The sequence below is a fragment of the Bacillus sp. Root131 genome (genome assembly GCF_001429475.1).
Classification (GTDB): domain Bacteria; phylum Bacillota; class Bacilli; order Bacillales; family Bacillaceae_G; genus Bacillus_A; species Bacillus_A thuringiensis_S.
On record NZ_LMJQ01000006.1, the window covers coordinates 482 to 58,152 of the forward strand.

Here is a 57,671-nt window from a genome sequence, read left to right on the forward strand (position 1 = left end):
TAAAAAACTTTTGAGAAGGAAAAAGTCAGCGCAAAGAGATATGTCTAGGAGATTTAAAAAAGGTGTGAAAATTCAATCTGCTGGATATGAAAAAGCGAAAGCTGAGCACCTGCGGTTATCTAGGAAAATTATGAATATCCGAAATAACCATATCCATCAAGCAACAGCTAGATTGGTGAAAACCAAACCAATGAGGATTGTTGTGGAAGACTTATCTATCTCAAACCTGTTAAAAAACAAAAAACTATCGAAAGCATTTTCATTTCAAAAATTAAACTTCTTCTTTCAATGTTTGTCATACAAGTGCGAGAAGTACGGCATTGCGTATGTAAAAGCTGATAAATGGTTCGCTTCAAGCAAGATTTGCTCATGTTGCGGCGTAAAATACGACCATTCAGTTCAACCAGAAGGACAGTGGAGTTTAAAAATACGTGAGTGGTGTTGTGTTTCATGTAATAGCCATCACGATAGGGATGTAAATGCTGCGATAAATTTATCAAGATGTGTAAAATAAATGCTTGATAATAGGAGGTAACGATACTGCCTCGTGTGGAGTGTTATACCCCTCGTCCCTNAGAAGGACAGTGGAGTTTAAAAATACGTGAGTGGTGTTGTGTTTCATGTAATAGCCATCACGATAGGGATGTAAATGCTGCGATAAATTTATCAAGATGGGTAAAATAAATGCTTGATAATAGGAGGTAACGATACTGCCTCGTGTGGAGTGTTATACCCCTCGTCCCTTTGGGGCTGCGAGAACACGATGAAGCACTAACTCGTGTAAATTTGATTGAATTGTATAGATTTAGTTAAGTTTATCGTATCGGGACATATAGAATGGAATTTCATGAACAGAAGATTTTGCCGGCAGTGAGGCAAATTAAAGATTTGGAAAAGCTATTACATAGTTCGTATGAATATATCGTTATTTTAGATATTCATGTCGGCCAATTGAAGAGTGTTATATCACTTGCGAAGCAATATTGTAAAAAGGTGTTTTTACATGTGGATTTAATTCATGGCTTGCAGAGTGATGGGCATGCGACGGAATATTTATGTCAGGAGTTTAGACCGTACGGGTTACTTTCGACAAAGGCGAGCGTTATTATGAAGGCGAAGCAAAAAGGTGTTGTGGCAATACAACGCATCTTTTTAATCGATTCGAGTGCGATGGAGAAGAGCTGCAATCTTTTAGATAAGACGAAACCGGATTATATTGAGGTGCTTCCAGGAGCAATGACGGATATTATCGCTGAAGTGAAAGAGCGTACTGGTGTACCGATTTTAGCAGGTGGTTTTATTCGTACTGTAGAAGATGTGGAAAGAGCTTTAAACGCTGGTGCGACAGCGATTACGACGTCAAAACGCGAACTATGGAAACATTACCAAAAAAAGTGACGAAAATGTGAAAAAATTCTGTTGACACCGCTTTCATAAGAGGTTAACATTATAGACAAGTTAATAAACGTGACGGAGAAAAGAAGAGATCCACATTTCATTGTTTCTATATAAATTTATATAGAAGCGTGCAAAGCTGTGGGTCTTTTTCTTTTGACAAAAACGAATGGCCATTCATTTTACCTCTATCACATTTGGAAGCGTTTAAATTGATTGTGGAGGGATACTATGTCAGCATTTTTAGGAGAGTTAATAGGGACTGCGTTGTTAATCGTACTTGGTGGCGGCGTTTGTGCTGGTGTAAGTTTAAAGAAATCGTTTGCGAAAGATTCAGGTTGGATTGTTATTACAATGGGCTGGGGCTTAGCAGTAGCGGTTGCAGCGTATGCGGTTGGATCAATTAGTGGGGCACATTTGAATCCAGCTTTAACGATAGGACTAGCATTTAAGGGAGCGTTCCCATGGAGTGACGTACCAGGTTATATCGTAGCACAAATGATTGGGGCAATTATCGGGGCAGTTATCGTATATTTACATTACTTACCACACTGGAAAGAAACAGAAGATCCAGGAACAAAGTTAGGTGTATTTGCAACAGGTCCAGCAATTCCGAACACATTTGCAAACCTTTTAAGTGAAATGATTGGAACATTCGTTTTAGTATTTGGTATATTAGCAATTGGTGCAAATAAATTTGCAGATGGATTAAATCCATTTATCGTAGGTTTCTTAATTGTAAGTATTGGTTTATCATTAGGTGGGACAACAGGATACGCAATTAACCCAGCACGTGATTTAGGTCCGCGTATCGCACACTTCTTCCTTCCGATTGCAGGAAAAGGCGGTTCAAACTGGAAGTATGCATGGATTCCAGTAGTAGGTCCAATTTTAGGTGGATCACTTGCAGGTTTATTCCATCAAGTTGTATTTGAAGGAAAGCAAAATTCAGCACTTATTTATGTGATTATCGCAACTGTGATTGTACTAGCAATCTCTTATATGACAAGTAAAAAAAGCGGAAGCAATACAAATAGTAGAAAAGTAGCATAAGGGGGAAACCGATATGAAAAAATATATTCTTTCATTAGACCAAGGAACAACAAGCTCACGCGCAATTCTTTTCAATAAAAAAGGTGAAATTGTTCATTCAGCTCAAAAAGAGTTTACACAACATTTTCCAAAGCCGGGCTGGGTAGAGCATAATGCACAAGAAATTTGGGGATCTATTTTAGCAGTTATCGCAACTTGCTTAAGCGAAGCAGATGTAAAACCAGAACAAATCGCAGGTATCGGTATTACGAACCAACGTGAAACAACGGTTGTCTGGGATAAAACAACTAGTAAACCAATTTACAACGCAATTGTATGGCAATCTCGCCAAACAGCTGAAATTTGTGATGAGTTAAAAGAAAAAGGTTATAGCGAAATGGTTCGCGAAAAAACAGGTCTTTTAATTGATGCATACTTCTCTGGTACGAAAGTAAAATGGATTTTAGATAACGTTGAAGGTGCAAGAGAGAAAGCAGAAAACGGTGATCTATTATTCGGAACAATTGATTCGTGGCTTGTATGGAAACTATCTGGTGGTAAAGCACACGTAACAGATTATTCAAACGCATCACGTACGTTAATGTTTAATATTCACGACTTACAGTGGGATGATGAGCTTCTAGAAATGTTAACAGTACCAAAGAGCATGCTTCCAGAAGTACGTCCATCATCTGAAATTTACGGAGAAACAATTGATTACCACTTCTTCGGCCAAAATGTACCGATTGCAGGTGTAGCTGGTGACCAACAAGCAGCATTATTTGGACAAGCTTGTTTCGGTGAAGGTATGGCGAAAAATACTTACGGAACTGGTTGCTTCATGTTAATGAACACAGGTGAAAAAGCAGTAGCTTCTGAGCACGGTCTATTAACAACAATTGCATGGGGAATAGATGGTAAAGTAAACTACGCATTAGAAGGAAGTATTTTCGTAGCAGGTTCTGCAATTCAGTGGTTACGTGACGGAATGCGCATGTTTAAAGATGCAAGTGAGAGTGAAGTGTATGCGAGTCGCGTTGAATCAACTGATGGTGTATACGTTGTACCAGCATTCGTTGGACTAGGAACACCTTATTGGGATAGTGAAGTACGCGGCGCTATGTTTGGTGTAACACGCGGTACGACGAAAGAGCACTTCATTCGTGCAACGCTAGAATCTTTAGCTTACCAAACGAAAGATGTATTATGCGCAATGGAAGCAGATTCAGGTATTGAACTGAAAACATTACGCGTTGATGGCGGAGCAGTTAAAAATAACTTCTTAATGAAGTTCCAAAGTGATATTTTAGATGTTCCTGTAGAGCGTCCAGTGATTAACGAAACAACGGCTTTAGGTGCAGCATACTTAGCTGGTCTTGCGGTTGGATATTGGAAAAACCAAGATGAAATTAAATCACAGTGGCATATGGACAAACGCTTTGAACCAACGATGGAAGCGGAAACAAGCGAAGAGCTATATGCTGGATGGAAAAAAGCAATTGAAGCAACAAAAGCTTTCAAATAATCATAAACAGTGTTATAATGGTGACAAGTTAATAATTCGGTAGGAGATTTGGAGAGACCACAACGCGCTATAGAGGCGAAATCTATAGCGGAGTTTGTGGTCTCTTTTTTCGTTATCAAAGGGAGGAATTACCATGAAATTTTCAAGTAAACAACGTAAAGACGTATTAAACGGAGTAAATAAACAAGAGTTAGATGTGATCGTAATTGGTGGAGGTATTACTGGTTCTGGTATTGCATTAGATGGAGCAACACGCGGGTTATCAACAATTGTGTTTGAAATGCAGGACTTTGCAGCAGGTACATCAAGTCGTTCAACGAAGCTTGTACACGGTGGTCTACGTTATTTAAAACAACTTGAAGTGAAAATGGTAGCAGAGGTGGGTAAAGAGCGTGCGATCGTATATGAGAACGGTCCCCATGTAACAACACCAGAGTGGATGTTACTTCCGTTCCATACAGGCGGTACGTTCGGATCATTTAGTACATCAATTGGTCTTCGTGTATACGACTTCTTAGCAGGTGTAAAACGAAGCGAGCGCAGAAAGATGTTTAACCGTGAAGAAACGCTAAACAAAGAGCCTCTTGTAAAAAAAGAAGGATTAAAAGGCGGCGGTTACTACGTAGAATATCGTACAGACGATGCGCGTCTTACAATTGAAGTAATGAAAGAAGCAATTGAGCATGGTGCGAAAGCTGTTAACTACGCAAAAGTAGACAGTTTCTTATATAAAGATGGAAAAGTATGCGGTGTACGTGTAATCGATTTACTAGACGGTGAAGTATATGAAGTTTACGGTAAGAAAATTGTAAACGCAGCTGGTCCTTGGGTAGATACACTTCGTGAAAAAGATAACTCGAAAAAAGGAAAAGTACTTCAGTTATCAAAAGGTGTTCACTTAGTAATTGATCAAAAACGTTTCCCACTCGGGCAAGCAATTTACTTCGATACACCAGATAAACGTATGGTGTTCGCGATTCCTCGCGGAGGAAAAACATACGTAGGTACAACAGATACGTTCTATGATAAAGACGCAGCTGTACCACAAATGACAACAGAAGATCGCACATACATCATTAATGCGATTAACTACATGTTCCCAAGCGTGAAAATTACAGAGAAAGACATTGAATCAAGCTGGGCTGGTGTACGTCCGTTAATTTATGAAGAAGGTAAGAATGCATCTGAAATTTCTCGTAAAGATGAAATTTGGACTTCTGAATCTGGTTTAATTACAATCGCAGGTGGTAAATTAACAGGATACCGCAAAATGGCTGAAATGGTAGTAGATTACGTAACGAACTTACTACAAAAAGAAGGTCATAGTGCATATCCGAAGAGTGATACGAAACATATGCCGATCTCTGGTGGACATGTAGATGGTTCACACGGATTCCCGGCATTCGTTGCGAAAAAAGCAGACGAAGGTACGAAATACGGTTTAACGACAGCGCAAGCAGAAGAATTCGCGAAATTCTATGGCTCTAACGTAGACGTACTGTTCGGCTTAGCGAAAAAACATAAAGACGAAGCGAAAGAATACAACATGCCGCTTGACGTTCTAATCCCACTTGTATACGCAATGGATTACGAAATGACAGCAAAACCAGTTGACTTCTTCGTACGCCGCAGAGGCGCTGTATTCTTCAACATCCACTGGGTATACGAGTGGAAAGAAGCAGTAATCAACTACATGGCTGCGAAACTAGGCTGGAGCAAAGAAGAACAAATGAAATATACAGCTGAACTAGAAAAATCATTAACAGACGCTGTAATTCCTGTAGATCAACAAGAACAGGCAGCTGCGTTAGCATAAAATAGAGAACCACCTGAAGGGGAGCCTTTAGGTGGTTTTTTTATGGGTTATTTTTCTAACTATGTTGTTATACTATGTATATAAGGTGGTGGTATTGTTGGACAAAGAAATCTTGAAGGGAAGTATAGATATTTTATTACTTTCTATCATTGCAAAACGTGATACATACGGCTACGAAATAGCTCAAAGTTTAAAGGATGCAAGTGAAGATTTGTATAGTATGGGACAGGGAACTTTGTATCCTGCTTTAAAGCGATTAGAGAAAAAGGAGTTTCTTGAATCTTATTGGAATGAATCTGAGAATGGGATGAAAAGGAAATTCTATACTATTACAGATAAAGGGAAAAAAGAATTGCAGAAGAAAGTGAACTCTTGGGAGAGTGTAACAGCATTAATTCAAGCTTGTCAGAAAGGAGTTATTTATGAGTGAATTTGATGAGTATATTAAGTCTATTTTAGCCTATTCAGAACTTAGTGATATTGAACAGGATGAGTTATTTCTAGAAATGTATGATCACTTGAACAGCTTGAAAGAAGAATATATGGAACAAGGTATGAATGAAAAAGAAGCGATTTATAAAGCAATTCAAAGTTTTGGAGAATCAAAATTTATTGGCGTAGAGATTAATAAATCGGTATACGAAGTTCCTAGGCCATTAAAGGTATTATCAAAAATTTTATGTATTCCTTATATAATCATTTGTTTTATTGTCTTTTTAGGAACGTTTATTTCAACTTCTACATTTGACTCTGTTCGCAGTTTGACAGGTGGTGGGACTGTCTATCATCCCATTGAATTTTGGCAGCAATTTTTACATATATCTGATTTAGAAACGTTATTACAACTTTTTGGAATAACACTTTGGCAAGTTAAAGATTTTATTGCACATCCAGGTCTTTGGGGAAACTCAACTTATTGGTTAAGCGTTTTACAACATATAATATTAGTAGTTCCATTCGGATTTTTCGTTCCAGTGCTGATTAATAAAGTGACTAACTATAAGAAAGCTCGTAAGTGGTATGTTATGACCTTTCTTGTTTGGGAGATATTACATTTACTAACTTTGTCTGATGTTTTTGATGTGTGGCGGATTGGTATAAATATGCTCGGTGCGTCGGTAGGATATCTTTTATTTATAAGCATGATACAAATAGATAATAAATTCAGGATAATGCGCAAGAAGATATTTGAAAATTAGCTTGCTATTCTGTAGTTTAAATTATACAAATTTAGTTTGATGGTAATAGAGTATTGCTGAAAACATAGGTGCTATATAGTGAGAGGATTTTTTATATTCGTAATAGGTGTTGTTCCTTGTTTATTCATCCTGTTATGAAACGGGTACATAATCCGTCTTTTATTGGTGCTATAAATGATGAGAGCGGCACAGCTGAACTAGAAAAAGTCTAGAACAACAAGAACAGGCAGCTGCGTTAGCGTAAAATAGAGAACTACCTGAAGGGGAGCCCTTTAGGTGATTTTTTCTCTTGACTAAAAATAAATAAAATGTGTTACAATGATGATAGAGTATTTAGTGTGAATTTTGCATAAAATAAAAAAGACAGAAGCCTGAGAAACTTCTGCCTTTGTAACCTAACTTGCTATTGTGGTGGTAGTAGGTGCGGTTATAAGACAATTACATTAACGTTTTAGCCGAGAACCGCCCTTACCTTTTCCACGAAGCAGGGTGGTTCTCGCTTTTTTGTATACAGAAATTAGCCACGGACCGACGTATCTTCTACCGATGACAACGCCAGCTCCGGTTAGGATACCATACACTAATTTAATTACAAACATCGCGATCATTTTATCACCTCCCCCCTTTTTTCAAAATGGAAGAGATGATTACCACACCTACTAGTTATAGCTTATTAAGTTACATTTCCATTGTATTATGTTTTAAAATAGGGAACAAGACATATGGATAAAAATCCCTATCTTTAAGCAGAGCATAAGTATCAAGGGACAAGAAGCAAATAAATATACATAAAAAAACGGTATGGACATTACCATCCGTATTTTTTTATGTATTTATAAAACTTTTCCATACAGTGCGTCGTCTAATATATGGGAAGGAGGAAATGATGTGGATGAATTAACGATAGAAGCGTTTGAAATAGAAGATAAGGAGGACCTTATCGACGAAATAATGAACAAGTATGGACAAGAAGTCCTGCAGCTTGTGTATTCGTATGTGAATAATAAAGAGGTTGCGGAGGATTTAACGCAAGATATATTCGTGAAATGCTATAAATCTCTTCATACATATAAAGGGAATTCGAATTTGAAAACATGGTTATGGAGAATTGCAATCAATGTAAGGACTATTTAAAAAGTTGGTATAACAAAAAAGTTATCGTGACAGAGGATGACTTTACGTATATGGAGAGTCAAAAAGAAAGTGTGGAACAAACTGTCATTCAAAATGCGGAGGATCGTGAACTGGCTTCTGCAGTAATGAGTTTACCGATAAAATATCGAGAAGTGATTTATCTATTTTATTATGAGGAATTATCAATTAAAGAGATTGCTACAGTAATAGAAGTAAAGGAAAACACGATAAAAACGAGACTGAAAAAAGCGAAGGAACTTTTGAAGGAAGGATTGGAGGAATAATCAAATGGAAGATCGATTAAAAGGCTTGCGAAAATCAATGGAGAACACAACGTTTAAACATTTGAGTTTTTCTGATCAACACCAGAAGCAGGTGCGCGAAAAAATCAAGCAATCGTCCGAAAAGGAAGAAGATATCCTTTTAGCAGTGTTACAACTTCTTATGAATGAAAAAACAGGTTACGAATTAATGCAGTTACTAAGAGGGAGAGGGATACGAAAATTTGAAGGCAATGAAGGGTCGCTATACACTGTATTACATCGTCTAGAACAGAATCGCTTTATCCAATCTAGCTGGGATCACGCAGGAGCTAAATATTATCAATTAAATGATAAAGGAAACAAGATGCTGCGAAAGGCAGAGAAGAATGCTACGAAGGCACGATTTATATTAAAAGGATTAGTACAGGAGTGAGAAAAAATTGAATCAAAAAGGGGAGCGTTTTTTAAAAGAAGTTACGAATCATATTAAATCAAAAGAAGCGAAGGACTTAGTAGCAACGGAACTAGATTTTCACTTGAAACAGACGAAGAATATGTGGATAGAGAAAGGCTTAAGTGAGGAAGTTGCTGAAGATAAGGCTGTTGAACAAATGGGAAGTCCAATTAAGCTTGGCCAGGAACTTAATAAACTACATAAGCCAAAGGTTGATTGGTTCTTAATTGGTTTATTAGTGGCTGCGATGGGGCTAGGTTTTTTGCCAGTTATAGCGCTTGGACATGCTGACTTATTAATGAATAAGGTGATATTTGTAATTCTCGGTGTTACAACAGCGATTGGGATGATGCTATTTGATTATCGGAAGTTAGAGAGGCTTGGGTGGCTGTTTTATACAATTGGTGTACTTATCTTGTTAATGATAAAATGTTTTCCGACTGCTTCTTTGAATGGAGAACCATTACTAAAAATTGGTTCCGTCATAATTGATTGTTTAATGACAATACCATTCTTTTTTCTAGGCTGGGCTTCTTTTTTCAATAACAGTAGATTAAAGCTTATGCATCTTCTCATGTTGTACGTATTTTCTTTATATCTATTTTCAACTACATCAACTCTTTTACCACTGTTCATCTATATCACGATGGTATTTGTTATGCTTTGGTGGAGTAAGTTAGGAAAGAAAACGGCATGGCTCATTACGATTTTACCTATTGTACCATTGATTATTAGGGATCTACTTTCCTGGTCTGCTGTAAAAGAATACCGTATGGCCAGAATTTTAGGAATTTTAAATCCAGAGCATGATCTATGGTATTTACGTTTAAAAGAGGCGATGTCTTCAGCAGGTTGGTTTGGTACATATGAAAATATAAAGTCTATCCGTGCTGCCCATACTGATTTTGTATTTGCAAGTTTGACTTACTATTATGGATATGTACTTGCGCTAGTTCTTGTCGTGATTCTTTCTCTTTTTGCAGTAAGAATAATGAACATAGCTTATAAAATAAATGATGGTTATGGTAAATTGCTTCTCGTTGGCGGAGTGACTCTTTTTGTAATCCATTTTATTTGTAATGTTGGCATGACCCTCGGGATATTACCACGTGTTTCTATATCATTACCATTTATTAGCTACGGATTGATACCAACTCTGTTTCATGCATTTATAATGGGAATTGTGTTAAGTGTATATCGACGTAAAGATATTCCTTTTAGAATGAGAAAAACACCTTGATAATCATCAAGGTGTTTTAGTTATTAGCTCAAAACTATACGAATCAGCCCCAAGCACAAAAGGACTAACCTCACCAACGCTATAAAGGTGCAACTCATGCATCGCGCGTGTGCAAGCAGTGTAGAACAATCTACGAACGCTCTCATCGCTGTACACATCTTTAGAAGCATTGTAAATAATAACAGCGTCAAATTCGATACCTTTCGCTAAGTAAGCAGGGATTACGACAATGCCTTGCTCATACTCGGCTGAGTTACTCTTCACGAGTTTAATATTATCGATATGATTAAGTGCTTCGTATGCAGCGGCGCTTTCAGCTGCGGATTTACATATAATTGCGATTGTATTGTGTTGCTCTTTTTGTAGTTCAGCAACTTTGGCAGTAATATGTTCGTGCAGTTCGCTCTCATTCGCTACTTTCGTCACTGTAGGTTTCTCGCCGTCACGTTCAAAGGCGTGAATGTTCTTGCCTTCCGGTACGAGAGCACGTGTAAATTCAATAATCGGTTTTGTTGAGCGATAGCTACGAGTTAAGTTAATACCGTTCGTTTCATCCGGTCCGTATAAGCTAGTAAGTGTATTGAAATTCACTGCTTCACTTGCATGGGCAAATATCGCTTGATTAAAGTCTCCGAGTACCGTCATTTTTGCGGCAGGGAAGAGACGTTTTAAAAACTCGAACTGGAACGGCGAATAATCTTGCGCTTCGTCTACGAGTACGTGTTTAATCGATCTATTCGTTTGGAAGCCTTCGATTAATTCTTTTAAAAGTAAAAATGGAGTCGCATCCTCGTAATATAGCTTTCCTTCATCAAGCATGTTTACCGTTAAAGAGCAAATGTCATCCCATTCTTTCGGTTTTTCTCCAGTAACCCACGATGCGTCTGTGAAGAGTTGTTTATAGATTCCTGTGAAATTGATGAAGCGCAGTGTTTGAACGCCTTTACGAAGTGGCTTCAATTTTTTACGGACAATCATACGTCCCAGGACTTTCGTTTCTTTCTCATAGTCATTAAAAGAGTTGTCGTCAAACTCGCCTTTTTTCTGTAAATATTTATAAGCCTTTTGGTATTCATCTTTACTAAGTAATTCAATTTCTTCTTCTACCCAAGGCTTTTTCAGTTCTGCTTTTTCGAGTGCATCTATTTGTTTATTTAGCCAATCCGTTAACTTTTCAATTCGACTATGGAAGCGGAGGGAGGAGTCAGTATTATAAAATTGCTCTGTAATCTCTTTTGCAGAGACGATCAGTTTTCCTCTAAATTTCATTCCTCTAAATAGCATGCCTGAAGATTCAAGAGATTGTCTGTACGCTCTAATCATCTCGAAAAATTGAGTGGATGCTTTAAATCGGATGCTCGCATTTCTCGTTTTATAGGTAGGGCTATTCGTTTCAGTTAACATATATTCCAATGGCTCATAAGGGTCTTCAACATCAAATGACTTACTTAGTCTATGGTTTAAATATTCTTGGAATGTTACTTGCTGCATATTTTCTTCACCGAGTTCAGGTAGTACGTTAGATACGTAGCTATTGAACATAGAGTTAGGGGAGAAGAGAATAATTTGATCCGCTTTTAGCCATTCGCGATATTTATATAGTAAGTAGGCGATTCGCTGAAGGGCAGCAGATGTTTTACCACTACCAGCAGCTCCTTGAACGATAAGGAGTCGGCCTTCATCGTGACGGATAATTTCATTTTGCTCACGCTGAATCGTAGCGACGATACTTTGCATATGTTTGTTCGTACCTTTTCCGAGTGCTTGTTGCAAGATTTCATCGCCAATTGTAAGGCTCGTATCGAACATGGAATCAATCTCGCCATTTTGAATAATGTATTGTAATTTTTTCTCCACATTACCGCGAATTACGCCGCCTGGTGTGTTGTACTCAGCTGGTCCTGGTGGGTAGTCGTAATAAACACTTGAAATTGGGGCGCGCCAGTCATAAATAAGAAAGTTTTCTCCGCTTGCATCAGTAAGGGTAGAAACACCGATATAGATTTGTTCTGTGGAAGGTTCGCCTTCTTCAGTGAAATCGATGCGTCCGAAGTAAGGTGCTTTTTGCATACGTCGCAGCGCGGCAAGTCGATTAAAGGTGTGTTTATGGGTGATTTGTGTAACAGCTAGTGATTGAGCTTGTTGTCTTAAGTTGATAACTGTTTCAAGGTAATCATCAAAAGTATCTGTATTCACTTTAACGTCATCCCAGAAGTGTTTACGGATGTTGATTACTTCTGCCCGGCGTCTGCCAGTTTCGTTTTCCAGCTTATCAATTTGCTGCGTAATAGTTTCGATTACGGTATCCAATCGTTTTTGCTCTAGATCAAGTTTTTTGTTCATACGTAAGCACTCCTTTAAAAGTGAAAAATAGAGGTTGACTGAAGAAAAATTTTGTTGTACAATTAAGATACGGATAAATACGTTCTTTATATTTTTTAAAACGTGTTTCTGTACTAATTTAACATAGTTTTTGAATTTAATCAATGATAATAAGATAAACCTTGGTTCCGTGTAGCGTGGATCAAGGTTTTTTGTGTTTTTAAGAGGGAATCACACTTGTTGTCGTTTTTTGTCGGTAAGTCGATATATTTGAAAAATCGCCGATATAATTTCATTTACCGAATCTGGATATAACTATCGGGAGAAGAGGATATAAAAAAAGCTCGGGCCGAAGCCCAAGCTTTTTACTTCATTATTTCTTTTCTTCTTTTTTATCGTCAGCTTTTTGCTCTTTGAAAAGATCTTTTAAATCTTTATCGTCAACTTTTACGTCAGCTTTTTTGATTTCTTTCATCATTAAGTCATTCATAAATTGAGCATCTTGCGTTTTTTCTTGAGCTAGTGATTTTTTAATATCAGCTTTTGATTTATCGAAAGTTGCATCTGCGTGATTATCAGTTACTTTAATAATATGGTAACCGAATTGTGTTTTTACAGGTTCGCTTACTTCATCTTTTTTCAACTTTTGAGCTGCTTCTTCAAATTCTTTTACCATTTTCCCTGGTCCGAAGAATCCTAAGTCGCCACCTTTTTCTTTTGAACCTGTATCTTCAGAGTATTGCTTTGCTAATTCTTCGAAAGATTTACCTTGAGCAAGTTCATCTTTCACTTTTTTAGCAGTTTCTTCATCTTTTACAAGGATATGACTTGCTTTAATTTCTTTTTTATAATCCTCGAATTTTGCTTTTACATCTTTATCAGTAATCGATTGTTCAACCGCTTTTTCTTGAGCTAATTGAGCACGCACACTATTTTTGATAGTTTCTTCTTTAATACCTTGTTGTTTCATTAGTGTATCGAATTGATCACCGTATTGTTTTTTCATTTCATCGAACTTTTTGTCTACATCTTTGTCTTCAACTTTGTAGTTTTTAATAAGAACTTTTTCCATAACCATGTTGTTTAGTACTTGTTTACCAGCTTGTGTCTTCATTTGATCGTAGAATTCTTCTTTTGTAATGTCACCAGCTTTAGATGTAACGATTTTGTCTGATGATGATGTTCCACATGCTGATAATGCGATTACACTTGTTGCGGCTAAGGCAAGCATAGCTTTCTTCATTCGATAAACACTCCTACTATTATGTATTTTTAATTTATCCTACACCGATGAATTTTAAATTCATAAGAGCCCGATTAAGTCTCACTGATACTTTTGCTTTTTTGTATTGGTAAAGCGCGCTTAACAGGGCTTACCGTGGCTGAGGATAAAGTTTTGATGAATGTTTTGTTCTATAGTATAAGCAATATGTACAAAATTTAATATATCATATTTCGACGCGTTTTCATATTGATAAAGAAAAATTAACCAGTACGTGTCAGATTTTGAAAGTGTGCCATATTGGGCGTATGCCGCATATACAGAATAGAGGAGGGGATGGGGATGAATTCTCAACTTATTTTATTACTTGTACTGTTTATTTTATTGGTTATTGTAGGTATAATTTGCTTATAGAGGAAAAAAGTGAGGAAGGGGCTTTCCTTCCTCACTTTCCATGAAATATAATTTCTATATAACTAGAAATTAATAAAATTGTTATACATACATTAATAACCCGAAAGACACCGGGCTGGCGGCTCGCAGCTATTTGTTTTCGTTCACACAGTGTATGTGTCATGAAATTCGTGTAAAATATAACAAGAAGTGCGAATGCGACAAAAACAACTGTTATAAGTGTCATGAGGCGAGACCTCCTTTTGGCTAAAATACATATACATATATTGTATCACACGATATTTTGTTCGTGTTACAAAATTCAGAAATAGAAGACTTTGTGTTAGAAAGTGAGGGAGAAAATGGACGTTGTTAGAAGATTAGAACAAGCTGAATACTACGTAGACCTACTATTTAAAATGATTGATGAAGAGAAGTGTCCATTTTATTCTTTGATCATAAAGAAAAAAGCTCGTAAAAAAGATATTGAACGTATACTAAATCTTTGTGAAAAACTGAACGAGCAATATGTAGTGGAGAAAGCAGAAGGGCTTCTTTTGTTCGATGCGCTGTTAGATCAATTTGAAAAAGCGCTTCCACATCAGCTCGAAGTAAACGAAACTGCGGAAGCGCTAGCAAAACAAGGTTTATTTAAGCCGCTTATGAATGAATTCTTAAGCATGATTGCGAAAAAATAAATAGATTATTTCTTAACTAACTTTTGATCGGATTCTGTAAAGTTCTCTTCAATATCTTCTAATGATTTCTCAAAAATATCGATGAAGTCTTGTCCGTAAATATTACGCAGGATTGCAATCAGTTCGATATTTTCTGGGAACTTCCCATAAAAATTACGAAGTGCAAGAGCCCCATTAAACACTGAATTATTTTCAGGATCATACTCCTCCATTAAGCGAAGTAGTAATTCTTCCCCTTTGTCTGTAATTTCAATGTACGTATTTCGTTTATCATCTTCCTTTTTTGAGAATACAAGATAGCCGCGTTCTTCAAGCTTTTTAGAGAAGTTAAACGCCGTTGATACGTGCATAACTCCAAACTTAGCAATCTCAGAAATAGAAGCCCCTTTTAAATGATAAGCGATTGTTAAAATATGATGTTCATTAATATTTAAATCGTAAGGTTTAATCCACTGCTGCCAATCTTTCTCTACACATTTCCATAACGCTTTCGATAATTGAGCAATGCGTTGGCTGAAAATCATCGCTTCTTTTACCGAGTAATCTTTTTCTCCACTTTTCATGTACTCACCCACTTTAACATTCTTTTTTCATTACTATCTATTATGCCAGTAAAATAAAAATTAATAAAGTCTTTTTGTGAGAATTGTGAAAATTTTTTAACAAAATGACATTCTATACAAATCATGCATAACTATGGAAGCGTTTTATGAGTCGTGAATACATGCGTTGTCCTTACATGTTAATTGATAACATATATTGTAAATGCATAAAAACACGGCATATCTATACGATATGCCGTGTCAAGGTCAATTTATATAAAAAATATTTGTTATATGCAAAAAACTAAGCAGGAATTTGTTTACGCTTTTTCTGGAACAGCTTCTTGTAGTTTCTCAATTGACTTTTGGATGTCCAAAATTTCTTTCTCAATATGGCGCTTGTTTTGAGAAAGATCTTGTTTCCAGTTAGAAAGCGTGTCTTGCATGTCATCTTTTAGTTCTTGAAACACTTCTTTACCTTCTGAAGCAGTTTCAACAATTTGACGCTTTAATAATTTCGTATCAGCTGTAATATCAGCTAAAGTCTTTTTAATATCATTTCCTTTTTCTTTTAACTTGCCGCGCATGTCTTTACCAGAAGAAGGAGTTGAGAAAAGAACGGCTAGTCCAGCAACTGCTCCCCCGCAAATAACACCTGTAATAAAGGATTTAGCTTTTGACATAAAAGGAGACCTCCTTATTTTTTGTTCGTATTCATGATGTAAAACAATATGCATATCTTTCTTATATGTGCTATGCACAAACAATCATCCCTGAGCATTTTAAGTGAAGAAACAAGCCATGCGGAATTTGATGACTTCAGGGAAGTGGCTTGTTATGTATTACGCCTTCTTATAGTGTCATTATTTCACACTATTTGCAATTGTACTTGCGATGTTTTGTAAATTTTCCATAGTGTATTCATTTTGGTGTGATTTCCAAACAGCACCGAAACCATCTTTTTCACCGTAGCGTGGAATTAAATGAAGGTGGAAGTGGAACACAGTTTGTCCAGCTTTTTCACCGTTATTGTTAAGTAGGTTAAAGCCAACTGGATTAAACTCTGCTTTAATCGCATTTGCGATTTTTGGAACGACAGAAAAAATGTGTGATGCGATTTCTGGCGTTAACGCAAAAATGTCTTGTTTGTGAACTTTCGGAATAACAAGAGTATGTCCTTTTGTTACTTGACTAATATCTAAAAATGCAAGCACATGTTCATCTTCGTATACTTTTGAGCAAGGGATTTGCCCGTCAATGATTTTACAAAAAATACAATTGTCTGCTGTATGATTCATTGATCTCATCCTTTCAAATATCCTTAGCCGTATTTTACCATAATTACATAAGAGAACAAACACGAAAAACAGGAAGCTGACTCAGCTTCCTGTTTTCTGAAGAGGGATTGAAAAAGCATTATCGTAATTTACGTTTCGCAGACACCTCATTTATTTAAGAAATGCACGGTAAATCGGCTAAAGTTTCTGCCGTAGACACCCCATTTTCAAGTGAAATGAATTGCAATCTTTCATAAAAGGAAATTGTTTATTTTTTAAAACAGTATATGCTCTTTCGGAGACACCCCGTTTCGAAAATGAAACAAATAATCTGGTTATGTGTAAATTTCATTGTCCAACATGGACACCCCATTTCATGATGACTTCACTATGTTGTTGTACTCATCAATTGGTGGTTGCTTTTTCAATGTGTTCCTTCTTCAATAATTATGATGTCCGCTTTCGGGAAAATATATGCTAATAAATTTAAATTTTTTTTTGAGTACATGGATACTATGTAGTACAGCATAATTTTTGGTAAGATGAATATAGAATGAATACTAATGAAGAAAGTGGTGTCGTATGAGCGAGTTATTGCGTGTAGAAAATGTTACAGGAGGATATACGAAACGACCTGTATTAAAAGACGTTTCGTTCTCTGTTAATAAAGGCGAACTTGTCGGCTTAATCGGTTTAAATGGAGCTGGTAAAAGTACGACGATTAAACATATTATCGGTTTAATGGAACCGAAAAAAGGAACTGTCACAATTAATGGGAAAACAATTCGTGATGATATGACAGCGTACCGTTCTAGCTTTTCATTCATTCCAGAAACGCCGGTATTATATGATGAATTAACGTTAGAAGAGCATTTGAAATTAACAGCGATGGCGTACGGCGTCGATGAAAAACAATATGAAGAACGTGTAGGACAACTATTACATGAATTTCGAATGAAAAATCGTTTAAAATGGTTTCCATCTCATTTCTCAAAAGGGATGAAACAAAAAGTAATGATTATGAGCGCGTTTTTAGTTGAGCCATCTCTTTACATAGTAGACGAACCTTTCGTTGGATTAGATCCGTTAGCAATTCAATCTCTTCTTCAAATGATGGATCAAATGAAAAAGAGTGGAGCCGGTATTTTAATGAGCACACATATTTTAGCGACGGCAGAGCGTTATTGTGATTCGTTCATTATTCTGCATCAAGGTGAAGTAAGAGCGAAGGGAACATTAGCTGAACTGCAATCACAGTTTAATATGCCAGGTGCAACGTTAGATGATATTTACATCGCGCTAACAAAGGAAGAAGATTATGAATAGCACAGCGTTATGGAAAGAACGATTTCGTCACTTTCTAAAAGAAGTTCGTACATATAGTAAATACGTATTTAATGATCATTTGAAATTTATTTTCGTGTTCATCATCGGTGCGGGAGCGTATTATTACCAGCAATGGTTACAAACGTTAACATCTTCCTTTCCAACTGCGCTCATAATGGCAGTATTAATTGGACTCGTGTTAACAGCTGGATCCATTCAAACGTTATTAAAAGAAGCGGATCTCGTTTACTTACTGCCAGTTGAAGAAAAGTTAAAACCTTACTTCACCAAGGCATTTCTTTTTACATTTATGATTCAGTTATACATAATCGCAATCGTAGCAGCTGCGCTTGCTCCGTTATACTTCCAACAAATGAAGCAAACCGGTGCTGGCTACATATGGATTGTCCTCGCATTTGTCATTGTAAAAGCGTGGAATTTATTCGTCGCGTGGGAAAAATCATTTTTAACAGATCAAAATATACAAAGAGTTGATTGGTTTATTCGTTTTATCTTAAACGGTTTATTTGTATATTTCCTTGTAGAACGTACTTCAGTTCTTGTTATTGGCGGAATCGTTCTGCTCATGGTGTTATATCTTGCTATCATGCATCAAATGGTAAAAGGAAAGCCGCTAAACTGGGAGTATTTAATTTCTGAAGAAGGTAAGAAAATGATGCTGCTGTACCGAATTGCAAATATGTTCGTTGATGTACCAGCATTAAAAGAAAGAGTATCTCGCCGAAAATGGCTGGATTTCATTCTGTCGATAATCGGCGAAAAGCGCACATATTTATACTTATATACGAGAACGTTTTTAAGATCAGGTAACTATTTTGGATTATATGTGCGTCTGCTCGCTCTTGGAGGAGTTATTCTTTACTTCATTCCATTTTTATACGGGCGATTTATCGTAAGTTTTATTTTCCTATACTTAATTGGCTATCAGCTATTAACTTTATGGAAACATCACCGCATGAAAATTTGGCTTGATTTGTATCCAGTAAAGGTAGATGAAAAGAAGAAAGATTTTCTTACTTTATTAAATGTGATTCTAATCATCGGGAGCGTAATCTTTACAGTTATATTTGCACTAGCAACGAAAGATTTCATGATGACAGGAATTTTACTTGTCGTAAGCATATTATTTAGTATCGGTTTCGTTTACCAATACGGTGCGAAGCGCATTGAACGTTTAAATTGAAGGGAATGAACCTATGATTACATATGAAGAAAAGGTTATAAAAGAACTGGAGCAGTGGAAAGCTACATTCATGAAAGATTCTTCTATGATGACACGGTTCTCAAAGAAAGTGCAGACGAAAGTACAACAGCTTATTCCGGCGAAAGTGCAAAAAGTCTTAACAGAAACGATTCGGATGATGGTGCAAACGATCAGCGCCGGATCAAACTTTATAAAGCCGAAGCTAAAAGAGACGACATGGTCACTGCAAAGACGTGATGACGAAGTGCGTAAAAAAATGGATGAGTACAAAAAAATAGCTGCGGCAGAAGGAGCAGGGACGGGGGCTGGTGGTATTTTACTCGGTCTTGCTGACTTTCCGCTTTTACTTACGATTAAAATTAAATTTTTATTCGATGCAGCAACGTTGTATGGATTTGATACAAGTAAACAAGAAGAGCGTCTTTTTATTCTTCACGTTTTCCAACTCGCCTTTTCAAGTGACAATCACAGAAAAGAAATATGGAAAGCAATTGAAACGTGGGATACAGAAAAAGAAAATCATATGGACTGGGAAAAGTTCCAAACAGAATACCGAGACTATATCGATTTAGCGAAAATGCTTCAGCTCGTACCAGTAATCGGTGCCCCGGTAGGCGCATATGCGAACTATCAATTGCTGCAAAGACTTGGAGAAGTGACAATGAATTGTTATCGTATGCGATTGCTAAATAGAAAGTAAAAAAAAGCATCCTAAATGTGTGATTTAGGATGCTTTTTTTAGAAGTTAATTTCGCTATAGCCAACTCCGACTACAATCAATATGATAAAGAGCACAATAATGGATGGAAATCCGCTTTTATTATCGTGACCAGCCTCATCGCCGCCTTTATCCCGCTGTTTATGAAGGCTGATTAAAGTTTCACTTTATCAAGAACTTCCTGTGTAAACTCTTATTAACTTGCAAATTATTCAGTTTCATTTTATAATTTATTTACCGACCGGTAAGTAAAAATAAGTGAGGTACAGTATGACAAAGAATTTACAAACATCGCAAAACATTGTCGAGGCATCATTTAAACTCATGGCAGAGCACGGCATTGAGAAGATGAGCCTTTCCATGATTGCGAAAGAGGTAGGTATTTCAAAACCGGCTATTTATTATCATTTTTCTTCTAAAGAAGCGTTAGTCGATTTTTTATTTGAAGAGATTTTTTCTGATTATCATTTTGCAAATTACTTCGATAAAGAGCAGTATACGAAAGAAAATTTTGCAGAAAAGCTAATCGCAGATGGTTTACATATGCTCTCTGAGTATGAAGGGCAAGAAGGAATACTACGCGTTATCAATGAATTTATCGTAACTGCATCGCGAAATGAAAAGTATCAGAAACGATTATTTGAAATACAAGAGGATTTCTTACATGGTTTCCACGATTTATTGAAGCAAGGCGCGAGACTGGGCGTTGTGTCACAACATGCAACGGAAGAAAACGCTCATACGCTAGCGCTTGTGATCGATAATATGAGCAATTATATGCTCATGGGATTTCAGTTAAAATATAAAGAAATTTGGATTCGAAATGTGAAAAGCGTCATGAAGGAGGAGTAAAAATGAAAATGCAAAAAAACTGGTGGCTCGGTTTTCTTGGATTCATTGGAGTTTATAAAATTCCAGGCATGATAGAGGCTTTTCAAGCAGATGGAAGTTGGATGAAGTTAATCGGTTTTATTTGGCTACTTTGGTTCGGATATTTTATTCCAGAGAGGAAAGAAGATTAAATTTTAATTTTCTGTAAAGTTATGTAAAATATAGATTAAGAGTATTCGTATATTAGATTACTAGATTTGGAGTGGTTACATGGATCCATTGAAAAATGAAATTAACCCTGACATGGTCAAAGTGTGGAAAATTCGTGCTGTAATTGAAGAAGGGATCGGTATACTCGTCATTTTAGCTTACCTTTTCCTCATGATAAAGTTTGATTGGTGGGCGTGGATTTTGTATGTGATGATTGGGCTAACAGTTGTGTTCGCGCCATTTTCGTACTTCTTATTCCCGAAACTACGTCAACGTTATTACAGCTACCAACTAAATGAAGAAGAACTTGAAATTCAGCATGGTCTTTTCGTCGTAAAGCGCGTATTAGTACCGATGATTCGTGTGCAGCACGTTACGATTGAACAAGGACCAATTATGAGAAAATACGGATTAGCAGAATTACACATTTCAACAGCAGCAACTTCTCACAGCATTCCAGGCTTAACGATGTATGAAGCAGAAATGTTGAAAACGAAAATCGCAGAATTAGCGAAAGTGAGTGATGAGGATGTATAAGAGGCAGCATCCAATCACGATGTTATTAGAATTGAAAATAACAGATTTTATACCACTCATTATTTTCATGTTTAGCTTAAACGGAAAATTCCCGTTTTGGTATTTAATTCCCGCAGCATTTGGTTTACTCACCGTTTTTTCAGCATTTGAAAAATGGTATTACACAACATATTGGGTTGAAAATAACGTATTACATGTGAAAAAAGGTCTCTTCGTGAAAAAGGAGAGCTACTTAAATAAAGAACGTGTTCAAACGATTAATACAAGTTCTAACGTACTATATCAAATGCTCGGTTTGAAAAAAATTCAGATTGAAACAGCTGGTGGGGGCGATGAAGCAGAAGTTAGCTTAGCTGGTATTACGGCAGAAGAAGCGGCGGAGCTTATTGCTTTGCTAAATGAGCCAACTCCAGAAGTGAAAGCAGAAGGAACGTTAGACGAAGCAACAGAAAATGTAGTAGAAAAAGCAATTGTTACAGAGGAAAAACAAACGACAGAATATAAATTAACTTGGAAAGAGATTTTATTAGCATCTGTTACATCTGGTCAATTTGGACTATTATTCTCTTTAATCTTTTTCGTTTATCACCAAGTAGATGAGTACATTCCGAAATGGATAGAGAATGGCGTAAAGTCGTATGTAATGGAACATGATATATATGGCTGGATTTTCATGGTAGCCATTTTACTCGTTCTTTCTTGGATTATATCTACAATCGGTTACGCGTTAAAACATGGCGATTTCACAGTGAATCGAAGAAATGACGAAGTTCGCATTTCACAAGGATTACTTGAGAAAAAAGAGCTCGTACTAAAATTGCATCGTATTCAAGGTATTACGATAAAAGAAAGTATTTTACGCCAACCATTCGGTTATTGTGCTGTGCAAGTAGAAGTCATTCAAAGTGAGGGAAAAGAAGAAAAAGTTACACTGCATCCTATCATTCGAAAAAATCGAGTGCAACAGTTACTCGCCCATTTACAATTACCATACGAACTGAATGCAAACATTATTGCATTACCAAAAGCAGCATTGCGCCGCTATCTCATTGATAGTTTTATCTTCTTCGCAATGCTAGCAATCCCGCTTCTTGGAATAAGTATATACTCTGAAAAGCACTTCATCATGTGGGCATTAATTCCGCTCGCAATCCTTATCTTTACACTTGGATACGCAACATTTAAAACAAATGGTTACAGTGTTAACGGAGAACAAATTACACTTGTCTATCGTAGCGTCGGAAAATACACAGGACTTATTAGAAGAAGACACGTCCAATCAATGGAGAAGACACAATCATATTTCCAGCGCCGCGCGGATTTATGTACGTATAAGTTTTCTAGTGCATCATCTAGTTATAAAATAGAGCATACGAGAGTAGAAGACGCGGAGAGAATGCAGGATTGGTATAAGAAGAGAATGAGGGAGGAATAATTTGAGAAAGCTTGCCTATTATGAAGGGCAGGCTTTTTTTGTTATAAGGAAATGAGTGGTTTAAGTGATAGAGCAGTACAACTACAGCACACATGTATTAATATGTATGAAAAAAGGTAATATTCTTCTATTTTAGAGGAATCTGTGGAATTTTTGATATAAATGGTATACTAAAATATAAATAGTATTAGGAGGTTATATATGATAAGTCAGTTGAAAAGAGAAGCACTTGATGCATTAAAAGGAAGATGGGGATTAGCGGTAGGGGCAACTTTATTAATTGGAATCCTTATTGGAGCTGTTGAAATGCTAACCACAGGTATTTTTTCGATATTTTGGGGTTGGGAAGAAGCAAGTGATTCACTCACAGTAAGTATTATTGTAATGCTTGTTATTGGTCCATTAACAATAGGTGCCTATTATCTTGTTTTAAATGCAATTCGTAGGACTGATGCTCGCATTGGTCATATATTTAGATGGTTTAGCGATGGAAGTAAGTTGATGAAGTCGTTTTTAACATATTTACTAATGTATGTATACTTGACTCTATGGACATTACTTCTTATTATTCCAGGTATTATTAAATCATTTTCTTATTCTATGACATATTTTATTTTGAATGATCATCCAGAATATACAGCGAATCAAGCGATTACTGAGAGTCGTCATATGATGAATGGACATAAAATGGATTACTTTTTACTATGCTTAAGTTTCTTAGGCTGGTTCATATTAAGTATTCTTACTATAGGAATCGGTTTCTTATGGTTAGTACCTTATTTCTACTCGACATCGGCAGCATTTTATGAAGAGATTTCAAAAGAATATTATAAAAAAGAGAGCACTACTTTCTAATAAAACATATAAACTATCTACCCTAAAGAATGTAGGGAGCAGATAGCAGATGGTTTAGGTGTTTTGATATTTGTCCTATTTTCGGGATTCACTTCAGGATAAGGTATAGATTTTTATATAGAAATGCTTCCCTCTATGTTTTATCATAGAGGGTTATTTTTTTATGTAAAAATGATAGGAAATAATGAATAATATATGTAAAGAAAAAAGCGAGGTGAATGAGAGTGAGCAAATTTTTAATACCGTATTCATTTTCTATATTAAGTTTCTTTATTTCAGCAACAGCACTTGATTTATATGATAGGATGGGAAACGATAGTGAGCTGGTTTCGCCGAACATAATTGGAAAGATAATTCAATCTACTGCGCAAATGGGAGTCCTTACATTGTATTTCGGAGTACCTATTATTTTAGGTGGCTGTCTACTTGGTGAGCTATTGTTTAGAGGTATCATTTTACGATTTAAACTAAGCTATATTATATCTTTATTATTATATCTATTTTTAGCTTTTAGTATTGTTTTCGTAACGGTAGGCATTCCAACTACATATGAAGATTCTAATACATTTTTCATAGGGATAACTATGATTTGTGCTGTTACATTCTTTGTGAGTCGGAATATATGGGAAAACAAGTTAATAATGGAGTGACAAAATGAAATACACCTGTCCATGTTGCGGATATAAAGTTTCACTTTATTGGATCAGTTAGAAAACCGACTAGTGAAGATGTGAAGGATGCTAGTTGGCCGCGAATTTGTTAAGTAAAATGTTATTACTCGATTCGATGGGAGTAATAACATTTTTTATTTAATGCTGAAAGAATTACTGCCGTCTTATAAAGTAATAAGAAGGACTAATCGGTAAATTTTATTGATGGATATATTAGGAATGAATACAAAAGTATAGATGTATAGTCGACTTTGTGTATTTAATGTTATCATATTGAATGATATGGAAATTTTTAATAGAATAAGTAACTAAAAATTCAAAGGTAATGAAGCTTTTGTTGTATAAAGAAAATACTTAGTAGTAATCAACAATATTAAAAATAAGATTCGTATTTATATAAATTTAGTAGAAATGGGGTTTTAAAAAGGAATGAGTATCAGCATAACGCGGCAAAAGATTTTGGCGGCCGCTTCTCAAATTGTGCAATGTAAAGGGGTTGCTAAATTAACCTTAGAAGCAGTGGCAAAAGAGGCGGGTGTAAGTAAAGGTGGATTATTGTATCACTTTGCAAATAAAGAAGCTTTAATAGAAGGTATGATAGTCAGAGGGATAGAGGATTATGAGGGCGCTATTTACAATAAAGTAGCGGAAGACTCAGAGAGGAAAGGGAGATGGGTTCGCTCTTTTGTAGAGGAAAGATTAAGTAATGAGAGAAGAACAGAAGAGTTGTCTAGTAGTATGATGGCAGCATTCATGTTAAAACCTGAATTACTTGAGCCATTACAACAATCATTTCAGCAACTGCAAAAGAATATAGAAAACGATGAGATAGATTCAGTTTGTGCAACAATTATTAGATTAGCAGCAGATGGATTATGGTATTCGGAATATTTAGGGGTTGGCAGACTAAGCCCCGAGTTAAGAGAAAAAGTGATTCAAGCTCTTATTGATAATTCATATAAATAGAATATACGAACTATATAATACGAAAACAATTCACCATTACTTATTTAATGTAGTGGTGAATTGTTTTTTTTATTAGAAAAATAGAACAATTTTATAGAGTATTGAATTATAACCGTCCAGACGGTATAGTAATATTTGGTTTAAGAGGAAAATGAAACAAAAAAAGAATAAAAGATATTTTTAGCACACTATTCGAAAGGATAGGCCGCAAAGCTTAGAGTCTACGGTAATACATATTGGTTACTAAGATCGTCTGGTTGCACATTTTTGATGCAACCGGACGGTCTTTTTTTGTTATATAAATATAAAAAAATAGGAGGGAACTATGCAAATGAAAAGTACTAAAAGGCATATTTCAATGGTTTCATTAGTTTTTCTAGTATTATTTTCAGTGCTGAATGTGTGGGCTCCAGTTATTCAAGCTGCTGTGATGAAAAGTCCAGTGGACGAAATTAATATTTCCCGTACTGATGGCACGACATCTGAACCGTATCAAGCCTCAGATGGTATGAAAGTAGAAGTGAAGTGGTCAGCTAAAGAAAAAATAAAAAGTGGAGATCAATTCACAATTGATATGCCAAAAGAGTTTCGAAAAGACCTTATGAATATGAGTTTTCCTTTAAAAGATGCTGAAGGAAAAACAGTTGGTACATGTGAGATGAAAAAGGGTCTATTAACGTGTACTATGGGTGATTACGTAGAAGGAAAGAATAACATTAAAGGCTCTTTATTCGTAGAATTCTACTTTGGTCTAGAAGCATATGATGGTGTTAAAGAAATTCCATTAGAATTTAACGTTGATGGTCAAATCGTCAATAAAGAAGTAAGTGTAAATAATACGACAGAGAGACCGAAGCCACAGCCCAATACGGAAAATTTATTGAAATGGGGTTCTTATAATCAAGAAGATCCTTCAATTGCTGATTGGCTTGTATACGTAAATGCAACTGGAACAGAAATGCAAGATCTTAAATTAACAGATACATTAGGACCTGGGCATGAGTTAATTACAGACAGCGTAGTATTAGAAGAGGCTGTATTTGAAGATGGTTATGCACCAACAAATATTAAGCCAGCAGATTTATCTAACATTAAAATAAATGCAACGAAGACTGGATTTACAATTGAGTTTCCAGACAGTTCAAAAGGTTATATTTTAAGATATAAAACAAAGGTTACAAATCCTGCTGCAAAGCCTCATAAAAATACTGTGAAATTAGAAGGTAAAAATATTAAAACTGAAGAAAAAGTAGGACAAGTATTTGTAAGTGGTGGAGGAGGATCCGGTTCAGGTGACAATAATCCACCTAGCATTGAAAAAAATATAGTTGATGAGAATGGCAAGCTTGTAGAGAATGAGCAGTTAACACAAATGGATCAAGTTATTCAATACCAAGTTGGTACACATATACCGAACGATCCTCCTAAATACACATCTATGGTAATTAGTGATGATTTAGAAGATGTTTTAGAAGTATTAGAGGCAAAAGTGTATGATCAAAATGGCCAAGATATTACTTCTAAAGGAACGTTAAATATAGATAAACAAAGAAGTGAAGTAACATTTACGTTTGGTGAGAGTTTTGACTATAAGTCATATGAAGACCAGATAATCAATCTCAGTATCAAGGCGAAAATAAAAAATAATGCAGACTTATCTTCTTACGTAGATAAGAAGATTCCTAATAAAGCGGAATTGCATTTTGATGATAAAACATTAACATCAAAAGAAGTAACTATTACGCCGCCTGAAGCTCCAAAAGATGGTACAGTACTGATTCATAAAACAGATTCTGAGAATCCGAATAAAGGGTTAAAAGGTGCCGAATTTGAAGTTCGAAATAGTGCAAATGAAGTTGTTGCAAAACTAAAAACGGACGAAAAAGGTTTTTCAGTACCTCAAACTTTAGCTCCTGGGACGTATAAAGTTTATGAAACAGTAGCACCAGAAGGATATCAAAAATTAACAAGCCCAGTAGAGGTTACACTTCAAGCTGGAGAAACAAAAACAATTGAAATTAAAAATACTATGCAAAAGGGTCAAATTGAAGTAAAGAAAATTGATTCGGAAAATGGTGAAAAACCATTGGAAAATGCAGAGTTTGATATAGTAAAAGACGGTGTAGTAGTCGAACATATTGTTACAGATAAAGATGGTAAGGCAATCTCTAAACCGTTAGCACCAGGAAAATATATTTTAAAAGAAACAAAAGCACCTGAAGGCTACCAATTAAAAGAAACAGAGTTGGAAGTAAATGTAACAGGGGACGGCATATTCCCAATACAAGTGGAAAATGCAATGGTAGACAAAGGGAATATAGAAATTACAAAAGTGGACAAAGAAAACGGGGCAGTATTAGCCGGTGTCGAATTTGAAGTCCAAGATGAGAAAGATGGCGTAGTAAGAAAAGTAGTAACAGATAAAGATGGAAAAGCAAACGTTTCAGATCTATCAGTAGGAAAGTACAAATTAGTAGAGACGAAAAGCTTACCAGGTTACAAAAATCTAGCAGAACCAGTACTATTTGAAATTACAAAAGGTATGACAAAAGCTTTATCAATAAAAGTAGAAAATGAGCAGTTAGACAAAGGCTCAGTAGAAATTACAAAAATAGATAAAGATAGTCAAAAAGTATTAGAAGGCGTAGTCTTCGAAGTGCAAGATGAGCAAGGAAAAGTAGTAACAGAAGTAAAAACAGATAAAGATGGTAAAGCAAAAATCTCAGATTTATCAGTAGGAAAGTACAAATTAGTAGAGACGAAAAGTTTACCTGGCTACAAAAAGCTAACAGAACCAGTATCATTCGAAATTACAAAAGGTATGACAACAGTCCTATCATTGAAAGTAGAAAATGAACAGTTAGATAAAGGTTCAGTAGAAATTACAAAAGTAGATAAAGACAACAAAAAAGCATTAAAAGGCGTAGTCTTTGAAGTGCAAGATGAAGCTGGAACAGTAGTAAAGGAAGTAAAAACAGATAAAGATGGTAAAGCAAAAATCTCAGATCTATCAGTAGGAAAGTACAAATTAGTAGAGAAAGAAAGTTTACCAGGCTATAAGAAACTAACAGATCCAGTATTATTTGAAATCAAAAAAGGCATGACTGAAGTTCTATCATTAAAAATAGAAAATGAAATGGTAGATACGGGAAATGTAGAGATAACAAAGATAGATAAAGATAATAAAGCACCGTTAGCGGGAGTAACATTCATCGTCCAAGATGAAAAGGGGAATGAAGTTACAAAAGTAACGACAGATAAAGATGGAAAAGCAAATGTTTCAGATTTACCTGTAGGAAAGTATGAATTAGTAGAGGTAGAAAGTTTACCTGGTTATAAAAAGCTAGAAAAACCAGTATCATTTGAAATCAAAAAAGGCATGACCGAGGTTCTATCATTAAAAGTAGAAAATGAAATGGTGGATACAGGGAATGTAGAGATAACAAAAATAGATAAAGATAGTAAAGCTCCATTAGAAAATGTTGTATTTGAAGTACGTGATTCAAAAGGAAAAGTAGTTACGAAAGTAACGACGGATAAAGAAGGAAAAGCAAACGTTTCAGATTTACCTATTGGGAAGTATGAGTTGGTGGAAGTAGAAACACCGGCAGGATACAAACCACTAGAAAAGCCAATTTCATTCGACATTGAAAAGGGTAGAGTAACAGCATTAAAGCTAACAGTAGAAAATGAATTAGTAGATACAGGAAATGTAGAAATTACAAAAGTAGATAAAGAAAATAAAGATGTTTTAGCTGATGCAGTCTTTGAAATTCAAGATGAAGCAGGACAAGTAGTCGCTAAAATAACGACAGATAAAAAAGGACAAGCACAAGTTACTAATTTATCAGTCGGCACATACAAGTTAGTAGAAGTAAAAGCACCAAAAGGATATAAACAATTAGTAGATTCGATTATTTTCCAAATTGAAAAAGGCATGACAAAATCTCTTGCTTTAACAGTAGAAAACGAAATGTTAGACAAGGGAAATGTAGAAATTACAAAGGTAGATAAAGATAGTCAAAAATTATTAGAAGGCGTAGTCTTCGAAGTTCAAGACGACAAAGGCAAAGTAGTAACAGAAGTAACGACAGATAAAGAAGGAAAAGCAACAATTTCAGATTTATCAGTAGGAAAGTATAAATTAGTAGAAAAAGAAAGCTTACCAGGTTACAAAAAATTAACAGAACCAGTATTATTCGAAATCAAAAAAGGTATGACGAAAGTTTTATCATTGAAAGTAGAGAACGAACTGTTAGATAAAGGTTCAGTAGAGATTACAAAAGTAGACAAAGAAAGTGGCGCGTTATTAGAAGGCGTAACATTCGAAGTGCAAGATGAAAAAGGCAAAGTAGTAACGAAAGTAAAAACAGATAAAGATGGAAAAGCAACAATTTCAGATTTATCAGTAGGAAAATATAAGCTAGTAGAAGTAGAAAGCTTACCAGGATATAAAAAACTAGCGAAGCCAGTATCATTCGAAATCAAAAAAGGTATGATAGAAGTCTTATCATTAAAAGTAGAGAATGAACTAGTAGATAAAGGTTCAGTAGAAATTACAAAAGTAGATAAAGATAGTAAAAAAGTATTAGAAGATGTAGTCTTCGAAGTGCAAGATGAAAAAGGCAAAGTAGTAACGGAAGTAAAAACAGATAAAAATGGTAAAGCAAAAATCTCAGACTTATCTGTAGGAAAGTACAAATTAGTAGAGAAAGAAAGCTTACCAGGTTACAAACAATTAACAGAACCAGTATCGTTTGAAATCAAAAAAGGAATGACAGAAGTTCTATCATTAAAAATAGAAAATGAAATGGTAGATACGGGAAATGTAGAAATTACAAAAATAGATAAAGATAATAAGGCACCGTTAGCAGGGGTAGTCTTTGAAGTTCAAGACGACAAAGGCAAGGTAGTAACGAAAGTAACGACAGATAAAGCTGGAACAGCAACAGTTTCAGATTTATCAGTAGGAAAGTACAAGCTAGTAGAAGTAGATAGTTTACCAGGCTACAAAAAATTAGAAAAGCCTGTACCATTTGAAATTACAAAAGGTATGACAAAATCTTTAACGTTCACTGTAGAAAATGAAATGGTAGATACGGGGAATGTAGAAATCACAAAAATAGATAAAGACAGTAAAGCACCATTAGAAAATGTTGTATTTGAAGTACGTGACTCAAAAGGAAAAGTAGTTGCGAAAGTAACGACAGATAAAGAAGGAACAGCAACAGTTTCAGATTTATCTATTGGAAAGTATGAGTTAGTAGAAGTAGAAACACCGGTAGGATACAAACCACTAGAAAAGCCAGTTTCATTCGAAATTGAAAAAGGTAGAGTTACAGCATTACAATTGAATGTAGAAAATGAATTAGTGGATGTAGGAAATGTAGAAATTACAAAAGTAGATAAAGAAAATAAAGATGCTTTAGCTGATGCAGTATTTGAGATTCAAGATGAAGCAGGACAAGTAGTCGCTAAAATAACGACAGATAAAAAAGGACAAGCACAAGTCACTAATTTATCAGTTGGCACATACAAGTTAGTAGAAGTAAAAGCACCAAAAGGATATAAACAATTAGTAGATCCAATTACTTTCCAAATTGAAAAGGGTATGACAAAATCTCTTGCTTTAACAGTAGAAAATGAAATGTTAGACAAGGGAAATGTAGAAGTAACAAAAGTAGATAAAGATAGCCAAAAAGCATTAGAAGCCGTAGTCTTCGAAGTACAAGATGAGCAAGGCAAAATAGTAACTGAAATAACGACAGATGAAGAAGGAAAAGCAAATGTTTCAGATCTATCAGTAGGAAAATATAAATTAGTAGAGACGAAGAGCTTACCAGGTTATAAGAAGTTAACGGAACCAGTATCATTCGAAATTAAAAAAGGTATGACGAAAGTCTTATCATTGAAAGTAGAGAATGAACAGTTAGACAAAGGTTCAGTGGAGATTACAAAAATGGCTGCTGAAAGCAAGGAAGTCTTATCAGGAGCTGTGTTTGAAGTTCATGATGAAGCGGGAAAAGTAGTAGTGAAAGTAACAACAGATAAAGATGGAAAGGCAAAAATCGCAGATTTATCTGTAGGTAACTACACACTAGTAGAAGTAGAAGCACCAAAAGGATATGAAAAATTAACTAATCCAATTCCATTTGAAATTACAAATGGAATGATAAATGCAGTTCAATTAGAAGTATTAAACAAATTGAATCATTTAGCACCACCAGTTCCAGAAACACCAGATCCAGAAAAGCCTGGAACACCAGATCCAGAGAAACCTGGAACACCAGATCCAGAGAAACCTGGAACACCAGATCCAGAGAAACCTGGAACACCGAATCCAGAAAAACCTGGAACACCAGGTCCAGAAAATCCTGGAACACCGGGTCCAGAAAAACCGGAAAAAGAATTACCAAAGACAGGGCAGAAAATGCCTGTGGAACCATATATGGGAGCACTTCTTGTAATGATGAGTTTTGGATTACTCGTATTAGGTAGAAAACAGCAGAGATAATAAAAGTGAAAAGGTATCCTCAAAGTATTTGAGGATACCTTTTTTAACATAAAAAAAGGCATCTAGCAAAAGAACTAGATGCAAATAAAAACACTTGGGAAGACAAAATTCTTCCCGTTTCCCGTATGTAATTATATCAAAAAAATTATAAAAAACTAGTTATATTTAAAATATAATTTTAAAAAAAGTTATATACATAAATAATTGCAATACTCGCAGTTTTCTCTTTCTGAAAAATACATTTCTTTAATTTTGAATATTAAGACTAATGTTGAAAAATCTTCAGATAATTAGAAAAAATAACCAAGAGGATATATAATATTGCTTAAGAAATAGTTTTAATGGATTACATATATTTCATTTGGTGTATTAATTGAATATCATAATTTTTAATTTTATTAAGCAAGAATCTCGGTTACTTATTGCATTTCTAACATAGGGTGAGAAAGAAAAATACAATAGTGTGGAGGTTTTTATAATGACGTTTGTTCTTAGTAAAATGAGTGGCTTTAGCATAGAAGAAAAGGTACATGAATTTGAATCTAAGGGATTCCTTGAAATCTCAAATGAAATCTTTTTACAAGAGGAAGAGAATCATCGTTTATTAACACAAGCACAGTTAGATTATTATAATTTGGAAGATGATGCGTACGGTGAATGCCGTGCTAGATCTTATTCAAGGTATATAAAGTATGTTGATTCACCAGATTATATTTTAGATAATAGTAATGATTACTTCCAATCTAAAGAATATAACTATGATGATGGCGGTAAAGTTAGACAGTTCCATAGCATAAATGATAGTTTTTTATATAATCCTTTAATTCAAAATATCGTGCGTTTCGATACTGAATTTGCATTTAAAACAAATATAATAGATACAAGTAAAGATTTAATTATAGGTTTACATCAAGTAAGATATAAAGCTACTAAAGAAAGACCATCTTTTAGTTCACCTATTTGGTTACATAAAGATGATGAACCAGTAGTGTTTTTACACCTTATGAATTTAAGTAATACAGCTATTGGCGGAGATAATTTAATAGCTAATTCTCCAAGGGAAATTAATCAGTTTATAAGTTTGAAGGAGCCTTTAGAAACTTTAGTATTTGGACAAAAGGTTTTCCATGCCGTAACGCCACTTGGAACAGAATGTAGTACTGAAGCTTTTCGTGATATTTTATTAGTAACATTTTCTTATAAGGAGACAAAATGAGAGAGAATAAAATAATTATGATTTCTGGAGCCAATAGCGGTATAGGTCATGCTTGTATAAAATACTTTTTAGAAAAATCCTTTCATGTAATAGCTCTTGATATTAATAATAATAATTTAATAGATTATATGAAAACAGATATGCCTTTGAAAGTAGTGCAAATTGATTTAAGTAATAGTGAAGCGATTCGTAATCTTTTTACTCAATTAGATTTAGAAAAGCTTTCTCCTGATATATTAATAAATGCTGCTGGTATTCGAGAGATAACACCTGTTTTAAATTTATCCGATGACATGTTTAAAAAAGTAATTGATGTAAATTTAGTAGCCCCATTTATACTTTCTAGGGAAGTAGCGAAGCGATGGTGTGAATCGAAAATAAAAGGTTGTATTGTGAATATAGCATCGGTTTCTGGATTAATGGCTGAACCAGAGCGAGCTGCTTATGTGGCATCAAAGCATGCCTTAATCGGATTGACTAAACAGATGGCTATGGAATTTGGGAAGCAAAATATAAGGGTAAATAGCATTTCTCCCGGTGTTATTAGAACTGAACTTACAGAAGAATACTTTAGTAATAAAGCATTGATGTCTATGATAAAAAGTAATCAATCTTTAGATACTTGGGGATTGCCGCAGGATATTGTTTCATGTATTGAGTACTTGATTTCTGATCAGGCCCGCTTTATTACTGGTTCTAATTTTGTAATTGATGGTGGTTGGACTGCTGGGAAAAACTTGTAGTTGAGTGTTTTTGAGGAAAAGCACCTGTCCTTTTTTAGGCTGGTGTTTTTCTCACTATAAACAGATTTTTTTATTGGAGGGGGATTAATTTGTTTCAAAAAAGTTTTAAGCAAGAGAAAACGGTACCGGCCTTAAAGATGATAGCATCAATGGTTATCTTTGGATCAGTTGGATTTTTTTCTGTTCAAACAAACTTGCCTTCGTTTGAATTAGTGTTTGTAAGGTGTATTTTTGCGACAATATTTTTAAGTGTATGCTGGTTGCTTACAGGGCAATATAAACAAGATAAATGGGAACGAAAAGAAGTTATTCAAGTTTTAATATGTGGCTTTTTCTTAGTATTTAATTGGGTTTTCTTATTTAAAGCCTTTGAAAATATGTCAGTTACAATTGCTATCTCAGTTTATCATCTTGCACCAGTAATTGTACTGTTAATTGGAAGTATCGTCTTTAAAGAAAAATTAACATTAATATCTATCATTTCAATAATTGTGTGTTTTGTGGGAGCTTTATTAATTGCTGGTATCGATGGAAGCTTCTCTGTAGGCTCATTAATGTCTTCAGGTATGATATGGGGATTTCTTGCAGCTCTCTTTTATGCATTTACAACTTTATTTGGTAAAGGGATTAACAAAATGAGTGCGTATGCAATGACATTTTTACAAACATTCTTGGGGATATTTCTTTTAATACCATTTATAGATTTAGATGCTTTTAGTGGCCTCACTCAAAGTAATTGGACATATATTATAGCTACTGGTTTTATTCACACTGGGATAGTGTATTATCTGTTTTTTGATAGTTTACGCCATTTATCTACAAAAACAATCTCAATATTAGTTTTTTTAGATCCGGCAGTGGCAATATTATTAGATACTGTACTTACTGGATTCCGTCCAACTTTAATGAAAATAACAGGAATTCTTTTTATTTTTATTGGCATGACTTTAACATTAAAAAAATCTAAAGATAAAAAACTGAGTCAAAAAGAAAATCGAATTGAAAGCGATGCTAGTATATCTCAACAATGATGAAATATATTGTGTATAAAACGATAAACCTTGCATGAATCATGCAGGGTTTATTTGGTCTAATATAATTCATATTTATAATATATGTTTTTTAACATGCTTTTGATTCACTTATATTTATTTGACTATAAATTTACAAAAATGTATATAAAACCTTATTTTTTGATAATATATAAGTAATAAATTCATAGAATTGGAGTGATGAGATGCAGCCGTTAGAAAGGGAGATTCATTCTAATATGCTGAAAGTGTGGAGGATGCACGCTTTAATTGGGGCGGCAGTTATACTAACAGTCGTAATTGCATATTTCTTTTTCATGATTAACTTTAACTGGTGGGGGTGGTTGTTTGGACTATTAGTAACAGGAGCCATTACATTTATTCCACTTGATTATTTTGTGTTTCCAAATTTACGTCAGCGCTATTATAGTTACAGATTAAATGAAGAAGAGATTGAGATTCAAAAGGGAATGTTTGTTGTAGAACGCGTACTTATTCCGATGATCCGTGTGCAGCACGTAACGATTGAGCAAGGGCCGATTATGAGAAAGTATAATTTAGCAGAATTACACATTTCAACAGCCGCAACTTCTCATAGTATCCCAGGTTTAACGAAAGAAGAAGCAGAACAGCTGAAAAGACAAATTGGAGAACTTGCGAAAGTGAGTGATGAGGATGTATAAGAGGCAACATCCGATCACGATATTGTTAGGTATTAGGGTTGCGAGTTTGTTGCCACTTATTATTCTTGTTTTATTTAAACCTGATGAACAAGTGGAACCTTGGTATTTATTTTATCTTTTCCTTCTGGTTGTTTTATTCATCATGGCTATTTTTTCAGCAATTAAATGGTATTTTAAAGTGTACTGGATTGAGAATAATATGTTACATGTAAAGCACGGTGTTTTTGTAAAGAAGGAAAGCTATTTAAATAAAGAGCGTGTACAAAATATTAGTACGTCTTCTAACTTCATTTATCAAATGCTCGGACTCATGAAGTTAAATATAGAAGTAGCCGGTGGTGGTAATGAACCAGAAGTGATGTTGGCTGGTATTAAAGAAGACGAGGCAAAACATTTAATCTCTGTATTACATAAGAAAGAAACTACTGTAAAAGAAGAAATAGAAGAGGAAGAAAGCAAGACGGTTTATCAGTTAACAGCGAAAGAGGTTTTAGCCGCAGCGATTACATCTGGTCGGTTCGGACTAGTGTTCTCTGGACTAGTACTTCTTTACACAAAGTTTGATTTTGTTCTTCCTGAAGGATTCACAAGTAAAGTAGAAGCGTATGTGATGGGAAACGGTGTTTATAAACTAATTGTAATTGCATTAATTTTAATGGCAATTTCATGGATTATTTCCACGGCTGGATATGTGTTGAAATATGCAAACTTTAAAATTGGGCGAAAAGGGGAAGAGATTCGTATCGTTCAAGGATTATTTGAAAAGAAAGAGTTTGTCTTAAAATTGCACCGCATTCAAGCGATTACTGTAAAAGAAGGTATGCTTCGCCAGCCGTTTGGCTATTGTGCTGTTGAAGTGGAAGCAATTCAAAGTATTGGAGCAGCAAGTAACGAAGTAATGTTGCATCCATTTATGAAGAAAAAAGATGTACAGCACCTGCTCACATATTTAGAGTTACCTTATGAAATCGAAGCGGAGATCGTTCACTTACCAAAAACAGCGTTGCGTCGTTATTTCATTATGGGCTGGTTAATAAGTATCATACTCACAGTTCTAATTGCCAGCGTGAGTATATATTTTAAACAATATATTGCGTTGTTTGTTATTTTACCGTTATTTATCGTGTTTTCGTTACTTGCGTATGCTAGATATAAAAGTGGTGGTTATGAATTAAGAGAAAATCAACTAACGGTTGTATATCGTAATTTTTCGAAATATACAGGAATAATGCGAAGAAGACATGTTCAAGCAGTAGGTTATAATCAATCGTATTTTCAAAGAAAAGATGAATTATGTACAACTCTTGTAGCGGTAGCCGGGCGCGGTTATGAAGTAAAGCATATGAGAAAAAAGATTCGCTTCGTATATATAATTGGTACAAAGAAAAAGGAAACACCGATGTGTAGTGGTGTTTCCTTTTTGTTATTAAATGGATACCTTTAGTCGAATCGTTGATATATTTCAAGATGTGATAGATATATTCGAAAAATCGTTGATATATTTCAAGATGTGATAGATATATTTGAAGATAGATATATTTGAAAAATCGTTGATATATTCAAAGATGTGATAGATATATTTGAAAAATCGTTGATATATTCAAAGATGTGATAGATATATTYGAAAAATCGTTGATATAATTTCACGTACTGCTAGTGTTGTATTACTTTTTAATTAAACTAACACATCAAAAGTAGTCACAAAAGAAGGACGAGAGAAAATACTCTTTTGCTGTTCTGCATGTGGATGCGCCTGTGCTTGTCCTTCTGCTTGTGCAGGACGTTTTTTATGAGCGTTTTCGAATGAACGTGATTCTGTCCAGTCTTTAAAGTTTTGCTCCGTTTCCCACATCGTTAAGATGACATATGTATCGTTACTTAATGGGCGTAGAACACGGATCGCTTGGAATCCTGGTTCGTTTTCAATAAGGCCTGCACGGTTTTTAAAACGGTTTTCAAATACTGGGCGACCTTCGTCTGTTACAGAAATATTGTTACAAACGATATAGCCAGGTTGTCCTTTAAATTCACCGACAGCATCTAGTACGTCATACTGAAGTGAGCCTTCTACAGATTCTTCTGTATTTTCTTTATAAAACATATTTTTCTCATCATTTTTTGCAGTGAAATGTGATTGTTCTAGAGGTGTTTCGTATGAAATAATAGCCTTCATTTTAATGCCCCCTTAATAGTTTGTTTCTATTATATCAACTCTCTTAAAAAACTTCGAAGATTATATACATAAAGATACTTCTTTTTCAAATAATAAATGTACCATCATTTGGAAAGAAGGCCGATGTATGAAGAAAGTAAAGTGGACTTTATTAGGTGGCGTCGCAACGTTTATAGTAGCGATTGTACTCTATAAACTTATCGTGTTAGCTGGTGGCTATATGATGGATGAAAAGCAGCTCGTTTTCCACTCTTCATCACGTATCGTTGACCAGAAAGGGAAAGAAATTACGAAATTATACGTAGAAAATAGGGAGCTCGTACCGATCGAGCAAATTCCGAAGTATGTGCAGCAGGCGTTTGTTGCGGTGGAAGATTCTCGTTTTTATGAGCATCAAGGAATTGATTATCCGTCTATATTCCGTGCTCTTTATAAAGATACGTTAGCTGGAGAAAAGCTAGAGGGCGGTAGTACCATTACGCAGCAACTCGCTAAAGATGTCTTTTTAACTCGTGAAAAAACATTTACGCGCAAATTGAAGGAAGTCGCAATTTCTCTTCAATTAGAGCAAAAATATACGAAGCAACAAATTCTTGAAATGTATATGAATCATATTTATTTTGGTCATGGGGCTTACGGTATTCAAGCAGCAGCAAAGCTGTATTTTAATAAAAATGTTGAGGATTTAACAGTAGAGGAAGGGGCAATGCTTGCAGGTCTTCCGAAGTCACCAAACGGATATTCACCGTACTACTCTGCAGAGAAGAGTAAGGAACGCCGCGATCTCGTGTTGTCACTTATGCATAAACAAGGCTATTTGACTGCAGAAGAAAGCGTTCGTTATCAAGGGAAGATAATTGCTCTATATAAAAACTTAGATGAAAATGAGCTTGCATATATGCCGTATATTGATATGGTCATAGATGAAGCCGCTCGTTTATACGGGTTGTCTCATCAAGAAGTACTTCGCGGAGGATATACGTTTGTCGTACCTATGGATGAAAAAATTCAAAAGGTAGCGTATAACCAGTTTCAAGATGCAAGGAATTTTCCTGGGAAAGAAGAGGGGGCTCAAGGTGCATTTTTATTAATGGATAATCGTACGGGAGGGATTAAAGCGGCGATTGGGGGAAGAAAGTACGTCCCGAGAGGATTTAATCGTGTTTTTGCCAAAAGGCAGCCCGGATCTGTTTTAAAACCACTTATCGTTTATGCACCAGCACTAGAAACGAAAAAGTATAATCCGTATTCTTTATTAACGAATGAAAGAAATTCTTTTGAAGGGTATGAACCTCGAAATTATAATCATGAGTATTCAAAAGAAATGACGATGTATGATGCGATTTTAGAGTCGGCAAACGTACCAGCAGTTTCTCTATTAAATGAGTTAGGGGTAGAAGAAGGAAAGCAATATTTAGAAAAAGGAAATGTCCATATTGCAGATGCTGGTTTAAGTACAGCACTTGGCGGATTGAAAAATGGTGTTTCAACATTTGATCTTGTAAAAATGTATCGTTCATTTTTAGCGAATGGCAATATTATTGAGCCGCACGTTATTGATAAAGTATTAAATAGACACGGTGCAGTCATTGGGGAATCACCGAAAGTAGAGACGAAAATTTTTTCGAAACAGACGGCATGGTATATGACGAAAATGTTAGAAGGAGTTGTGAAGGAAGGGACAGCGAGAGCAGGTGTATATAACGGTGCGTTAGCTGGAAAAACAGGTACAACTTCATTGCCAAATGACGATAAGGGAGCAAGAGATATGTGGTTCGTCGGCTATACACCGAACTTAGTAGGCGCTGTTTGGATTGGTTATGACCGTACGGATAAGGAACATCAGTTGCAAGGAGAAAGTGCATCTGCGACAAAATTGTTTAAGAAAATTTTAACGAAGGCTAATGTAGAACATAAAGAGAAGTTTATGAAGCCTGAAGGTGTGGAAACAATCGGTGCTCCGATTCGGCTGCGTAGAATTGAAGATGTAAAAATGAAACTATCATTTAGCCCTTTCGGTTTATTTAAAGCAAAATTAAGTTGGACGCCACTTCCAGATAACAGAATTATGTACCGAATCTATAGAGTGGAGAATGGAATTCATACGCATGTTAGCACTGTAAATGGTGCTGGAGAATATGAGGAAAAGTTCGTTAACATATTTTCAAAACCGAGCTTTTACGTTGTACCATACAATACACAAACGAATCGCGAAGGAGAAAAGTCAAAAGTAGCTAAACCATAGTTTTTCTCTGTGTTATAATAAGAATGTTGTGAAAATAGTAAGCGTTTTTACGAATGTTTGTGTCAATTTAATGAACAACGTACATAATATTATGCATTTTGTTTTTACAAGCTGTATAGTAAAAAAAGATAAATATCGAACGTATTCGAAGCATTGGTAAGGAAGGGAGCAAGGGTCTTGGTAAGAACTATAAATGAGACATTTTTAAAAGCATGTAGGGGGGAACGTACCGATTATGTACCAGCATGGTATATGCGTCAAGCAGGTCGTTCACAGCCGGAATATAGAAAGATTAAAGAAAAGTATTCTTTATTTGAAATTACACACAATCCAGAGTTATGTGCTTACGTTACAAAATTGCCGGTTGATCAATATAACGTAGACGCAGCAATTCTTTATAAAGATATTATGTCACCACTACCTGCAATTGGTGTGGATGTAGAAATTAAATCAGGTATTGGCCCAGTTATCGATAACCCAATCCGTTCTTTACAAGACGTAGAAAAACTAGGGGAAATCAATCCAGAAGATGATGTACCGTACATACTAGATACAATTCGTTTATTAACGACAGAAATGTTAGACGTACCGTTAATCGGTTTTTCAGGAGCTCCATTTACATTAGCGAGCTATATGATTGAAGGCGGTCCATCTCGTAACTACCATAATACGAAAGCGTTCATGTATGCAGAGCCAAAAGCTTGGTTTGCTTTAATGGATAAGCTAGCAGATATGGTTATTACATATTTAAAAGCGCAAATTAACGCAGGAGCAAAAGCAGTTCAAATTTTCGATTCTTGGGTTGGAACAGTAAATGTAGCAGATTACCGCGTATTTATTAAACCAGCAATGGAGCGTATTTTTGCAGAAGTTCGCCCTATGGGTGTACCGATGATTATGCACGGCGTAGGAGCTGCACACTTAGTGAATGAGTGGCACGATTTACCGCTTGATGTAGTCGGCTTAGACTGGCGTTTACCAATTGAAGAAGCACGTGCACGCGGCGTTCATAAGGCGGTACAAGGAAATATGGACCCTTCATTCTTACTTGCGCCATGGTCTGTTATTGAAGAACATGTAAAAGGTATTTTAGATCAAGGGATGAAAGAGCCTGGTTATATCTTTAACTTAGGACACGGTGTATTCCCAGAAGTAAATCCAGATACATTAAAACGTTTAACTACATTTATTCATGAATACTCTAAAGGGCAGTTAGCGAAGTAAAGGAGAATTGCTGTATGAAAAAGAAAATTGGTTTGCTTGTAATGGCATATGGAACGCCATATAAAGAAGAAGATATTGAACGTTACTATACACATATTCGCAGAGGAAGAAAGCCAAGTCCTGAAATGCTGGAAGATTTAACAGAGCGTTACCGTGCAATTGGTGGTATTTCTCCTTTAGCTACTATTACATTAGAGCAAGCTAAGAAGTTAGAGAAGCGTTTAAATGAAGTGCAAGATGAAGTAGAGTACCATATGTATCTTGGTTTAAAACATATTGAACCGTTTATTGAAGATGCGGTGAAAGATATGCATAACGACGGAATACAAGATGCAATCGCACTTGTTCTTGCACCTCACTATTCTACGTTTAGCGTGAAATCATACGTTGGACGAGCACAAGAAGAAGCTGAGAAACTTGGGAACTTAACAATTCACAGCATCGATAGCTGGTATAAAGAGCCGAAATTCATCCAGTACTGGGTTGATGCAGTGAAAGGTATATATAACGGTATGTCAGATGCAGAGCGTGAAAAAGCAGTATTAATCGTATCTGCACATAGCTTACCAGAGAAAATTATTGCAATGGGCGATCCATATCCAGATCAATTAAATGAAACAGCTGATTATATCGCGCGCGGAGCTGAAGTAGCAAACTATGCAGTAGGCTGGCAAAGTGCAGGAAACACACCAGATCCTTGGATTGGTCCAGATGTACAAGATTTAACGAGAGAACTAAATGAAAGGCACGGTTATACTTCATTCGTATATGCACCAGTTGGATTTGTTGCTGAACATTTAGAAGTTTTATATGACAACGACTTTGAGTGTAAAGTTGTAACGGATGAAATTGGTGCGAAATATTATCGTCCAGAAATGCCAAATGCATCGGACGCATTTATTGATTGTTTAACAGATGTTGTATTAAAGAAAAAAGAATCTGTACTGTAAGAAGAAAGGGGGAGCCTGCTTGAGGAAAAAAGTTGTGATCGTCGGCGGAGGCATAACGGGATTAACAGCAATGTATAACTTACAAAAAAATATTCATGAAAAAAACTTGCCGATTGATACATTACTTATAGAAGCATCGGGTAAACTTGGCGGAAAAATTCAAACCGTTCGAAAAGATGGATTTACAATTGAACGCGGACCGGATTCTTTCTTAGCACGAAAAGAAAGTGCAGCTAGATTAGTGAAAGAATTAGGTCTTGGCGATGAACTTGTAAATAATCAAGCCGGTCAATCATTTATCCTCGTAAACAATCGGTTACATAAAATGCCGAGCGGATCAATGATGGGAATTCCAACGCAAATTACGCCGTTTCTATTTTCCGGGCTGTTCTCCCCAATTGGTAAACTAAGAGCTGGTTTTGATCTATTAATGCCGAGGTCAAAGCCAGTATCTGACCAATCACTCGGACAATTTTTCAGACATCGCCTCGGAAACGAAGTGGTTGAAAACTTAATAGAACCGTTACTATCGGGTATTTATGCAGGGGATATTGATGAAATGAGCTTAATGTCAACATTCCCGCAAATGTATCAGATTGAGCAGAAACATCGCAGTATTTCACTCGGTATGCGTACGCTCGCTCCGAAAGAAGAGAAAGCTAAACCGAAAAAAGGAATCTTCCAAACAGTGAAAACAGGTTTAGAATCTATCGTAGAATCTCTCGAAGTAAAGATGCATGAAGGTACGATAATAAAGGGAACTCGCATTGAAAAAGTTGCAAAACAGGGTGATGGTTATACAATTACTCTTAGTAATGGAAAAGAAATAGAAGCGGACGCCATCGTAGTGGCAACTTCGCATAAAGTATTGCCGTCCATGTTTGCTCAGTACAAGCAGTTTCGTTTCTTCCGTAATATTCCGGCCACATCCGTTGCGAATGTGGCACTTGCTTTCCAAAAGTCAGCAATCCGGCGCGATATTAATGGTACAGGATTTGTCGTATCACGAAATAGCGATTACACGATTACAGCATGTACGTGGACGCATAAAAAATGGCCACATACAACGCCAGAAGGAAAAACACTCCTTCGCTGTTACGTTGGACGTGCTGGTGATGAAGCGGTTGTAGAACAAACTGAAGAAGAACTCGTTCAGCTCGTACTAGAAGATTTAAGAAAAACGATGGATATTACAGAGGATCCAGAATTTACAATCGTAAGCCGCTGGAAAGAAGCGATGCCTCAATATACAGTAGGCCATAATGAGCGAATGAAAAAGCTCACAACATTTATGCAGAAAGAGTTGCCTGGTATATACTTGGCAGGTAGCTCCTATGCTGGTGCTGGACTTCCAGATTGTATTAATCAAGGTGAGGAAGCTGCAAAGCGTGTATTATCCCATTTGGAGAAAGTAATAGATGCTGAATTAATCGCACAATAAACTATAAGAAACGCCTTCAATCATATTGAAGACGTTTCGTTTGTTATATAAAATATTTATTCGCCAATAAACATATATAAGTTATTTGGCTTTATAACGGCATCTCCTGCATAAATAACCCACTCTGTTAAGTTATCAAAATCTAAATAATAACTTTTTCCTTCACTCATATCTTCTATAAAATATGGTTCATTAATGAGTATTCCTTGAATGAAATCTTCCGTAATGTTTTGCATTTCAAACCACATATGTTCACTTTTTCCTTCTTCGTAGGAGACACCAAACTTAGCAAGGAAACGAAAATCTTCATTTGATTGTTCAATGTGAAAAATGTTGCTGAAATACCCGAAAGTATTTTTGGCATTGTAAGCCATACGATTGGTTTCACTATTTGTTTTATAGAACATGAGCCCTGTAGCTTCCTCTTGTTCTTTGAAAAAACTTTCAATATATTCTTCTGAAGTATTAAATTTGAATAAGAGAACGGATGGAGATTGATGGTATTCATCTCGGGCATCCATTCCGCCTAAGAATGTATTTTGTGCATCTATTGGTTGTAGTTTCACTTCTTCATCCTCGATTGAAGATAATTGGTCCATACTCGTTTTATGCCCTATATAAGATAATCCTTTTTCCCACGGAACAGCGACTGTATGTATAGAACCTTGCTGACTATGCGCGATAACGATAGGCTCATTCATAGGGACTTGTCCATTTTCAACCGCATTATTAGCAAATGTTTGAAAGAGATCGCTAATGCCGTAGTAGGAAGAAATGCGATTTGGAATAATTAACTCTATTTCAGTTACGCCTGCTCTTAAAAGACCGTGTGTATGAAACCAATATTGCGTAGGCTCATCATCTTTATCGTCTTCATAAACAGAATGAATAACGTACAAGTCAGGAATGTCAGGTAATAATTCATTTTCAACGTGATATTCAATATAGCTTCTAGATATCACTTTCATTGCTGCACTTGAATCGATTACAAATAACAAATCTGGGGCGAGATTCCATAAAAACTGTAACTGCTGGAAAAAGCAGTCCAGTACATCGCCTACAAATAGCGTACGAGTGAAAATTTCAGTGCCGAAAGCCGCATCTTCAAAATTACGATCTACGATTGTAGAATCTTGTCTATTGTACATTTTGTATTCTTCTGGGTCATTCGCCTCATCAATATGCAGTTCATACGGTATGATTGCTTCATCCATATGTAACTCAAAAATAAGGCTTGTCTCATCACTATAAACAATTTTTAACTCATCAACTTTAGTAGCGATAGTCTCTAGCCGCTGTTTTAACTGCTCAATTGTAATTCTAGTTGGTATAACAGCAATCATATCTGAAAAATGACGTTCTAATGTTCCATTCATAGCTGCGCGGTATGTTTCTGTTTGCACTTCCATCCAATCACTCCTATTCAAATGAATCCATTTTACATGCCAATCAAATGTCGATATTTTCTGTTTTCTCTCTCTAACATTATAGAGTGCATTTGTAGAAGGTGTAAAATTATTATTTTGTATTATAGGTTGAAAGCTTGTAAATTAAATAAATCTTTTGTAAAATTTGTCGAAAAATAGTTCTATATAACGAATCATTTGTTATGATAGAAATGCTGAGAAAATATGAAATATGGAGAGGAAAATGGCTGTGAAGAAATTGTTAAGTGTCTTTTTATCATTCTTGCTATTGCTTTCATTTACTGGAACTTTAGCGCAAGCAGAAGAAACTGCTTCTATGTCAGTAGAAAAAGCAATTCAAGTATTTAAGCAGCAAGGGAAAACGAAGGGGATAGTGGAAGGGTACATTGTTGGATATACGCAAAGTTCTTCTAAATATACGAAGGATCCAGCTAAGTTTGATGATACAAACGTAGCAATTGCAGATTCGCCAAACGAAACGAATCCAGACAAAATCATGCCTGTTCAGTTGCCAAAAGGTGATGTGAGAACGGCAGTGAATGTAAAAGATCATCCTGAAAATATCGGGAAGAAAGTTAGTTTGACTGGGACTCTTGAATTATATTTTAGTAACCCAGGTTTAAAATCAGTAACAGCTTATAAGTTTCAAGGTGAAGGCCAAAACCGTGTTAGCGATGTAGTAGCTTCACCGAACGGTGGAGAAGTTGCTAAAGGAACAGCGGTAACATTAATGACGAATACAGAAGGGGCAACAATCTACTATACGTTAGATGGCTCTAATCCTACTAATAAAAGCGTTCGTTATAATGGACAAATTGTAGTGAATGAAAATAGTGTAGTGAAAGCAATCGCAGAAAAAGAAGGGCTTACTTCTTCAGCAATTTCGACGTTTTCGTTTATTATCGTAAATAATGAACAGGTTCGTATTCATGACATTCAAGGAAAATCACATATGTCTCCTTACAACGGGAAGAAAGTATACAATGTGGAAGGCGTTGTCACAGCGCTTGATAAAAACGGCTTTTATATAGAAGACAATCAGCTAGATAATGATCCAGCTACTTCAGAAGGTATGTACGTATACAAAAAAGATGCGAATGTAGCAGTAGGAGATCTTATTCAAGTTGATGGAGTAGTAGAAGAATATGTTGGACCAGGATATGCAGAGCGATTTGAAACAGACTTAACGACGACAGAAATTAAGGCGAGTCGCGTTGTTGTAATCGCAAAAGATCAATCTTTACCAGCACCGATTGTACTTGGGGAAAACGGTGTGAAAATCCCGGATCAGATTATTGATAATGATGCATTTGGTTTATTTGATCCAAATGAAGATGCAATCGACTTCTATGAAAGTATAGAAGGTATGCGTGTTACGATGCCAACACCAAAAATTATTGCACCTCAGAAAAACGGAAATTTATATGTAACAGTAAAAAATGGTGGAGATAAAATAGTAACACAATATGGCACACCTCTATTAGATGAAAATCAATTAAACCCAGAGCGTCTTTCTGTAAAAGTGCCTCGCGATTATGTAGCAAAAGTAGGAGATACTTTCACTGGAGATATAACAGGGGTAGTAGGATATGATTACGGTTCTTTCCGTATTTCGCCAATAACAGAATTGCCAGCTGTAGTGGATGGTGGATTTAAGCAAGTAGGGGCAAATATTCAGCCTCGTCTTGATAAGTTAACAGTTGCTACATATAACATTGAAAACTTCTCGGCGAATAAAAAAGAAACAACAGATGAAAAGGTAAAAGCGTTAGCGTATTCTATTAAATACAATTTAAAAATGCCAGATATTATCGGTGTAGAGGAAATGCAAGATAATAACGGATCAATTAATGACGGTACAACAGATGCGTCATTGAGCGCAAAACGTATCATTGATGCAGTTCTAGAAATTCGTGGACCGAAGTATGAGTATGTAGAAATTGCTCCAAACAATAATCTAGACGGAGGAGCACCAGGAGCGAATATTCGCGTCGGTTTCTTCTACAACCCATCACGCGTGAAATTAGCAGCAGTACCGAAGTTACTTGATAAAAATGTGGTTCGCATTGGAGACGAAAGTTCATTATTTGAAAGTACACGTAAACCGTTAGCGGCAGAATTTACGTTCCAAGGACAAAACGTTGTTGTCGTTGCAAATCACTTAAACTCAAAAATAGGGGATGCAACGCCATTTGGAAAAGTGCAACCGCTCGTATTAAAAAGTGAAGACAAACGAATTCAGTTAGCACAAGAAGTAAATCAATTTGTACAAGGAATTCAGAAAAAGAACACAAATGCACCAGTTGTTGTGTTAGGAGATATGAACGATTTTGAGTTTGCTAAACCACTAAAAGCACTAGAAGGAACAAACTTAAAGAATATGTTAAACACAGTGCCGAAAGAGAATCGTTACACGTACATTCACGAAGGAAATGCACAAGTGTTAGATCATATTTTAGTAACAAACAACATCGCACCGCACACAATTGTAGATCCAGTGCACTTAAACTCAAACATAATGAAAGAGCACGGACGTGTAAGCGATCATGACCCAGTACTTGCTCAAATTGATTTGAAGAAAGCTTCTTAAAGAAAGGAACGCTTAGGTGACTGAGCGTTCTTTTTTGTTTCTGCATCAATAGTATAAAGAGATGATTCCTTTTTTTGTAATCTGATGATAAAATTAATTGAATATTCAGTCGTTAGGAGGGCAGCGATGCAAGCACGAATAAATGGAAAATTAATGAATCAGTTTGCAATTTTTTTTAGTACGATCGTCATGCTTCAGTTTGTAGCTGATATAACAGGACTTACAAGTAATTTAGACATTACGTATAACTTAATACATACAGCAACTTCTTATATAACATTTAGTTTGGCGGTTATTTTCACTTTAATAGGTGCAAGAAGAGAATTAAGTAAATATGCAATTGCTTCATTATGTTTAGTAGTGGCGATTAAAGCAATTTATTTTGTAGCGGTTGTTATTTTATGGGGATTGGCTGGTACACCGTAAATGAATAGTAAATAAAACCCTAATTTCCAATATAGTAAGGAAATTAGGGTTTTATTATACTTGAAAAGCCTTTCTACACCGCTCTCTTCTTTGCAACCTTCTTCTATATTTTTTTCTATCACGCTTTACTCCTTGTATGTACATGAATAAACTAACGAGAAGGAAAAAAGTGCATTGCATCGTTAAAATATACGGCGACATGCCATGCAACGGTTGTTTTGGGTCATATAAATGAAAAGGCGCTCCGCCTATTGTAGGGAATATCGTATTTAGCAGGACGTATGGAATGGAGGCAACTGCAAATGGGAAGAGAATCGCCATATAGTCCTTTTGTGACCACGCAGATGCTGCAAGTCCTAAAAGGGCCATTAAACCTGCAAATAAAAAATTAATTCCGATATATACAGTAATGTAAGTGAGGGGAGATTCGTAATATAAGTTTGCAAACATCCCATTATCATTTATAATGCCTGAACCAGCCGTCGGTTCTCCGTCTGGAATGGTTAATTTGCAAAATAATAACGATAAGATGAATGGAAATGTATAAAGAAGTCCGCCACAAAAGAATGTAACGATATATTTCGTTACTGAATAAGGGAACAAAGAAATCCCTTTACTTACAAACGGTTTAAAACCATCTGATTTATCCGAATTGTAACTTGTACTAAAGGGGAAACTAGCAATAACGGGCATTAATAATAAATAAACATCCATTTCATTGTCGCGAAATCCAATCCATTTAAAAGCTGTTGTTACAAACGCATCCGTTCCATCCCCAATGTAACGAATTACATAATAATAATGGTAAATAAAAATAAGAGCTAGTCCACTAAACATAATAATTAAAGAAACACGATTACAAAAAGCTTGCTTTATATTTAAACGAAGCGCACGCATCATGACTGAAAAAGCCTCCACTATTTTGATAAACTTGTCTATTTTCTATATTACTATTAATTGTAAAGATTTTCTTGTTTTTTTATTTGATTATTTGAAAAAGAGGAATTTTGTTGTTGTGAAGTAAGGTTTAATCATATATCTTAAGAACACCTTTTCCTTTTCTCTTTTCTTCTGATAAACTATGGACAGTATGATATACACTGACTGGAATTTTTTTATACTGGAAATAATAAAAAAGAGAACTTGTCTAGAATGTAAGCGTGTGGTAATATCAAAGGTGTACTGATTGACTATATTATCCAATTGGTCATTTTTGGAGGTGAAGATGTGGCGATAGATCGAAAACGTTCTATTATTGAAGCTGCAACAAAGTCTTTTTCAGCGTTCGGTTATAAAGCAACAACGATGGATCAAGTAGCGAAGTTAGCGAATGTAGGAAAAGGAACGATTTATACTTTTTTCAAAAATAAAGAAGAGCTATTTGGTGAAATTATTTCTAATTTAATTACAGAAATGAAGCAAGTTGCAGAAAGTGCAATTCGTTCAGATGTTTCATTTTTTGAAAATGTACATAGAGCATTATATAGCATCTTGGAATTTAGAAAAGAACATCAGCTCATGATTAAATTAATTCAAGAAGAGCGCGATATGGGAACGAAAGAAGTACAAGAAGTCATGCAACAAGTTGATGTGGAAATTGTTTCTGTTATTCAATCGTATTTAAAGATTGCGATTGAAAAAGGTGAAATTAGCAAATGTGATCCAGAAATTACAGCATTTATTATGCTTCGTCTATATGTATCGCTTATTTTTGATTGGGAAAAAAATCATGAACCGCTAGAAAAAGAAAAAATTGCAGAGTTATTTGAACTTTATTTACTAAAAGGATTGTCAAACTAAGATGATCCTTTTAATTTTATAAAAAAATGACCAAATGAATAATGAGGTCATATATTTAATTTGAGGAGGAGTTATAGAAAAATTATAATTATAATGAGAAAAAGTTGCATAGTAATAAATTCGGGGATAAGGCATATGTATGAACAAGTGTAGCCTTTTTGTTTGAGTGAAAATGACCAAATGAACAATGCGGTCATTTAGAAAAGGGGGAGAAATGATGAAATGGAATCAGTTACTTCGTAAAGAGTTTACTGAAATTATAAAAAGTAAAAAAATATTAATTCCAATTATCGCGGTTTTATTCGTGCCAATTTTATATGCAGGTATGTTTTTATGGGCCTTTTGGGATCCGTATAAACAGTTAGATGATTTACCAGTTGCGGTAGTCAATTTAGATAAAGGTGCAGTATTTGATGGGAAACCAATTGAGGTCGGAAAAGGGCTCGTTGATAACTTAAAAGATAATACAAGTTTCAAATGGGAATTTGTAAGTGAAAAAGAAGCGGAAAAAGGAATGGAAGGTAGAAAGTATTACATGTTAGTACGCATTCCAGATGACTTCTCAAGTAACGCTACAACGTTATTAAAAGATGATCCAAAACCATTAAATTTAGAATACATTCCAAACGAAAGCTTAAACTTCTTATCTTCACAAATTGGCGGAACAGCCATTGAAAAAATTAAAGGTGAAGTATCAAGTACGTTAACGAAAACATATGCAGAGAAAATGTTTGATTCTATTCAAGACGTCTCAAAAGGATTAGCAGATGGGGCGGAAGGAGCAAATAAACTACACGACGGATCAAGTGAGCTGCATGATGGTTCCAGTAAAGTGACGGATGGCCTTCATACACTTCAAGGGAAGTCTGGAGAGATGAAGGATGGAGCTCAGAAATTAGCAGATGGATCTAATAAATTAGTAGATGGATCAGGCAAAGTAACAAATGGTTTAAATACGTTAAATAGCAAAACAGGTGAGATGCAGACGGGTATAGGGAAATTGCAAGATGGATCTCAGAAAGTAACAGCGGGTTTGAATACGTTAGTAAATAAATCAGGTGAATTAAAAACAGGAACGAATGAATTAGCAGCTGGTATGGAACAGCTTGTTGGAGGACAAAGTCAATTAGAGGGGGTTTCTCAAAAAATTGAAAAGGGTTTGCAAGAATTAGATAGTAAAGTGAAAAGTTCCGCTGCAGGTTTAGAAGAAATGCAGGCGAAAGTTCCTACAATATTAAATAAAGTAAATGAGAAAATAGACGGAGCTGAAAAAAACGTAAATCAGTTAAATGGATTTACTCAATCAACAGCAGGAGATGCCAAAAATGCAGCGCAAGATGTAGCTAATTTACAAAAGCAAATTGAGAGTTTACCAAAAGAATATCAAGAGCAGTTACAACCGTATATAACAAATGCGGCAAAAAGTACAGCGACAGTTCAACAAAAAGTTGCTGTAGTATCGGGTGGAACAAAGACACTAAACGAAGAAGTAAATCAACTAAAAGGTGAAATAAATCAAAAGGCAAGTGAAATGCAAAACAAACTACCGAATTCAGGTGGGATTAATACTTTAACGGATGGTATTACGAAATTAATGAATGCGCAAAACCAATTTGTAAGTAAGTTTCACGGATTTGGTGAAGGATTAAATAATGCCAAAGTAGGTGTAAATAAATTAAATAAGGGGTCAGATCAATTAATTGATGGAGTAACTCAATTAGCGGACGGCTCAAGCAAAGTAACAGGTGGTTTAGGTACATTATCCGCAGGAGCAAATCAAATGTCAGGAGGAATAACACAATTAGTAGACGGTTCAAGCCAAGTAACAACTGGCTTAGGTACTCTAAATGGTGGTCTAAACCAAATGTCAACTGGCTCAACCCAGCTAATCGACGGTGTAAATAAACTAGCAGACGGCTCAGGAAAAGTAACTGATGGACTAGTGAAAGTAAACGATGGTTCAGGTGAACTTGCTGAGAAACTTGGGGAAGGGGCAGAGAAAACTGGGGAAGTAAAAGGGACAGATAAAACGTATGATATGTTTGCAAGTCCTGTAAAGGTGAAGACGGAGAAAATGGCGGAAGTTCCTAACTACGGAACTGGATTTACACCGTATTTCTTATCACTCGGTTTATTCGTTGGGGCATTACTATTATCAATCGTATATCCATTACGTGATACAGTTGGCGTTCCAAAATCAGGATTTAGTTGGTTTATTAGTAAGTTCGGCGTGTTACTATCAGTCGGTATTATTCAAGCGATAGTAGCAGATGTTATATTACTGTTCGGATTAGGTGTAGAAGTACAAAGTATTCCGTACTTCATACTCTTTAGCATCGTTACAAGTTTAGCGTTTATTGCATTAATTCAATGTTTAGTAACAGCATTCGGTGATGCAGGGCGTTTCATCGCCATCATCACATTAATTATTCAGCTTACAACAAGTGCTGGAACATTCCCGTTAGAGTTAATTCCGAAGTTTTTACAACCATTTAATGCTTGGTTACCGATGACATACTCTGTATCAGGATTGAAAGCAGTCGTATCAAGCGGAGACTTTAACTTCATGTGGCAAAACATAGGAATGCTCATGATCTTTATCGTTGTATTATCACTTGGAACAATCGCCTCCTTAACTTTGATGCACAAACGACAATTTAAAAATGTTGCTGAAAATCAATCGGTTGAAGCGTAAAAAAAGCACCTTTTTGGTGCTTTTTTATTTTAATAGAGGGCATCTTTTCCTTGGTTCATCTATAAATCTTTCTAAAAGCTATAGAAACGAAAGAAAAGGAATTACAACAATTTACAGAGAAACATAGGGTAGAGGAGTTGATATGATGAAAGGCAATCCTACTTACTATTTTATCTTATATCCATTAATCTTCTTTCTCGTTTTCTCTCTTTCACCTATCTTGTTTCAGAAAAAAGAATATACGAGTATGAAAGATATACTAGGGATACTTTTATTTTACTATGTGCTAATTAGTGGATATTACTTTATGGATGTTGTAAGTGAAAGAATGAAGAAGGATAGTAAAGATAAACGATAAATTTTATTGTATAAAAACCGATGGAGGATAAAAAATGACTGAAAGTGAGATGAAATTCCGTGATACGACCATTCGTAACTTTTTTGATAAAGAGAATCGTTTAAAATCGATTCCAGGTCAAAAGAAGAAAAAATTAGTATTGTTAGAGCATTTAATTAGCAAGTTAAATGCTGAAAATCAATATACAGAAAAAGAAATTAATACATTTATAAAACAATATCATGATGATTTTTGTACAATTAGACGTGAATTTATTGTACATAGGTTTATGGATAGAGAGGATAGTATGTACCGTATAAACGGGAGAGAAGTTTGGACGAAGTGGGAGGAGTTAAAATAATGAATCCGCGAGGGGATCCCCGCTGATTATAAGCCTGTGCTAGTCTTGCTGTTTCTTTGTAGTAAGTCTATGAACGCTTCAACATTCGAACTTGTAATGTATCCAAGCGTTATATATTCATCTTCATAGTAAAATATTATTTTTTTGTCAAAGATTCTTCTCTTCGTTTCTATGGATAGAATTTTTTCATAATCAAATTCGGCAATGAATGTGTTTTTATATTGGCTAAAAAAGAGAAGTCTTTGATTAGTAGCAAGTAACATGCCAGGATACGGGACTTTATGCGTAATCATATAGCCAGTAAGTGAACATTTTAAAGTAGATAAAATTTTTTCTTCTTTATGTAATAGTTGTTTTGCATCTGTTAAGATAGGGTTCATTCCATATATTCCTTTTATTTTTATTTATGAATATTGTATCAAGAGTAAAAAGATTCTCAATATGTAATATTGCATATTGGACGTTTTATAGTTTTAATATTATTTTTAAAAAGAAAAAGTACGAGGTGATTCAATGATACGGTTAGTAAAAGAGACTGATGCAGAAGCAATTATGAATATTAGAAAAGAAATTATATTATCGGAAACTACTACAAAATTTTTCATAGTATCCCCAAAGAAGTTACCGAATGATAGTAATGCAGAAAGAGAAAAGATACGGAAAAGCAATGAGAAAGGTAATCTCTATATCGTGTATGAAGTAGATAGGAAGGTAGTTGGCTTTTTACTTTTCAACCGATATGAACTAGAACGGTTACAACACGCAGGCACAATGGGAATGGGGATTAAAGAGGCGTATTGTAATCAAGGCATCGGCACGAAATTAATTGAATTTCTTATTAGTTGGGCTAAAGGGCAGAAAGGTTTAGAGAAAATTTGCTTAGGTGTAGTTTCTGTTAATGATCGGGCAATTAAAGTGTACAAACGTATGGGTTTTGTAGAAGAAGGGAGACAACGAAAGCAAATAAAGTATGAAGATGGATCATATGGAGACGATGTATTGATGGGCTTTTATATTGAATAAAGGATATATGGTATTAAGAAAAGGAATGTACCTACCGTAAATGTCTAAAAGCAGTATATTGCCCCTCCATTAACAGACTTTTACCTATGTATAATATTAATATAGTAAAATCATAACAACCGATATTGCAGTTTCCAATAATATACTATATAATCAATTTAAGAAAACGTTTTCATGCAAAGGGGGAGAATTTCGTGTCGACTATAGAGGACGTGGCGAAATTAGCGGGGTTATCAAGGACAACGGTTTCTAGGGTGATTAATAATCATCCATATGTTTCAGATGAGAAGAAAAAAAGGGTTCAATTAGCAATGAAGCATTTAGGCTTTGTTCCTAATTCTGCGGCGAGAAGGCTTCGTAAACAAAAAACGGAAACAATTGCGGTGCTAGTTCCAAGGATTACAAATCCTTTTTTCAGTAGATTTATTGAAGCAATCGAGATTGCAGCTTCTGAACATAAATATAAACTGATTATTTGTCAAACAAGATATTTACCTGAAAAAGAGATGGAGTATTTACAATTATTATCTACGAAACAAGTAGATGGGATTATTCTATGTTCACTAGAAAATCCGTGGGAAGATGTAGAGCCATACTTACAGCACGGTCCAATCGTGTTATGTAATGAATATATTGAGGAAGCAAATATTCCAACAGTGAAGTTTGATCATGCGCAAGGAGCATACATAGCTGCGAAGCATGTGTTAGATCAAGGATATCGCAATCTTATTTTTTGCCGTGGTAACGAAACCAAATTAGTTAGCCAGCAGCGAAAAATGGGCTTTTTACGTGCAATAACTGAGAAGAGCCGCCAAGTAGAAGCGATTGATTTTCTTGAAAACGCTTTCTCTTGGGAGGATGGAAAACGAATATTCCATGAAGTATTAAAGGACAAAAAAAATCCTACCGCGATTTTGGCAGGAGGCGATGAGGTAGCAGCTGGAATTATCTCAGAGGCGAAGCACCATAACTGGAGCATTCCAGATGATCTCGCTGTTATCGGTTTTGATAATCAAATATTATCACAGATTACAGAGCCAGGTATTACGACAATTGAACAGCCAATCGATGAGATGGCCCGAAAAGTTGTCGACCTGATGATGGATAAAATCCATACGAAAAATTATCGACAAAAAGAATTGTATGAGTTTGAACTGGAGCTCTTGGTGAAAGGTTCAACGATGAAGAAGGATACGATGTTATTAGCCTAGTAGACTATGTCTGCTAGGTTTTTTTATGTTCATAAACTACTATTCTTCGTGAACGCAGTCATCACATTTGTTATGGTATGCTTCGTGTTGCTCATCAATTTCTTTCCCACAGTGCGCACAAGTTTTCGTCGGTAAATTTCTGAAAAACTCCATTGGTTGATCGATCATGTCAATCCCTCCATTTCCATTTCTTACTATTATTGTATTAGTACAAAAAATAAAAGTCAACAACTGTTTTATAACAAAATTGAAAATTAATGAAAAAGTTTAGGAAATGGATTATAGTTAACAATGTAGAATGTAAGTGAAACATGCATTCCTACTCGGTTTTAGAAAGGATGGATACATATGAAAATGACTGTTGTCGGCTTTTGGGGCGGATTTCCAGAAGCGGGAGAAGCAACGTCGGGGTATTTGTTTGAACACGATGGTTTTCGTTTACTTGTAGACTGTGGTAGTGGTGTACTAGCACAGCTTCAAAAATATATAACACCATCTGATATAGATGCAGTTGTACTGTCACACTATCATCACGATCATGTTGCGGACATTGGGGTATTGCAATATGCGAGATTAATTACGAGTGCAACAACAAGGCAACTACCGGAATTACCAATATACGGTCATACGTTTGACGAGAATGGATTCCATTCTTTAACACATGAACCACATACGAAAGGAATCGCGTACAATCCAGAAGAAACACTTCAAGTTGGACCGTTCTCGATTTCGTTCTTAAAAACTGTTCATCCTGTTACATGCTTTGCGATGCGTATTACAGCTGGAGATGGTGCTGTAGTATACAGCGCTGATTCAAGTTATATTCCTGAATTCATTCCATTCACGAAAGATGCTGATCTTTTCATTTGTGAGTGTAATATGTATGCACATCAAGAGGCTGCAAAAGCAGGGCATATGAATAGTACAGAAGTAGCAAGTATTGCAAAAGATGCGAATGTAAAAGAACTTTTATTAACGCACTTACCGCATACAGGAAACCCATCTAATTTAGTAACAGAAGCAAAACAAATTTTCAGTGGCCATATTACGCTAGCGCATAGTGGCTACGTATGGAACTCATGAGGTGATACGATGTTATTTATTGATAATAAAGGAATTACAGATCCTAGAATAAACTTAGCGATTGAAGAATATTGTGTGAAAAATTTAGATATTAACGAAACATATTTACTGTTCTACATTAACGAACCTTCGATTATCATTGGTAAAAACCAAAACACAGTAGAAGAAATTAATGCAGATTACGTAAAAGAAAAAGGTATTCATGTCGTTCGTCGTCTATCAGGCGGAGGCGCAGTATATCATGATTTAGGAAACTTAAACTTCAGCTTTATCACGAAAGATGATGGAGATAGTTTCAGCAACTTCAAAAAATTCACAGAGCCTGTAACGAAAGCGCTTGGTAAATTAGGTGTAAATGCAGAACTAAGTGGTCGTAACGACATTTTAGCTGAAGGAAGAAAAATTTCAGGTAACGCGCAGTTCTCAACGAAAGGTCGTATGTTCAGTCACGGTACGTTACTATTTGACTCTGAAATCGATCACGTCGTATCAGCACTGAAAGTAAAAATGGATAAGATCCAATCAAAAGGAATTAAATCAATCCGTAGCCGCGTTGCGAACATTACAGAGTTCCTAAACGAAGAAATGACGACAGAAGAGTTTAGACAACTTCTTCTAGAAACAATTTTCGAAGGAGAAACAGAAATCCCAACGTATGAATTAACAGAAGAGGATTGGAAAGAAATCCATAAACTTTCTGAAGAGCGCTACCGCAATTGGGACTGGAACTACGGAAAATCACCGAAGTTCAACTTACAACATTCACACCGCTTCCCAGTTGGACAAGTTGACGTTCGTCTGGAAGTGAAAAAAGGAACAGTAACAGAATGCAAAATTTACGGCGACTTCTTCGGTTCACTAGATGTTCATGATATCGAAGAGCGTCTAACAGGCGTTCAGTTCGATAAAGATACATTCACTGCAGCTTTAGAAGGCGTAGATATCGCACGCTACTTCGGTAACATTACAACTGAAGATTTCTTACATTTATTCTTCTAAAAATGAGGGAGGCTGCCATAACGGGCAGCCTCTTTTTTTGCGTAGATTGTCGCGTTTTTTCGGTAAGTCGATATATTCGAAAAATCGCGGATATAATTTCATTCACCATAAAATCACAGGACATCTGCCTCTTATAAAGGAATATATATATTCAAAAGGAGGCGGATTGATATGAAAAGGGTAATGTACGTTGTATTATTACTCAGCTTTGTC

General features: G+C 35.5%; 54 protein-coding genes, 3 pseudogenes and 1 riboswitch (1 of these 58 cut by a window edge). Of the genes and pseudogenes, 44 read left to right on the forward strand and 13 right to left on the reverse strand.

Annotation, left to right across the window (positions count from 1 at the left end):
- The 8 genes and pseudogenes from ASE54_RS36115 to ASE54_RS17445 all read left to right on the forward strand — a co-directional run.
- On the forward strand, nt 1-514 hold a 514-nt coding region (locus ASE54_RS36115; protein ID WP_235567845.1), incomplete at its 5' end, for an RNA-guided endonuclease TnpB family protein.
- 61 nt (nt 515-575) lie between these two features.
- A pseudogene (locus tag ASE54_RS34660) lies at nt 576-684 on the forward strand (zinc ribbon domain-containing protein); the annotation flags it as partial.
- A 153-nt stretch (nt 685-837) separates the two neighbouring features.
- Nucleotides 838-1,398, forward strand: a complete 561-nt coding sequence (glpP, locus tag ASE54_RS17420; protein ID WP_000394286.1) for a glycerol uptake operon antiterminator GlpP — start codon at nt 838-840, stop codon at nt 1,396-1,398.
- 228 nt (nt 1,399-1,626) lie between these two features.
- On the forward strand, nt 1,627-2,448 hold the full coding sequence (gene glpF, locus ASE54_RS17425; RefSeq protein ID WP_001272200.1) for a glycerol uptake facilitator protein GlpF: 822 nt from the start codon (nt 1,627-1,629) through the stop codon (nt 2,446-2,448).
- Nucleotides 2,449-2,461: 13 nt separating this feature from the next.
- Nucleotides 2,462-3,952: a glycerol kinase GlpK gene (glpK, locus tag ASE54_RS17430; protein ID WP_000760013.1), complete on the forward strand. Its 1,491-nt coding sequence runs from the start codon at nt 2,462-2,464 to the stop codon at nt 3,950-3,952.
- 133 nt (nt 3,953-4,085) lie between these two features.
- Nucleotides 4,086-5,768, forward strand: a complete 1,683-nt coding sequence (glpD, locus tag ASE54_RS17435) for an aerobic glycerol-3-phosphate dehydrogenase (RefSeq protein WP_000672830.1) — start codon at nt 4,086-4,088, stop codon at nt 5,766-5,768.
- A 97-nt stretch (nt 5,769-5,865) separates the two neighbouring features.
- Nucleotides 5,866-6,198 carry a PadR family transcriptional regulator gene (locus ASE54_RS17440; RefSeq protein WP_000356630.1) on the forward strand — a complete coding sequence of 111 codons (333 nt, stop codon included), beginning with the start codon at nt 5,866-5,868 and terminating at the stop codon, nt 6,196-6,198.
- Nucleotides 6,191-6,967: a VanZ family protein gene (locus ASE54_RS17445; RefSeq protein WP_001288373.1), complete on the forward strand. Its 777-nt coding sequence runs from the start codon at nt 6,191-6,193 to the stop codon at nt 6,965-6,967. The genes ASE54_RS17440 and ASE54_RS17445 overlap by 8 nt, the downstream gene beginning before the upstream one ends.
- 443 nt (nt 6,968-7,410) lie before the next feature.
- On the opposite strand, the gene ASE54_RS36390 is transcribed toward ASE54_RS17445, so the two are convergent.
- Nucleotides 7,411-7,575 (reverse strand): hypothetical protein, encoded by a 165-nt coding sequence (locus ASE54_RS36390; protein ID WP_000561154.1) that lies wholly within the window; start codon nt 7,573-7,575, stop codon nt 7,411-7,413.
- Nucleotides 7,576-7,855: 280 nt separating this feature from the next.
- Here ASE54_RS36390 and ASE54_RS17450 point away from each other — a divergent pair.
- The 3 genes and pseudogenes from ASE54_RS17450 to ASE54_RS17460 all read left to right on the forward strand — a co-directional run bounded on the left by ASE54_RS17450 (nt 7,856) and on the right by ASE54_RS17460 (nt 10,058).
- A pseudogene (locus ASE54_RS17450) lies at nt 7,856-8,385 on the forward strand (sigma-70 family RNA polymerase sigma factor).
- Between the two features lie 4 nt (nt 8,386-8,389).
- Nucleotides 8,390-8,797: a PadR family transcriptional regulator gene (locus ASE54_RS17455; protein ID WP_000390152.1), complete on the forward strand. Its 408-nt coding sequence runs from the start codon at nt 8,390-8,392 to the stop codon at nt 8,795-8,797.
- Between the two features lie 7 nt (nt 8,798-8,804).
- Nucleotides 8,805-10,058 carry an FtsW/RodA/SpoVE family cell cycle protein gene (locus ASE54_RS17460; RefSeq protein ID WP_001072131.1) on the forward strand — a complete coding sequence of 418 codons (1,254 nt, stop codon included), beginning with the start codon at nt 8,805-8,807 and terminating at the stop codon, nt 10,056-10,058.
- A gap of 6 nt (nt 10,059-10,064) precedes the next feature.
- Here ASE54_RS17460 and helD read toward each other — a convergent pair whose 3' ends face one another.
- Nucleotides 10,065-12,401, reverse strand: coding sequence for an RNA polymerase recycling motor HelD (gene helD / locus ASE54_RS17465; RefSeq protein ID WP_001035458.1), 2,337 nt, complete (start codon nt 12,399-12,401; stop codon nt 10,065-10,067).
- Between the two features lie 352 nt (nt 12,402-12,753).
- The gene (gene prsA, locus ASE54_RS17470) at nt 12,754-13,623 is read right to left on the reverse strand and encodes a peptidylprolyl isomerase PrsA (RefSeq protein WP_000710062.1); all 870 of its coding nucleotides are present in this window, start codon (nt 13,621-13,623) and stop codon (nt 12,754-12,756) included.
- A 279-nt stretch (nt 13,624-13,902) separates the two neighbouring features.
- On the opposite strand from prsA, the gene ASE54_RS37590 reads away from it, so the two are divergent.
- Nucleotides 13,903-14,016 (forward strand): hypothetical protein, encoded by a 114-nt coding sequence (locus tag ASE54_RS37590; protein ID WP_002023459.1) that lies wholly within the window; start codon nt 13,903-13,905, stop codon nt 14,014-14,016.
- A gap of 31 nt (nt 14,017-14,047) precedes the next feature.
- Here ASE54_RS37590 and ASE54_RS17475 read toward each other — a convergent pair whose 3' ends face one another.
- Nucleotides 14,048-14,242, reverse strand: a complete 195-nt coding sequence (locus ASE54_RS17475) for a hypothetical protein (RefSeq protein WP_000172690.1) — start codon at nt 14,240-14,242, stop codon at nt 14,048-14,050.
- A gap of 115 nt (nt 14,243-14,357) precedes the next feature.
- Here ASE54_RS17475 and ASE54_RS17480 point away from each other — a divergent pair, with 115 nt between their 5' ends.
- Nucleotides 14,358-14,693, forward strand: coding sequence for a DUF1878 family protein (locus ASE54_RS17480; protein WP_000383656.1), 336 nt, complete (start codon nt 14,358-14,360; stop codon nt 14,691-14,693).
- 5 nt (nt 14,694-14,698) lie between these two features.
- Here the strand turns inward: ASE54_RS17480 and ASE54_RS17485 are convergent, their stop codons facing one another.
- The 3 genes from ASE54_RS17485 to ASE54_RS17495 all read right to left on the reverse strand — a co-directional run bounded on the left by ASE54_RS17485 (nt 14,699) and on the right by ASE54_RS17495 (nt 16,533).
- Nucleotides 14,699-15,256: an HTH-type transcriptional regulator Hpr gene (locus tag ASE54_RS17485; RefSeq protein ID WP_000834924.1), complete on the reverse strand. Its 558-nt coding sequence runs from the start codon at nt 15,254-15,256 to the stop codon at nt 14,699-14,701.
- A gap of 299 nt (nt 15,257-15,555) precedes the next feature.
- Nucleotides 15,556-15,918: a YtxH domain-containing protein gene (locus ASE54_RS17490; protein ID WP_000030303.1), complete on the reverse strand. Its 363-nt coding sequence runs from the start codon at nt 15,916-15,918 to the stop codon at nt 15,556-15,558.
- A gap of 180 nt (nt 15,919-16,098) precedes the next feature.
- On the reverse strand, nt 16,099-16,533 hold the full coding sequence (locus ASE54_RS17495) for an HIT family protein (RefSeq protein ID WP_001016835.1): 435 nt from the start codon (nt 16,531-16,533) through the stop codon (nt 16,099-16,101).
- 561 nt (nt 16,534-17,094) lie between these two features.
- Between ASE54_RS17495 and ecsA the strand changes: the two genes are divergently transcribed.
- The 3 genes from ecsA to ecsC are packed head-to-tail and all read left to right on the forward strand — an operon-like array spanning nt 17,095 to nt 19,763.
- The gene (gene ecsA / locus ASE54_RS17500) at nt 17,095-17,838 is read left to right on the forward strand and encodes an ABC transporter ATP-binding protein EcsA (protein WP_001292597.1); all 744 of its coding nucleotides are present in this window, start codon (nt 17,095-17,097) and stop codon (nt 17,836-17,838) included.
- The gene (gene ecsB / locus ASE54_RS17505; protein WP_001089120.1) at nt 17,831-19,042 is read left to right on the forward strand and encodes an ABC transporter permease EcsB; all 1,212 of its coding nucleotides are present in this window, start codon (nt 17,831-17,833) and stop codon (nt 19,040-19,042) included. The genes ecsA and ecsB overlap by 8 nt, the downstream gene beginning before the upstream one ends.
- Before the next feature lie 13 nt (nt 19,043-19,055).
- The gene (gene ecsC / locus ASE54_RS17510; protein WP_000634144.1) at nt 19,056-19,763 is read left to right on the forward strand and encodes an ecs operon protein EcsC; all 708 of its coding nucleotides are present in this window, start codon (nt 19,056-19,058) and stop codon (nt 19,761-19,763) included.
- A gap of 38 nt (nt 19,764-19,801) precedes the next feature.
- Here the strand turns inward: ecsC and ASE54_RS35850 are convergent, their stop codons facing one another.
- On the reverse strand, nt 19,802-19,936 hold the full coding sequence (locus tag ASE54_RS35850; RefSeq protein WP_102981857.1) for a YjcZ family sporulation protein: 135 nt from the start codon (nt 19,934-19,936) through the stop codon (nt 19,802-19,804).
- A 115-nt stretch (nt 19,937-20,051) separates the two neighbouring features.
- On the opposite strand from ASE54_RS35850, the gene ASE54_RS17515 reads away from it, so the two are divergent.
- The 13 genes and pseudogenes from ASE54_RS17515 to ASE54_RS17570 all read left to right on the forward strand — a co-directional run bounded on the left by ASE54_RS17515 (nt 20,052) and on the right by ASE54_RS17570 (nt 36,880).
- Nucleotides 20,052-20,633 (forward strand): TetR/AcrR family transcriptional regulator, encoded by a 582-nt coding sequence (locus tag ASE54_RS17515; protein ID WP_000164836.1) that lies wholly within the window; start codon nt 20,052-20,054, stop codon nt 20,631-20,633.
- Nucleotides 20,634-20,635: 2 nt separating this feature from the next.
- Nucleotides 20,636-20,803, forward strand: coding sequence for a hypothetical protein (locus ASE54_RS36395; protein ID WP_000783816.1), 168 nt, complete (start codon nt 20,636-20,638; stop codon nt 20,801-20,803).
- 79 nt (nt 20,804-20,882) lie between these two features.
- The gene (locus ASE54_RS17520) at nt 20,883-21,359 is read left to right on the forward strand and encodes a PH domain-containing protein (protein ID WP_000371368.1); all 477 of its coding nucleotides are present in this window, start codon (nt 20,883-20,885) and stop codon (nt 21,357-21,359) included.
- A complete protein-coding gene (locus ASE54_RS17525; RefSeq protein WP_000278212.1) occupies nt 21,352-22,794 on the forward strand; it encodes a PH domain-containing protein in 1,443 nt (480 codons plus the stop codon). Before ASE54_RS17520 ends, ASE54_RS17525 begins: the two co-directional genes overlap by 8 nt.
- Nucleotides 22,795-22,995: 201 nt before the next feature.
- Complete coding sequence (locus ASE54_RS17530) at nt 22,996-23,649, forward strand: DUF975 family protein (protein WP_000625404.1); 654 nt, start codon at nt 22,996-22,998, stop codon at nt 23,647-23,649.
- Between the two features lie 224 nt (nt 23,650-23,873).
- Nucleotides 23,874-24,299: a hypothetical protein gene (locus tag ASE54_RS17535; protein WP_002083032.1), complete on the forward strand. Its 426-nt coding sequence runs from the start codon at nt 23,874-23,876 to the stop codon at nt 24,297-24,299.
- A 450-nt stretch (nt 24,300-24,749) separates the two neighbouring features.
- Nucleotides 24,750-25,286 carry a TetR/AcrR family transcriptional regulator gene (locus ASE54_RS17540; RefSeq protein ID WP_000028014.1) on the forward strand — a complete coding sequence of 179 codons (537 nt, stop codon included), beginning with the start codon at nt 24,750-24,752 and terminating at the stop codon, nt 25,284-25,286.
- A gap of 172 nt (nt 25,287-25,458) precedes the next feature.
- A riboswitch (cyclic di-GMP riboswitch) is annotated at nt 25,459-25,551 on the forward strand.
- A gap of 60 nt (nt 25,552-25,611) precedes the next feature.
- Complete coding sequence (locus tag ASE54_RS17545) at nt 25,612-31,800, forward strand: SpaA isopeptide-forming pilin-related protein (RefSeq protein ID WP_001178127.1); 6,189 nt, start codon at nt 25,612-25,614, stop codon at nt 31,798-31,800.
- Nucleotides 31,801-32,278: 478 nt separating this feature from the next.
- The gene (locus ASE54_RS17550; RefSeq protein ID WP_000144818.1) at nt 32,279-33,016 is read left to right on the forward strand and encodes a 2OG-Fe dioxygenase family protein; all 738 of its coding nucleotides are present in this window, start codon (nt 32,279-32,281) and stop codon (nt 33,014-33,016) included.
- A complete protein-coding gene (locus tag ASE54_RS17555; RefSeq protein WP_001208945.1) occupies nt 33,013-33,759 on the forward strand; it encodes an SDR family oxidoreductase in 747 nt (248 codons plus the stop codon). The genes ASE54_RS17550 and ASE54_RS17555 overlap by 4 nt, the downstream gene beginning before the upstream one ends.
- A gap of 89 nt (nt 33,760-33,848) precedes the next feature.
- Complete coding sequence (locus ASE54_RS17560) at nt 33,849-34,790, forward strand: DMT family transporter (RefSeq protein WP_000486851.1); 942 nt, start codon at nt 33,849-33,851, stop codon at nt 34,788-34,790.
- A 206-nt stretch (nt 34,791-34,996) separates the two neighbouring features.
- The gene (locus ASE54_RS17565) at nt 34,997-35,473 is read left to right on the forward strand and encodes a PH domain-containing protein (protein ID WP_001182726.1); all 477 of its coding nucleotides are present in this window, start codon (nt 34,997-34,999) and stop codon (nt 35,471-35,473) included.
- Nucleotides 35,466-36,880 (forward strand): annotated as a pseudogene (locus ASE54_RS17570) (PH domain-containing protein). Before ASE54_RS17565 ends, ASE54_RS17570 begins: the two are co-directional and overlap by 8 nt.
- Before the next feature lie 268 nt (nt 36,881-37,148).
- On the opposite strand, the gene hmoB reads toward ASE54_RS17570, so the two are convergent.
- Nucleotides 37,149-37,646 (reverse strand): heme-degrading monooxygenase HmoB, encoded by a 498-nt coding sequence (hmoB, locus tag ASE54_RS17575; RefSeq protein ID WP_000644094.1) that lies wholly within the window; start codon nt 37,644-37,646, stop codon nt 37,149-37,151.
- Nucleotides 37,647-37,773: 127 nt separating this feature from the next.
- Between hmoB and ASE54_RS17580 the strand changes: the two genes are divergently transcribed.
- The 4 genes from ASE54_RS17580 to hemY all read left to right on the forward strand — a co-directional run bounded on the left by ASE54_RS17580 (nt 37,774) and on the right by hemY (nt 43,506).
- Nucleotides 37,774-39,891 carry a PBP1A family penicillin-binding protein gene (locus ASE54_RS17580; protein WP_000756275.1) on the forward strand — a complete coding sequence of 706 codons (2,118 nt, stop codon included), beginning with the start codon at nt 37,774-37,776 and terminating at the stop codon, nt 39,889-39,891.
- Nucleotides 39,892-40,068: 177 nt separating this feature from the next.
- Nucleotides 40,069-41,115 (forward strand): uroporphyrinogen decarboxylase, encoded by a 1,047-nt coding sequence (gene hemE / locus ASE54_RS17585; RefSeq protein WP_000252608.1) that lies wholly within the window; start codon nt 40,069-40,071, stop codon nt 41,113-41,115.
- Nucleotides 41,116-41,129: 14 nt separating this feature from the next.
- Complete coding sequence (gene hemH / locus ASE54_RS17590; protein WP_000726788.1) at nt 41,130-42,065, forward strand: ferrochelatase; 936 nt, start codon at nt 41,130-41,132, stop codon at nt 42,063-42,065.
- Between the two features lie 19 nt (nt 42,066-42,084).
- On the forward strand, nt 42,085-43,506 hold the full coding sequence (gene hemY, locus ASE54_RS17595) for a protoporphyrinogen oxidase (RefSeq protein WP_001228109.1): 1,422 nt from the start codon (nt 42,085-42,087) through the stop codon (nt 43,504-43,506).
- A 56-nt stretch (nt 43,507-43,562) separates the two neighbouring features.
- On the opposite strand, the gene ASE54_RS17600 is transcribed toward hemY, so the two are convergent.
- On the reverse strand, nt 43,563-44,915 hold the full coding sequence (locus ASE54_RS17600; protein WP_000453728.1) for a DUF4026 domain-containing protein: 1,353 nt from the start codon (nt 44,913-44,915) through the stop codon (nt 43,563-43,565).
- A 241-nt stretch (nt 44,916-45,156) separates the two neighbouring features.
- On the opposite strand from ASE54_RS17600, the gene ASE54_RS17605 reads away from it, so the two are divergent.
- Both ASE54_RS17605 and ASE54_RS17610 read left to right on the forward strand, forming a co-directional pair.
- Nucleotides 45,157-47,523, forward strand: coding sequence for a DUF6359 domain-containing protein (locus ASE54_RS17605; RefSeq protein WP_000279271.1), 2,367 nt, complete (start codon nt 45,157-45,159; stop codon nt 47,521-47,523).
- Between the two features lie 126 nt (nt 47,524-47,649).
- Nucleotides 47,650-47,949 (forward strand): hypothetical protein, encoded by a 300-nt coding sequence (locus ASE54_RS17610; protein ID WP_001148894.1) that lies wholly within the window; start codon nt 47,650-47,652, stop codon nt 47,947-47,949.
- Nucleotides 47,950-48,003: 54 nt separating this feature from the next.
- Here the strand turns inward: ASE54_RS17610 and ASE54_RS17615 are convergent, their stop codons facing one another.
- Entirely contained in the window at nt 48,004-48,849 is an 846-nt protein-coding gene (locus ASE54_RS17615; RefSeq protein WP_000984163.1) for a hypothetical protein, read from the reverse strand.
- A 327-nt stretch (nt 48,850-49,176) separates the two neighbouring features.
- On the opposite strand from ASE54_RS17615, the gene ASE54_RS17620 reads away from it, so the two are divergent.
- From ASE54_RS17620 to ASE54_RS17635, 4 genes are all read left to right on the forward strand, one after another.
- Complete coding sequence (locus ASE54_RS17620) at nt 49,177-49,749, forward strand: TetR/AcrR family transcriptional regulator (RefSeq protein ID WP_000963381.1); 573 nt, start codon at nt 49,177-49,179, stop codon at nt 49,747-49,749.
- Nucleotides 49,750-49,966: 217 nt separating this feature from the next.
- Nucleotides 49,967-52,444: a YhgE/Pip domain-containing protein gene (locus tag ASE54_RS17625; RefSeq protein ID WP_000871857.1), complete on the forward strand. Its 2,478-nt coding sequence runs from the start codon at nt 49,967-49,969 to the stop codon at nt 52,442-52,444.
- 142 nt (nt 52,445-52,586) lie between these two features.
- Nucleotides 52,587-52,802, forward strand: coding sequence for a hypothetical protein (locus tag ASE54_RS17630; protein ID WP_002083046.1), 216 nt, complete (start codon nt 52,587-52,589; stop codon nt 52,800-52,802).
- A 34-nt stretch (nt 52,803-52,836) separates the two neighbouring features.
- Complete coding sequence (locus ASE54_RS17635; RefSeq protein ID WP_000140302.1) at nt 52,837-53,142, forward strand: DUF2087 domain-containing protein; 306 nt, start codon at nt 52,837-52,839, stop codon at nt 53,140-53,142.
- 26 nt (nt 53,143-53,168) lie between these two features.
- Here ASE54_RS17635 and ASE54_RS17640 read toward each other — a convergent pair whose 3' ends face one another.
- Nucleotides 53,169-53,522 (reverse strand): PH domain-containing protein, encoded by a 354-nt coding sequence (locus ASE54_RS17640; RefSeq protein ID WP_001068229.1) that lies wholly within the window; start codon nt 53,520-53,522, stop codon nt 53,169-53,171.
- Nucleotides 53,523-53,655: 133 nt separating this feature from the next.
- On the opposite strand from ASE54_RS17640, the gene ASE54_RS17645 reads away from it, so the two are divergent.
- Together ASE54_RS17645 and ASE54_RS17650 are read left to right on the forward strand one after the other, a co-directional pair.
- Nucleotides 53,656-54,165, forward strand: coding sequence for a GNAT family N-acetyltransferase (locus ASE54_RS17645; protein WP_000620472.1), 510 nt, complete (start codon nt 53,656-53,658; stop codon nt 54,163-54,165).
- A gap of 194 nt (nt 54,166-54,359) precedes the next feature.
- A complete protein-coding gene (locus tag ASE54_RS17650) occupies nt 54,360-55,376 on the forward strand; it encodes a LacI family DNA-binding transcriptional regulator (RefSeq protein ID WP_000103710.1) in 1,017 nt (338 codons plus the stop codon).
- A 39-nt stretch (nt 55,377-55,415) separates the two neighbouring features.
- On the opposite strand, the gene yhfH is transcribed toward ASE54_RS17650, so the two are convergent.
- Nucleotides 55,416-55,544 (reverse strand): protein YhfH, encoded by a 129-nt coding sequence (gene yhfH / locus ASE54_RS34685; RefSeq protein WP_000567010.1) that lies wholly within the window; start codon nt 55,542-55,544, stop codon nt 55,416-55,418.
- 180 nt (nt 55,545-55,724) lie between these two features.
- Here yhfH and ASE54_RS17655 point away from each other — a divergent pair, with 180 nt between their 5' ends.
- The 3 genes from ASE54_RS17655 to ASE54_RS17665 form a co-directional block, all read left to right on the forward strand.
- Nucleotides 55,725-56,459, forward strand: a complete 735-nt coding sequence (locus tag ASE54_RS17655) for an MBL fold metallo-hydrolase (protein WP_000784672.1) — start codon at nt 55,725-55,727, stop codon at nt 56,457-56,459.
- Nucleotides 56,460-56,468: 9 nt separating this feature from the next.
- Nucleotides 56,469-57,458 carry a lipoate--protein ligase gene (locus tag ASE54_RS17660; RefSeq protein ID WP_000897261.1) on the forward strand — a complete coding sequence of 330 codons (990 nt, stop codon included), beginning with the start codon at nt 56,469-56,471 and terminating at the stop codon, nt 57,456-57,458.
- Nucleotides 57,459-57,629: 171 nt separating this feature from the next.
- A protein-coding gene (locus ASE54_RS17665; protein WP_000832634.1) for a hypothetical protein crosses the window boundary here: on the forward strand, nt 57,630-57,671 show its beginning. It continues 387 nt past the right edge of the window; the window shows 42 of its 429 coding nt (coding positions 1-42); it begins with the start codon at nt 57,630-57,632; the stop codon falls past the right edge of the window.

What these genes read in the sequence shown, in the direction of transcription:
- ASE54_RS17605 (WP_000279271.1), top strand. Translation starts at nt 45,157, where the DNA reads ATGGCTGTGAAGAAATTGTTAAGTGTCTTTTTATCATTCTTGCTATTG.
- ASE54_RS17660 (WP_000897261.1), top strand. Translation starts at nt 56,469, where the DNA reads ATGTTATTTATTGATAATAAAGGAATTACAGATCCTAGAATAAACTTA.
- ASE54_RS17485 (WP_000834924.1), bottom strand. Translation starts at nt 15,256, where the DNA reads ATGAAAAGTGGAGAAAAAGATTACTCGGTAAAAGAAGCGATGATTTTC.
- hmoB (WP_000644094.1), bottom strand. Translation starts at nt 37,646, where the DNA reads ATGAAGGCTATTATTTCATACGAAACACCTCTAGAACAATCACATTTC.
- yhfH (WP_000567010.1), bottom strand. Translation starts at nt 55,544, where the DNA reads ATGATCGATCAACCAATGGAGTTTTTCAGAAATTTACCGACGAAAACT.
- ASE54_RS17545 (WP_001178127.1), top strand. Translation starts at nt 25,612, where the DNA reads ATGCAAATGAAAAGTACTAAAAGGCATATTTCAATGGTTTCATTAGTT.
- ASE54_RS17520 (WP_000371368.1), top strand. Translation starts at nt 20,883, where the DNA reads ATGGATCCATTGAAAAATGAAATTAACCCTGACATGGTCAAAGTGTGG.
- ecsB (WP_001089120.1), top strand. Translation starts at nt 17,831, where the DNA reads ATGAATAGCACAGCGTTATGGAAAGAACGATTTCGTCACTTTCTAAAA.
- ASE54_RS36395 (WP_000783816.1), top strand. Translation starts at nt 20,636, where the DNA reads ATGAAAATGCAAAAAAACTGGTGGCTCGGTTTTCTTGGATTCATTGGA.
- ASE54_RS17525 (WP_000278212.1), top strand. Translation starts at nt 21,352, where the DNA reads ATGTATAAGAGGCAGCATCCAATCACGATGTTATTAGAATTGAAAATA.
- ASE54_RS17645 (WP_000620472.1), top strand. Translation starts at nt 53,656, where the DNA reads ATGATACGGTTAGTAAAAGAGACTGATGCAGAAGCAATTATGAATATT.
- ASE54_RS17515 (WP_000164836.1), top strand. Translation starts at nt 20,052, where the DNA reads ATGACAAAGAATTTACAAACATCGCAAAACATTGTCGAGGCATCATTT.
- ASE54_RS17615 (WP_000984163.1), bottom strand. Translation starts at nt 48,849, where the DNA reads ATGATGCGTGCGCTTCGTTTAAATATAAAGCAAGCTTTTTGTAATCGT.
- ASE54_RS17635 (WP_000140302.1), top strand. Translation starts at nt 52,837, where the DNA reads ATGACTGAAAGTGAGATGAAATTCCGTGATACGACCATTCGTAACTTT.
- prsA (WP_000710062.1), bottom strand. Translation starts at nt 13,623, where the DNA reads ATGAAGAAAGCTATGCTTGCCTTAGCCGCAACAAGTGTAATCGCATTA.
- ASE54_RS17445 (WP_001288373.1), top strand. Translation starts at nt 6,191, where the DNA reads ATGAGTGAATTTGATGAGTATATTAAGTCTATTTTAGCCTATTCAGAA.
- ecsC (WP_000634144.1), top strand. Translation starts at nt 19,056, where the DNA reads ATGATTACATATGAAGAAAAGGTTATAAAAGAACTGGAGCAGTGGAAA.
- ASE54_RS17550 (WP_000144818.1), top strand. Translation starts at nt 32,279, where the DNA reads ATGACGTTTGTTCTTAGTAAAATGAGTGGCTTTAGCATAGAAGAAAAG.
- ASE54_RS17540 (WP_000028014.1), top strand. Translation starts at nt 24,750, where the DNA reads ATGAGTATCAGCATAACGCGGCAAAAGATTTTGGCGGCCGCTTCTCAA.
- hemH (WP_000726788.1), top strand. Translation starts at nt 41,130, where the DNA reads ATGAAAAAGAAAATTGGTTTGCTTGTAATGGCATATGGAACGCCATAT.
- ASE54_RS36390 (WP_000561154.1), bottom strand. Translation starts at nt 7,575, where the DNA reads ATGATCGCGATGTTTGTAATTAAATTAGTGTATGGTATCCTAACCGGA.
- ASE54_RS17600 (WP_000453728.1), bottom strand. Translation starts at nt 44,915, where the DNA reads ATGGAAGTGCAAACAGAAACATACCGCGCAGCTATGAATGGAACATTA.
- helD (WP_001035458.1), bottom strand. Translation starts at nt 12,401, where the DNA reads ATGAACAAAAAACTTGATCTAGAGCAAAAACGATTGGATACCGTAATC.
- ASE54_RS17455 (WP_000390152.1), top strand. Translation starts at nt 8,390, where the DNA reads ATGGAAGATCGATTAAAAGGCTTGCGAAAATCAATGGAGAACACAACG.
- ASE54_RS17475 (WP_000172690.1), bottom strand. Translation starts at nt 14,242, where the DNA reads ATGACACTTATAACAGTTGTTTTTGTCGCATTCGCACTTCTTGTTATA.
- glpF (WP_001272200.1), top strand. Translation starts at nt 1,627, where the DNA reads ATGTCAGCATTTTTAGGAGAGTTAATAGGGACTGCGTTGTTAATCGTA.
- ASE54_RS17640 (WP_001068229.1), bottom strand. Translation starts at nt 53,522, where the DNA reads ATGAACCCTATCTTAACAGATGCAAAACAACTATTACATAAAGAAGAA.
- ASE54_RS17530 (WP_000625404.1), top strand. Translation starts at nt 22,996, where the DNA reads ATGATAAGTCAGTTGAAAAGAGAAGCACTTGATGCATTAAAAGGAAGA.
- ASE54_RS17490 (WP_000030303.1), bottom strand. Translation starts at nt 15,918, where the DNA reads ATGTCAAAAGCTAAATCCTTTATTACAGGTGTTATTTGCGGGGGAGCA.
- ASE54_RS17630 (WP_002083046.1), top strand. Translation starts at nt 52,587, where the DNA reads ATGATGAAAGGCAATCCTACTTACTATTTTATCTTATATCCATTAATC.
- ASE54_RS17480 (WP_000383656.1), top strand. Translation starts at nt 14,358, where the DNA reads ATGGACGTTGTTAGAAGATTAGAACAAGCTGAATACTACGTAGACCTA.
- ASE54_RS17555 (WP_001208945.1), top strand. Translation starts at nt 33,013, where the DNA reads ATGAGAGAGAATAAAATAATTATGATTTCTGGAGCCAATAGCGGTATA.
- glpK (WP_000760013.1), top strand. Translation starts at nt 2,462, where the DNA reads ATGAAAAAATATATTCTTTCATTAGACCAAGGAACAACAAGCTCACGC.
- ASE54_RS17655 (WP_000784672.1), top strand. Translation starts at nt 55,725, where the DNA reads ATGAAAATGACTGTTGTCGGCTTTTGGGGCGGATTTCCAGAAGCGGGA.
- ecsA (WP_001292597.1), top strand. Translation starts at nt 17,095, where the DNA reads ATGAGCGAGTTATTGCGTGTAGAAAATGTTACAGGAGGATATACGAAA.
- ASE54_RS17495 (WP_001016835.1), bottom strand. Translation starts at nt 16,533, where the DNA reads ATGAATCATACAGCAGACAATTGTATTTTTTGTAAAATCATTGACGGG.
- ASE54_RS17610 (WP_001148894.1), top strand. Translation starts at nt 47,650, where the DNA reads ATGCAAGCACGAATAAATGGAAAATTAATGAATCAGTTTGCAATTTTT.
- ASE54_RS17580 (WP_000756275.1), top strand. Translation starts at nt 37,774, where the DNA reads ATGAAGAAAGTAAAGTGGACTTTATTAGGTGGCGTCGCAACGTTTATA.
- glpD (WP_000672830.1), top strand. Translation starts at nt 4,086, where the DNA reads ATGAAATTTTCAAGTAAACAACGTAAAGACGTATTAAACGGAGTAAAT.
- ASE54_RS17565 (WP_001182726.1), top strand. Translation starts at nt 34,997, where the DNA reads ATGCAGCCGTTAGAAAGGGAGATTCATTCTAATATGCTGAAAGTGTGG.
- glpP (WP_000394286.1), top strand. Translation starts at nt 838, where the DNA reads ATGGAATTTCATGAACAGAAGATTTTGCCGGCAGTGAGGCAAATTAAA.
- ASE54_RS17625 (WP_000871857.1), top strand. Translation starts at nt 49,967, where the DNA reads ATGAAATGGAATCAGTTACTTCGTAAAGAGTTTACTGAAATTATAAAA.